General features: G+C 54.9%; 44 protein-coding genes (1 of these 44 cut by a window edge). 33 read left to right on the top strand and 11 right to left on the bottom strand.

Annotated elements, in window-relative coordinates:
• A protein-coding gene (locus DZE2538_RS19385) for an endonuclease/exonuclease/phosphatase family protein (protein ID WP_038917027.1) crosses the window boundary here: on the top strand, window positions 1–355 show its 3' end. Its footprint begins 509 nt before the window's first position; 355 of the gene's 864 nt are visible here — the last part of the coding sequence; its start codon lies beyond the left edge, outside the window; the stop codon is at window positions 353–355.
• 200 nt (window positions 356–555) lie between these two features.
• Window positions 556–807, top strand: a complete 252-nt coding sequence (locus DZE2538_RS19380) for a YdgH/BhsA/McbA family protein (protein ID WP_038917026.1) — start codon at window positions 556–558, stop codon at window positions 805–807.
• A 139-nt stretch (window positions 808–946) separates the two neighbouring features.
• On the opposite strand, the gene DZE2538_RS19375 is transcribed toward DZE2538_RS19380, so the two are convergent.
• The gene (locus DZE2538_RS19375; RefSeq protein ID WP_038917025.1) at window positions 947–2,131 is read right to left on the bottom strand and encodes a BaiN/RdsA family NAD(P)/FAD-dependent oxidoreductase; all 1,185 of its coding nucleotides are present in this window, start codon (window positions 2,129–2,131) and stop codon (window positions 947–949) included.
• 299 nt (window positions 2,132–2,430) lie between these two features.
• Here DZE2538_RS19375 and pitA point away from each other — a divergent pair, with 299 nt between their 5' ends.
• On the top strand, window positions 2,431–3,939 hold the full coding sequence (gene pitA / locus DZE2538_RS19370) for an inorganic phosphate transporter PitA (RefSeq protein ID WP_019845319.1): 1,509 nt from the start codon (window positions 2,431–2,433) through the stop codon (window positions 3,937–3,939).
• 174 nt (window positions 3,940–4,113) lie between these two features.
• On the opposite strand, the gene uspB is transcribed toward pitA, so the two are convergent.
• Window positions 4,114–4,449 carry a universal stress protein UspB gene (gene uspB, locus DZE2538_RS19365; protein WP_023641072.1) on the bottom strand — a complete coding sequence of 112 codons (336 nt, stop codon included), beginning with the start codon at window positions 4,447–4,449 and terminating at the stop codon, window positions 4,114–4,116.
• Between the two features lie 643 nt (window positions 4,450–5,092).
• Here uspB and uspA point away from each other — a divergent pair.
• A complete protein-coding gene (uspA, locus tag DZE2538_RS19360; RefSeq protein WP_012886684.1) occupies window positions 5,093–5,527 on the top strand; it encodes a universal stress protein UspA in 435 nt (144 codons plus the stop codon).
• 139 nt (window positions 5,528–5,666) lie between these two features.
• Here the strand turns inward: uspA and DZE2538_RS19355 are convergent, their stop codons facing one another.
• Window positions 5,667–7,673 (bottom strand): methyl-accepting chemotaxis protein, encoded by a 2,007-nt coding sequence (locus tag DZE2538_RS19355; RefSeq protein ID WP_038917024.1) that lies wholly within the window; start codon window positions 7,671–7,673, stop codon window positions 5,667–5,669.
• Between the two features lie 232 nt (window positions 7,674–7,905).
• Here DZE2538_RS19355 and yidA point away from each other — a divergent pair, with 232 nt between their 5' ends.
• The gene (gene yidA, locus DZE2538_RS19350; protein WP_023641070.1) at window positions 7,906–8,721 is read left to right on the top strand and encodes a sugar-phosphatase; all 816 of its coding nucleotides are present in this window, start codon (window positions 7,906–7,908) and stop codon (window positions 8,719–8,721) included.
• Window positions 8,722–8,754: 33 nt separating this feature from the next.
• Here the strand turns inward: yidA and uxuA are convergent, their stop codons facing one another.
• Window positions 8,755–9,939 carry a mannonate dehydratase gene (gene uxuA / locus DZE2538_RS19345; RefSeq protein WP_038917023.1) on the bottom strand — a complete coding sequence of 395 codons (1,185 nt, stop codon included), beginning with the start codon at window positions 9,937–9,939 and terminating at the stop codon, window positions 8,755–8,757.
• A 270-nt stretch (window positions 9,940–10,209) separates the two neighbouring features.
• Here uxuA and DZE2538_RS19340 point away from each other — a divergent pair, with 270 nt between their 5' ends.
• Complete coding sequence (locus tag DZE2538_RS19340) at window positions 10,210–10,905, top strand: FadR/GntR family transcriptional regulator (RefSeq protein WP_012886680.1); 696 nt, start codon at window positions 10,210–10,212, stop codon at window positions 10,903–10,905.
• A 100-nt stretch (window positions 10,906–11,005) separates the two neighbouring features.
• Here DZE2538_RS19340 and bhsA read toward each other — a convergent pair whose 3' ends face one another.
• On the bottom strand, window positions 11,006–11,266 hold the full coding sequence (bhsA, locus tag DZE2538_RS19335) for a multiple stress resistance protein BhsA (RefSeq protein WP_023641067.1): 261 nt from the start codon (window positions 11,264–11,266) through the stop codon (window positions 11,006–11,008).
• A 236-nt stretch (window positions 11,267–11,502) separates the two neighbouring features.
• Here bhsA and DZE2538_RS19330 point away from each other — a divergent pair, with 236 nt between their 5' ends.
• The 7 genes from DZE2538_RS19330 to DZE2538_RS19300 all read left to right on the top strand — a co-directional run bounded on the left by DZE2538_RS19330 (window position 11,503) and on the right by DZE2538_RS19300 (window position 20,905).
• Entirely contained in the window at window positions 11,503–12,786 is a 1,284-nt protein-coding gene (locus DZE2538_RS19330; RefSeq protein WP_038917022.1) for a DUF3748 domain-containing protein, read from the top strand.
• A 240-nt stretch (window positions 12,787–13,026) separates the two neighbouring features.
• Window positions 13,027–14,613 carry an FGGY-family carbohydrate kinase gene (locus tag DZE2538_RS19325; protein ID WP_019845325.1) on the top strand — a complete coding sequence of 529 codons (1,587 nt, stop codon included), beginning with the start codon at window positions 13,027–13,029 and terminating at the stop codon, window positions 14,611–14,613.
• A gap of 48 nt (window positions 14,614–14,661) precedes the next feature.
• On the top strand, window positions 14,662–16,314 hold the full coding sequence (locus DZE2538_RS19320) for a signal transduction protein (protein ID WP_038914879.1): 1,653 nt from the start codon (window positions 14,662–14,664) through the stop codon (window positions 16,312–16,314).
• Window positions 16,315–16,318: 4 nt separating this feature from the next.
• A complete protein-coding gene (locus DZE2538_RS19315; protein WP_038917021.1) occupies window positions 16,319–17,278 on the top strand; it encodes a dihydrodipicolinate synthase family protein in 960 nt (319 codons plus the stop codon).
• A 15-nt stretch (window positions 17,279–17,293) separates the two neighbouring features.
• Complete coding sequence (locus DZE2538_RS19310; protein ID WP_038917020.1) at window positions 17,294–18,340, top strand: sialidase family protein; 1,047 nt, start codon at window positions 17,294–17,296, stop codon at window positions 18,338–18,340.
• Window positions 18,341–18,453: 113 nt separating this feature from the next.
• The gene (locus DZE2538_RS19305) at window positions 18,454–19,800 is read left to right on the top strand and encodes an MFS transporter (RefSeq protein ID WP_023641062.1); all 1,347 of its coding nucleotides are present in this window, start codon (window positions 18,454–18,456) and stop codon (window positions 19,798–19,800) included.
• 100 nt (window positions 19,801–19,900) lie between these two features.
• A complete protein-coding gene (locus tag DZE2538_RS19300) occupies window positions 19,901–20,905 on the top strand; it encodes a LacI family DNA-binding transcriptional regulator (RefSeq protein ID WP_038917019.1) in 1,005 nt (334 codons plus the stop codon).
• Here DZE2538_RS19300 and DZE2538_RS19295 read toward each other — a convergent pair.
• Window positions 20,899–21,273: a YceK/YidQ family lipoprotein gene (locus DZE2538_RS19295; protein WP_028085714.1), complete on the bottom strand. Its 375-nt coding sequence runs from the start codon at window positions 21,271–21,273 to the stop codon at window positions 20,899–20,901. The two genes, DZE2538_RS19300 and DZE2538_RS19295, sit on opposite strands and share 7 nt — an antisense overlap.
• Window positions 21,274–21,597: 324 nt before the next feature.
• Between DZE2538_RS19295 and ibpA the strand changes: the two genes are divergently transcribed.
• From ibpA to dcuR, 5 genes are all read left to right on the top strand, one after another.
• Window positions 21,598–22,011, top strand: a complete 414-nt coding sequence (gene ibpA, locus DZE2538_RS19290) for a small heat shock chaperone IbpA (protein ID WP_016942752.1) — start codon at window positions 21,598–21,600, stop codon at window positions 22,009–22,011.
• 157 nt (window positions 22,012–22,168) lie between these two features.
• Window positions 22,169–22,618 carry a small heat shock chaperone IbpB gene (gene ibpB, locus DZE2538_RS19285; protein ID WP_016942753.1) on the top strand — a complete coding sequence of 150 codons (450 nt, stop codon included), beginning with the start codon at window positions 22,169–22,171 and terminating at the stop codon, window positions 22,616–22,618.
• 835 nt (window positions 22,619–23,453) lie between these two features.
• The gene (locus tag DZE2538_RS19275) at window positions 23,454–24,866 is read left to right on the top strand and encodes an anion permease (protein ID WP_038917018.1); all 1,413 of its coding nucleotides are present in this window, start codon (window positions 23,454–23,456) and stop codon (window positions 24,864–24,866) included.
• A 129-nt stretch (window positions 24,867–24,995) separates the two neighbouring features.
• A complete protein-coding gene (locus DZE2538_RS19270) occupies window positions 24,996–26,609 on the top strand; it encodes a sensor histidine kinase (protein WP_019845333.1) in 1,614 nt (537 codons plus the stop codon).
• A 12-nt stretch (window positions 26,610–26,621) separates the two neighbouring features.
• Window positions 26,622–27,344 (top strand): two-component system response regulator DcuR, encoded by a 723-nt coding sequence (gene dcuR, locus DZE2538_RS19265; protein WP_012886666.1) that lies wholly within the window; start codon window positions 26,622–26,624, stop codon window positions 27,342–27,344.
• Between the two features lie 153 nt (window positions 27,345–27,497).
• Here the strand turns inward: dcuR and DZE2538_RS19260 are convergent, their stop codons facing one another.
• The gene (locus DZE2538_RS19260) at window positions 27,498–28,841 is read right to left on the bottom strand and encodes a 2-hydroxycarboxylate transporter family protein (protein ID WP_012886665.1); all 1,344 of its coding nucleotides are present in this window, start codon (window positions 28,839–28,841) and stop codon (window positions 27,498–27,500) included.
• Window positions 28,842–29,420: 579 nt separating this feature from the next.
• A complete protein-coding gene (locus DZE2538_RS19255) occupies window positions 29,421–31,424 on the bottom strand; it encodes a methyl-accepting chemotaxis protein (protein WP_050568715.1) in 2,004 nt (667 codons plus the stop codon).
• A 904-nt stretch (window positions 31,425–32,328) separates the two neighbouring features.
• Here DZE2538_RS19255 and dppA point away from each other — a divergent pair.
• The 5 genes from dppA to dppF all read left to right on the top strand — a co-directional run bounded on the left by dppA (window position 32,329) and on the right by dppF (window position 38,086).
• Complete coding sequence (gene dppA, locus DZE2538_RS19250; protein ID WP_038917017.1) at window positions 32,329–33,936, top strand: dipeptide ABC transporter periplasmic-binding protein DppA; 1,608 nt, start codon at window positions 32,329–32,331, stop codon at window positions 33,934–33,936.
• Window positions 33,937–34,143: 207 nt separating this feature from the next.
• Window positions 34,144–35,163, top strand: coding sequence for a dipeptide ABC transporter permease DppB (gene dppB / locus DZE2538_RS19245; RefSeq protein ID WP_012886663.1), 1,020 nt, complete (start codon window positions 34,144–34,146; stop codon window positions 35,161–35,163).
• A 12-nt stretch (window positions 35,164–35,175) separates the two neighbouring features.
• Entirely contained in the window at window positions 35,176–36,078 is a 903-nt protein-coding gene (gene dppC / locus DZE2538_RS19240; protein ID WP_023641055.1) for a dipeptide ABC transporter permease DppC, read from the top strand.
• A gap of 23 nt (window positions 36,079–36,101) precedes the next feature.
• Window positions 36,102–37,082 carry a dipeptide ABC transporter ATP-binding protein gene (gene dppD, locus DZE2538_RS19235; protein ID WP_038917016.1) on the top strand — a complete coding sequence of 327 codons (981 nt, stop codon included), beginning with the start codon at window positions 36,102–36,104 and terminating at the stop codon, window positions 37,080–37,082.
• Window positions 37,079–38,086, top strand: a complete 1,008-nt coding sequence (gene dppF, locus DZE2538_RS19230; RefSeq protein ID WP_038917015.1) for a dipeptide ABC transporter ATP-binding subunit DppF — start codon at window positions 37,079–37,081, stop codon at window positions 38,084–38,086. Before dppD ends, dppF begins: the two co-directional genes overlap by 4 nt.
• 106 nt (window positions 38,087–38,192) lie before the next feature.
• Here the strand turns inward: dppF and DZE2538_RS19225 are convergent, their stop codons facing one another.
• The 3 genes from DZE2538_RS19225 to DZE2538_RS19215 all read right to left on the bottom strand — a co-directional run bounded on the left by DZE2538_RS19225 (window position 38,193) and on the right by DZE2538_RS19215 (window position 40,921).
• On the bottom strand, window positions 38,193–39,605 hold the full coding sequence (locus DZE2538_RS19225) for an aminotransferase-like domain-containing protein (protein ID WP_038917014.1): 1,413 nt from the start codon (window positions 39,603–39,605) through the stop codon (window positions 38,193–38,195).
• A 120-nt stretch (window positions 39,606–39,725) separates the two neighbouring features.
• Window positions 39,726–40,097, bottom strand: a complete 372-nt coding sequence (locus DZE2538_RS19220; RefSeq protein WP_019845341.1) for a VOC family protein — start codon at window positions 40,095–40,097, stop codon at window positions 39,726–39,728.
• Between the two features lie 122 nt (window positions 40,098–40,219).
• Window positions 40,220–40,921, bottom strand: a complete 702-nt coding sequence (locus tag DZE2538_RS19215) for a helix-turn-helix transcriptional regulator (RefSeq protein ID WP_038917013.1) — start codon at window positions 40,919–40,921, stop codon at window positions 40,220–40,222.
• A gap of 162 nt (window positions 40,922–41,083) precedes the next feature.
• On the opposite strand from DZE2538_RS19215, the gene DZE2538_RS19210 reads away from it, so the two are divergent.
• From DZE2538_RS19210 to DZE2538_RS19165, 10 genes are all read left to right on the top strand, one after another.
• Entirely contained in the window at window positions 41,084–41,992 is a 909-nt protein-coding gene (locus tag DZE2538_RS19210) for an EamA family transporter (RefSeq protein WP_023641050.1), read from the top strand.
• Window positions 41,993–42,403: 411 nt separating this feature from the next.
• Entirely contained in the window at window positions 42,404–43,021 is a 618-nt protein-coding gene (bcsO, locus tag DZE2538_RS19205) for a cellulose biosynthesis protein BcsO (RefSeq protein WP_023641049.1), read from the top strand.
• Window positions 43,012–43,827 carry a cellulose biosynthesis protein BcsQ gene (gene bcsQ, locus DZE2538_RS19200; protein WP_019845345.1) on the top strand — a complete coding sequence of 272 codons (816 nt, stop codon included), beginning with the start codon at window positions 43,012–43,014 and terminating at the stop codon, window positions 43,825–43,827. The genes bcsO and bcsQ overlap by 10 nt, the downstream gene beginning before the upstream one ends.
• A gap of 110 nt (window positions 43,828–43,937) precedes the next feature.
• Window positions 43,938–46,028 (top strand): UDP-forming cellulose synthase catalytic subunit, encoded by a 2,091-nt coding sequence (gene bcsA / locus DZE2538_RS19195; RefSeq protein ID WP_050568714.1) that lies wholly within the window; start codon window positions 43,938–43,940, stop codon window positions 46,026–46,028.
• Window positions 46,025–48,553, top strand: coding sequence for a cellulose biosynthesis cyclic di-GMP-binding regulatory protein BcsB (bcsB, locus tag DZE2538_RS19190; protein WP_038917012.1), 2,529 nt, complete (start codon window positions 46,025–46,027; stop codon window positions 48,551–48,553). The genes bcsA and bcsB overlap by 4 nt, the downstream gene beginning before the upstream one ends.
• An 11-nt stretch (window positions 48,554–48,564) precedes the next feature.
• Window positions 48,565–52,386, top strand: coding sequence for a cellulose biosynthesis protein BcsC (locus DZE2538_RS19185; RefSeq protein ID WP_038917011.1), 3,822 nt, complete (start codon window positions 48,565–48,567; stop codon window positions 52,384–52,386).
• A 2-nt stretch (window positions 52,387–52,388) separates the two neighbouring features.
• Window positions 52,389–52,856, top strand: a complete 468-nt coding sequence (bcsD, locus tag DZE2538_RS19180; RefSeq protein ID WP_023641045.1) for a cellulose biosynthesis protein BcsD — start codon at window positions 52,389–52,391, stop codon at window positions 52,854–52,856.
• 13 nt (window positions 52,857–52,869) lie between these two features.
• Window positions 52,870–53,871, top strand: coding sequence for a glycosyl hydrolase family 8 (locus tag DZE2538_RS19175; protein WP_038917230.1), 1,002 nt, complete (start codon window positions 52,870–52,872; stop codon window positions 53,869–53,871).
• A gap of 400 nt (window positions 53,872–54,271) precedes the next feature.
• Window positions 54,272–55,558 (top strand): dicarboxylate/amino acid:cation symporter, encoded by a 1,287-nt coding sequence (locus tag DZE2538_RS19170; RefSeq protein ID WP_019845349.1) that lies wholly within the window; start codon window positions 54,272–54,274, stop codon window positions 55,556–55,558.
• A gap of 438 nt (window positions 55,559–55,996) precedes the next feature.
• A complete protein-coding gene (locus DZE2538_RS19165; RefSeq protein ID WP_038917010.1) occupies window positions 55,997–57,490 on the top strand; it encodes a M16 family metallopeptidase in 1,494 nt (497 codons plus the stop codon).
• The last annotated feature ends 181 nt before the right edge of the window (window positions 57,491–57,671 follow it).

The following is a 57,671-nucleotide window of genomic DNA, read 5'->3' as shown; positions in this document are numbered from 1 at the left end:
GTGCGGTGGTCACCCTGACCCGACGGCTGGCTGGACCGAAGGCCGCATGCCGGTGATGCCACAGGAGATGATCCTGATGGGTGATTTGAACTGCCTGCCGGACAGCGACGAATATCGCCATTTGGTGGGGCCGGTGTCGCCGCATCACGGCCGGTTGGTTCGCCATCGCGGGCTGATGGATGCCTGGGTTGCGGCAGGCCAGTTGGAGAGTAGCGGTTCTACCCACCCGAATGTTGGCGGCCGGATCGATCATTGCCTGCTGACGCCTTCACTGGGGTTGACGGTGCGTCGTTGCTGGGTCGATACGGAGAATCAGGGTTCCGATCACCACCCACTGTGGGTTGAACTGCAATAACCGGCCGCTCTGCCATCTGCGCTAAAAACAGGCAGGTGGCAGACAGTACCAGGGGGTGTTTTTAGTTCATAAATTTTGAATGATATCTGCAAATAAACCCGGTTTTAACGCTGCGATAACAGGTCTATTATCACTTCCATCGAAAGCGAAGATGCTTTCAACAAGAAAGTTAACCGAATTCAACGTGAAGGATATAGACCATGAACGCTATCAAAAATATTGTTGCAGTTATCACCCTGGCTACCGTTTCTTTCGGCACCTTCGCCGCGACAGAAGTGCAGCACGCTGCCAGCCAGTCCGTCGGTACCGTCAGTGCCAGCGCTAATACCCTGGACAGCCTGCAGGCTAACCTGGCTGAAAAAGCGAGTGCCGCCGGTGCCAAATCGTTCCGCATCATCTCCGCGACTGGCAGCGATAGCCAACTGCGCGGTGTGGCCGAACTGTACAACTAATCCCATCGATATAAAAAATAACGCCGATATTCGCTAACACCAGTATCACGTACGCAATGGCCGCCTTCGGGCGGCTTTGTTGTTTTGGGGAGTTGTTGTGGTGATTTTAGTGGTGCTGATTTAATGCGCTGTCTGGTGTTTACTCCAGCGCCTGCGCGCAAGCCCACGCCGAACTCCAGGCCCACTGGAAGTTATAACCGCCAAGCCAGCCGGTGACGTCCACCACCTCGCCGATAAAATACAACCCCGGGCATTTGCTGGCTTCCATCGTTTTTGACGACAGTTCGCGGGTATCAACCCCGCCGAGCGTGACTTCCGCCGTGCGATAACCTTCAGTGCCGTTAGGCTGTACCCGCCACTGCTGTAACGTGGCTTCTACCTCGGCCTGTTGCGACTTGTTGAGCTGCTTTAAGGTGACATCCGGTAGCTGCCCCAATGCTTGCAGGCATTCCACCAGTCGTTTCGGCAGCCATTGCGACAACGTATTTTTCAGGCTTTGGTTCGGGTGTGCCTGACGCTCAGCGTTCAGGCATTCCGCCAGATCAAGCGTGGGCAACAGATTGATGGTAACGAGTTCTCCCGGCTGCCAGTAGCTGGACAGTTGCAGAATGGCCGGGCCGGACAAGCCACGGTGGGTAAACAGGATATTCTCGCGGAAGGTGGTGCCGTTTGCGGCGCTGACCACCGCCGGTACCGATACGCCGGAGAGCGTTTGTAATTGCTCCAATAATGGTTTGTGCAGGGTAAACGGCACCAGTGCGGCGCGAGTCGGCAACACGTTGAGGCCAAATTGTGCCGCCAGTTGATAACCGAATGGTGTGGCCCCCAGACCGGGCATCGACAGCCCGCCGGTGGCGATAACCAGCGCGCGCGCTTGTACCACACCGGTATTGAGCTTCACCTGGAACAGCGCGTTTTTTTCTGCCGATAGCACCTCGCTGCGCAGGCGCAGCGTCACGTTACCGGCATCGCACTCTTTCATTAGCATATCGACAATGTGCTGCGCGGAATCGTCGCAGAACAACTGGCCGAGCGTTTTTTCGTGATACGCGATGCCGTAGCGGTTAATCAGGCTGATGAAATCCCACTGGGTATAGCGGGCGAGGGCAGATTTACAGAAGTGCGGGTTGTGCGACAGGTAAGCCGCCGGTTCGGCGTACAGATTGGTAAAGTTGCAGCGCCCACCGCCGGACATCAGAATTTTGCGGCCGGGTTTTTTGCCATTGTCCACCAGCAGCACCCGCAGACCTTTCTGGCCTGCCTGTGCCGCGCAGAATAGCCCGGCTGCTCCCGCGCCAAGGATGATGACGTCAAACTGTTCCACATTACTCTCCCGCTCTTGCGCCGGTGATATCCGGGGGGCCGATTATAGGTGATGTCCCTTCGTCGGTCATCTGCCTGCAGGCACCTGACACCATGTCGCGACAGCGGGGTGGTGTCTTTACCCGTAACAGAGTATGTGGAGGGGTGAAATCAATAATGCATTGATTTTAATTAACTAAATCAAATTCACCGGCAGAAGTGGCGTAATTTAAGTCAAAATAATGTCATATTTTGCTTTTCCCGTTTCAGCTTGTCACCGATAATGCGCCGCGTTCATGACCACTACATGGCCTAACACTTATGTTACATTTATTTGCCGGGCTTGATTTCCACACCGGTCTGATGCTGGTTCTCGCCCTGCTGTTTGTTCTGTTCTATGAAGCCATCAACGGCTTTCACGATACCGCCAACGCGGTAGCCACAGTTATCTATACCCGTGCGATGCGTGCCCAACTGGCGGTTGTCATGGCCGGTGTTTTCAATTTCCTCGGGGTATTGCTGGGGGGACTGAGTGTGGCGTATGCCATCGTCCACCTGCTGCCAACCGATTTGCTGCTAAACGTCAGTTCCGCTCACGGGCTGGCGATGGTGTTTTCCATGCTGCTGGCGGCGATCATTTGGAACCTCGGGACCTGGTACTTTGGTTTACCGGCTTCCAGTTCTCACACCCTGATCGGTGCCATCATCGGTATTGGTTTAACCAACGCGCTAGTGAGCCACACCTCGGTGGTGGATGCGCTCAATATCCCCAAAATGGTCAGTATTTTCCTGTCGCTGCTGGTATCACCGGTGGTCGGCATGATCATCGCCGGGTTAATGGTGTATCTGCTGCGTCGTTACTGGAGCGGCAATAAGAAGCGCCAGCGCATTCACCTGACGCCGGTTGAGCGTGAAAAACAAGATGGCAAACGTAAGCCACCGTTCTGGACCCGTACTGCGCTGATTCTGTCTGCGGTAGGGGTGAGTTTCTCTCACGGCGCTAACGACGGTCAGAAAGGCATTGGTCTTATCATGTTGGTGCTGATTGGCGTGGCACCTGCCGGGTTTGTGCTGAATATGAGTGCCTCTGGTTATGACATTAGCCGTACCCGCGACGCGGTGGCGAATCTGCAAACCTACTATCAGTCTCATCAGGCGACATTGGCTCATGTGATTGATTTATCTCAGCCGGTCATCCCGGCACCGGAAAATGTGATCCCTTCTACCGGCAACAAGCCGGATTTTCACTGCGATACCTCGCGTGCGTCGATCGCCGTCGACCGCGCACTGACGCTGCTGAATAACGTGAAGAGTTATGATGATCTGGCCGCAGACGATCGCGCCCGTGCTCGTCGCCTGCTGATGTGTATTTCCGACACTTTGGATCGTGTCGTCAAACTGCCGGAAACCTCGGCTGACGACAAACGTCTGCTCAACAATCTGCGTGGCGACCTGCTCCATACTGTTGAGTACGCTCCGCTATGGATTATTGTCGCAGTAGCGCTGGCGTTGTCACTCGGTACCATGGTGGGGTGGAAGCGCGTGGCAGTTACTATCGGTGAGAAGATCGGTAAAAAAGGCATGACCTATGCGCAGGGCGTCTCGGCGCAGGTAACGGCGGCAGTGTCCATCGGTATCGCCAGTTATACCGGCATGCCGGTTTCTACCACACACGTGCTCTCGTCCGCGGTGGCGGGAACCATGATTGTCGATGGCGGCGGTGTGCAGGGGAAAACGGTGAAAAACATTATGCTGGCCTGGGTGTTTACCCTGCCGGTGTCGATGGTGCTGTCTGGGGTTCTGTACTGGCTGGCTCTGAAGGTTATCTGACGGGTGGCGATATGCCACCACGGTATAGCATCGTTATCGTCAGAACATCGTTATCACCAAATAAGAAAGGCGGCCACCCGGTCGCCTTTCTGCTTTCAGTGTTGCGTTATTTAAGGGTTGATAGGGGTACACGACCGGTTGAGGCGTCCGTTGTCGCCGCTGCTGTAGTTAACCTCAGTGCCACATGATAAGGCCGATGAGGCTCACTACCACCAGCCCGCACAAGGCAGAGGTCAGCAAGAACTGACCGCGTACCCGTGCGCAGCGACGGATAAATTCCGGATCGTGATGGTCAAGATAACGTTGTGCGTAGATATAGCGAACCAGCCGTAACTGCTTGCTGGGCTGCCCGTGAGAGGTGAAAAAACCGCCTCCGTCCACATACTGGTACAGTAGCGGATCGCAGTCTCTCAGAATCAGCAGCAGCACTCGCAACGAAGAATAATATCGCGCCATATTGATGACACAGACGACACATAAAGCCCAGAAAAGCGCAAATGTACTAATCATCATGCTTCCCTCCCGGATTATGACCCTCCAGATGCGGGTAGGCGTCGGGTCCTGCTGACGTCACATCTGTGGGTATTTATGCCACACGTTATTCACGCGATGTTATGGGGCTGCCAGACCATGGCGAGTTGCCCAGGTATTCTTCTTCACCTCGATATCCCTGTCTGGAAAAGAACCTGAAAAGTCCCCCTCCAATTTCATTGTAGAAGAGCCTGACGCTTTTTTTCCATACCTTGCGCAAGGTTCCTGATAGCTAAAAACATCATGACTTCTTTTGATCTGGCGCTGTTTTCTTTGCCATAGACCCTGTTCTTTTCAGCTACACTTTACGCACGGGCGAGAGGCTTCCCCCTGCATACCTCAGTGATTCGTGTTACAGGAACCACTACACCTGCAACGTGAAACATGACGGGTAGAGCGTGAAGTATGACGGGTATAAAGAGTTATCGGCGCAAATGGGTGGTCACTTCAGGGTAAGTGGTTATCCGCCGTCGCAGAACCGTTACAAAATGTGTGGCGTTGTGATCCGTTGAACATAACCCGAAATTGAGGGGGTGTTATGCTCATGACTGCCATAGGTTATCAGACTGGCAGGAGAAATATCTGCTGACCCATCAGTTAGTCATTAGGAAGGAGCTTAATCATGGCTTACAAACACATCCTTATTGCGGTTGACTTGTCACCGGAAAGTAAGGTGTTAGTGGAAAAAGCGGTCTCCATGGCGCGGCCGTATGATGCCAAAGTCTCTTTGATCCATGTTGACGTGAACTATTCCGATCTCTACACCGGGCTTATTGATGTCAATCTGGGCGATATGCAGCAACGCATTTCCGAAGAAACCCAGAATGCCCTGAAGGACCTGGCGGACGGTGCCGGTTATCCTATTTCGGAAACCCTGAGCGGCAGCGGTGATCTGGGTCAGGTGCTGGTCGACGCGATTCGCAAATACGATGTTGATCTGGTGTTGTGTGGTCATCATCAGGATTTCTGGAGCAAATTGATGTCGTCCGCGCGTCAGTTGATCAACACGGTACATATCGACATGCTGATTGTGCCGCTGCGTGATGAAGAGGTGTAAGCCGCCAAAACGGTGCTGATGCATACAGATAGACGACGATAGAGCAAACCGACGATAAGGGCATAGCGATGACTATGCCCTTATTTGTTATGGAGGTTTGTTATTGAGGAATGGCTATTGTGTAAGCGTTATCCTGAGCCTAATGGATACGGAACACCTGCACCAGTTGCGCCAGTTGCCGGGCCTGATCCTCCAGAGAAGCCGCTGCCGCCGTTGCCTGCTGTACCAGTGCAGCGTTCTGTTGGGTGACGCCGTCCATTTCATGCACCGCCTGCGTGACCTGACTGATGCCGCGTGATTGTTCATCCGAGGCGGCGACAATCTCGCTCATAATATCGTTGACCGAGGTGACGGCGGCCAGCATGTCTCGCATGGTTTTCCCGGCATTCTCCACCATACTGACCCCATGACCGACCCGTTCGGCAGATTCACCGATCAGCGCAGTGATATCCTTGACGGCATCCGCGCTGCGTTGGGCCAGACTGCGTACCTCACCTGCCACTACCGCGAAACCACGCCCCTGTTCGCCAGCGCGGGCGGCTTCCACCGCCGCATTGAGCGCCAGAATATTAGTCTGAAAGGCAATGCTGCTGATGATGGTGGTGATTTCGCTGATTTTCTTTGAACTGTTGTCAATGCTACCCATCACGCTCACCACCTGACCGACAATCTCATCACCGCGCTGGGCAATGTGCGCCGCGTTTTGTGTCAGCCGGGTAGCGCTGTGGGCGTTATCGGCGTTTTGCTTCACGGTGGCGGTGATTTGCTCCATGCTGGCGGCGGTTTCTTCCAGCGCCGCGGCCTGCTGTTCGGTGCGGGAAGCCAGGTCGACGTTACCGGCTGAAATTTCCGCGGCACCGTGGCTGACCGATTCGCTGGTGGACATCAGTTGCTCCACAATATTGCGTAACTGCTGCTGCATTTCCGACATCGCATAGAAGATGCTGCTGGTGTCTTTGGGCTGCACCGGAATGTGGAAGGTCAGGTCACCTTGCGCCACCGCCAGGGCAATTCGAGCAGCTTCCGTCGGCTCACCGCCTATCGGGCGCAACACCTTGCGGGTGAAGATAACGCTAATCACCCCGGAGACGACCAGAATACTCAATAGCGTCATGACCGCGCCGATGTAGCGTAACCGTACGGATTCCGCCATGACCACCTGCTCGGGTACTGTGACGCCCAACGTCCACGGCGTGCCGGTATTGCCGATAGTAATCGGCAGATAGGCGCTCATCATTTCCTGGTGAGTAAAGGAACTCATACGAATTGAGGTAAGCGGCGTACCGGACTGGATGCTTTCCAGCAGTTTCGGGTCATCATCGAGCTTTTTGGTAATACGGCTGGCGTCCGGGTGGGCGATGTAGCTGCCGCTTGATGAAAACATCATGGCATAACCGGCACCGCCAAACGGCTTAATGTCGTTGACCATTTTTTGCAGCGTGTCCAGCGAGAAGTCAGCGGTGACCGAACCGTAAAACTTACCGTCAATGATGATAGGCACCGCAATAGACGTGAGCAGAACATCCACCCCGTTATAGGGGTAGCTGTAAGGCTCCAGGATCACTTCCTTTTGCAGCTTTCGCGGTAACAGGTAGTAATCACCGCTGCCGGGGGTTTCGTAATCGGTCAGGTTGTGCAACGCCACGTGACCAGCGTTATCGCGGTCCACATAGCGAACAAACCGGCCTTTCGGGTCTTGTTCTGGCTGACTGGCGTATTGCTGGTCTTTACCGTCAAACGCGTTCGGTTCCCATGCCAGCGACATTGACAGTAAATCTGGGTGGCTTTTGAGCGCATTTTCCAGCAACCGCTCAGCAACCGCACGGTCCGGCGCACCGGCTTCCCGCAGGCTAATGACACTCTGCACTAAATCCCGGGCGGCAAACAGGGCGACATCCAGCCGGTTTTGTACCGAGTAGGCGCTGGTATACGCCGTCTGTTCCAGTAGTTGCTGGGCGGTGGTCTTTTGCTGCTGGCCGGATTGCCACAGCAGGAAACCGATAGTCAGGATAAAACCGCAGATGATGATGAATACCGTGGCCATCAGTACCAGCGCTCGGGTAGATAACTTTCCCTTGCCGACGGCAAGGCGTGAAGATAGCGGCGTCTGAGTAGAGGATGGATGGGAAACCAGTTCAATGGACATGATAAGAACTCCCCTGTGTGAAGCCATTCAAATGGATGAAAGAAAAATCAACAGCAGGTGAATGTGTGCAGTCTGAACGATGTCCGTATTGTGAACTACATCACATTTATAGTATCGGCGTACCCGAGCGCTCCTTTAATTTTCGCACCATGATTTGCGGCTGTTTTTCTGGCTTCGCCCGGCAAGATCGCGTTAGCATGCGGGCAATGAGGTTGATTATTGGGGATTATTCATGGCGATAAAACTGATTGCGATTGATATGGACGGCACGTTGCTAACGCCGGAAAACCATATTTCGCCTGCGGTAAAACAAGCGATTACGGCTGCCCGTGAAAAGGGTGTGTATGTGGCGCTGGCGACCGGACGCCCGTTCATTGGTATCGAGCGCTATTTGCAACAACTGGCGTTGCAGCAGGACGGACATTACTGCATCACCAACAATGGCGCGTTAGTGCAGAGCACATTGACGGGTGAGTGCGTGGCACAAACGACGTTGAGCTTTGAGGATTACCTCTATTTTGAGGCGTTGTCGCGCGAGCTGGGCGTGCATTTCCACGCGCTTGATTTCAATAATGTGTATACCGCCAACAAAGACATTAGCGCCTACACCGTGCATGAGTCTCACCTGACCAGCATGCCACTGAAATACCGGGCAGTAGAGGAAATGGACCGCAACCTGCGTTTTCCAAAGGTGATGATGATCGATGAACCCGAGGTGCTGGATGCCGCTATCGCCCGTATTCCGCCGCAGGATTTCGCCCGTTATACCATCATGAAAAGTGCGCCGTTCTATCTGGAGATTCTGGATAAGCGCGTGAATAAAGGCGAAGGGGTAAAAATGCTGGCGCAGCACCTCGGCCTGGAACGCGATGAAGTGATGGCACTGGGGGATCAGGAAAACGATTTGGCGATGATCGAGTTTGCCGGGCTGGGCGTGGCGATGGGCAATGCGATTGATAGCGTCAAAGCGGTGAGCCAATTCGTTACCCGCTCTAACCGTGAAGACGGCGTAGCTTACGCGATTGAGAAGTTTGTGTTGAACGTTTGACCCAGGCGGGCCAAACGTTCAGGAGTGTGCGGGTCAGTCGTTAAAGAACGTCTGTTTGATGGCGAGTTCGACGCCGCGCACTTCCGCCAGCCCTTTCAGCCGCCCGATGGCAGAGTAACCGGGGTTGGTTTTCTTCTTCAGGTCATCCAGCATCTGGTGGCCGTGGTCGGGGCGCATCGGGATGGAGCGAGTATTGCCCTGCTGACGGCGACGGTATTCTTCCGCCAGAATCGCTTTCACCACCTTCACCATGTCCACGTCGCCATTCAGGTGGGCTGCTTCGTGGAAACTTTTCGGGTTGTCTTCACGGCAGGTAGCACGTAAATGGGTGAAATGGATGCGATCAGCGAAGGTTTCGATCATTTTCACCAGATCGTTGTCTGCCCGCACGCCGTAAGACCCGGTACACATGGTAAAGCCATTATGGATGCTGTCTACCGCCTCTTTCAGCCACTGCATGTCTTCAATGGTGGACACGATGCGCGGCAGGCCGAGGATCGGACGCGGTGGATCGTCCGGGTGTACCGCCAGCACGATACCGGCTTCTTCCGCCACCGGCACGATTGCCCGCAGGAATTCCGCCATGTGCTCGCGCAGTTTCGCCTTGTCGATACCGTCGTACTGTGCCAGTTGGGCGCGGAACTGCTCCAGCGTATAGCCTTCCTCAGCACCCGGCAGACCAGCGATAATATTGCGGGTCAGCTTGTCTTTGTCAGCGTCGGTCATGGCGGCGAAATACGCGGCAGCCTGACGTTGTTCTTCATCGGTATAGTCGGCAGCGGCACCGTCACGTTTTAACAGGTGCAGCTCAAACGCCGCGAAAGCGGTGTGATCAAAACGCAGCGCCCGGGAGCCGTCTGGCAGCGGGTATTCCAGATCGGTACGGGTCCAGTCCAGCACCGGCATGAAGTTGTAGCACACGGTATCGATACCGCAGGCACCCAGATTGCGCAGCGACTGCTGGTAATTGGCGATATAACGCCGGTAGTCGCCGGTCTGGGTTTTGATGGATTCGTGCACCGGCACGCTTTCCACCACTGACCAGATCAGCCCTTTTTCCGCCAGCAACGCCTGACGTTGCTTAATCTCTTCAATGCTCCACACTTCCCCATTCGGGATGTGGTGCAGGGCGGTGACAATACCGGTCGCGCCCGCCTGGCGGGCATCATCCAGCGACACCGGATCGTTGGGGCCGTACCAGCGCCAGGTGTGTTCCATAATGTAGCTCCTTAAGCTATGTTTAGTGTGGTGGTCGGTCTGGTGGCCTGACCGCCTGACCAGCTCACTATTCACCACCTGTAGTGATATTTCTGTGATTTAGATCACGTAAACATCAGGCAGACGGCACGATGACGCGCAAGCGCCAGACCGGGGCATTTAATTTTCTGACGTTTTGACGGCTATGGTAAGCTGCGGGCTATTGTTGGCATCACATGTCGGCATCACATCGGTTTACAGGACACGACTGACGGGGGATCCGGAGGGGATATGGTATTACCCACACTGAAGGTTGAGCGGTTGTATCGGCAGATTTCCACACTGCTGATTAACTGCATCAGAAATGGTCAGTTTGCGGCCGGGCAATTGCTGCCTTCGGAGCGTGAGCTGGCGAAACAACTGGGGGTGAGCCGATCGTCCATCCGTGAAGCGTTGATTGCGCTGGAGATTACCGGCTGGGTAGAAATCCGTACCGGCAATGGCGTTTACGTTAACGATCCGCTGCCGGAAGCGCCGTCCGTCGTGTTGCCAGAAGACGAGTTCAGCCTGCGGGCGTTTATTCAGGCCCGTCAGGTCTACGAGGCAATGATGGCGGAACTGGCGGCGGTACATGCCACCGACGAACAGCGTGCCGCGCTACAGGAAATCACCCGCGATTTGTCTCGCCTGCACATTAATGACGCGCAGTTTCTGCATGAAGATAAGCGATTCCACCTGTTGGTGAGCGAAATGTCTGGCAATGAGGTGTTGCAGGACATGATGGAATATCTGTGGAACAAGCGCCAGAGCAGCCGATTTGTCCGGCTGGAAACGCTCTATGCCGACTCCGATTTCCCCCGCACCATGAATCAGGATCATGCCGACATCGCCGACGCCATCATTGCGCGCGACCCGGCCCGGGCGCGTACCAGCATGGAGCGTCATCTCCAGCATGTGTACGATCATCTCTTCAGCGGTGATAAGTAAGCGTTGAATTAAGCGGGTGTGTACGGCGTCGAAAATAAAAAAACCCCGGGGGGACACAGGCACCGGGGTTGAGGGGTAATGATGAATTCGTGGGCAAGGATTATTTGTAGATAGTCGCATTGCCGTGCAGGGTATCGTCGCCACCAGCGTAGGTAATGGTGTACGCGGAAGCGCCGGCTGCGCTGGCTTCGTGCGCCAGTTTGTTTTGCAGCGAGGTCACGTCATTGGCGGTGGCGGACACGGCACCGATTTTTTCCAGTTGTTGAGCCTGTGCATAGCTGACGCTATGAGCGGCCGCGAAAGAACCAAAAGATACGGTGGCAAGGGCGGCGGCGATAGCGATGGTTTTGATGTTTTTCATGTCTCTTTCCTTTTTCGGTCATCTTGGTAAAGGCGTTTGCTCTTTCGATATAACGCAGAGGTTACGCCCTGTTAGCCTTCGTGGAAAACGGAGGTTGTTGACGCTATCTTTCTACTTTTTTGACCAACAATACAGTCAGGTATTGTAAACAAACCGCTGATTTTCATTGTTTTTGTCATTCATTGCGTGGTTTTTTATGATATGCCAAGTTAATTTATCAAAGCGGGGAATCTGTGATGAATGAAGACAGGCAGATAACATGTGGGGCGTTTTCACATCAGCTGACCAACATCAATATTTGGTCATGTGATGGAAACTGGCTGATTTATGATGTCCGGCCGCAGGGGTCTTCGTTTACCGGTTCGACGATTGAGCGCGTCAATGTGGAAACCCGCGAGTGCGAGGTGCTTTACCGTGCCGGGCAAGGTGCACATGTTGGTGTCGCGACCGGCAGCCCGGTGCCGCCGCAACGTTACGTGTTTATCCACGGTCCGGAAAATCCCGATGCGCACTGGCAGTATGATTTTCATCATCGCCGTGGCGTGATGGTAGCCGATGACGATCGCCAGCAGGCTACGACGCTGGATGCCTGTGTCCTGACGGCCCCCTATCTGGCTGGCGCACTGCGCGGCGGTTCTCATGTGCATGTGTTCAGCCCGGACGGTACTCGCCTGAGCTTTACCTACAACGACCATGTGTTGCATGAGCGTGACCCGGCGTTGGATTTGCGCAACGTCGGCGTAGCGGTGCCGTTGCACCGGGTTGACGCGCCACACCGCCATCCGCGTGAGCACGACGGTAGCCATTACTGTGTGCTGGTGAGCCATACCACGCCGCAGCCGCGTCCTGGCAGCGATGATATTAACCGCGCTTACGAAGAAGGTTGGGTCGGCAATGCCGGTTATGTCCGCCCGAACGGTAGCCGCCAGCGCTGGGCGCTGGCGTTTATCGGCGATACGCTATCGGCGTGCGGTGAAAAAGTGCCTGACGTGTTTATTGTTGATTTACCAGAAAAACTGGACGACTACGCCCGTCCTGGCGAACGCCCGCTGGGGGGGACTGATGACGCCTTGCCCGCGCCGCCAGCCGGTGTGTTCCAGCGTCGACTCACCTTTACCGCCGACAGGGCTTACCCCGGCGTGTTGAATCAACCGCGCCACTGGTTACGCAGCTCGCCGGATGGCAGCCAAATCGCGTTTTTGATGAAAGACGATCGTGGCATTGTGCAACTGTGGACGGTATCACCGAACGGCGGTGAACCGCGGCAGGTCACGCACAGCGACTGGCCGATACAGTCAGCATTCAACTGGCATCCGGACGGTGACTCTCTGGCGTTTATTGCCGACAACAGCGTGATGCTGTGCGAGGTCGCCACCGGCCGGTTGATTCGCCAGACGGCACGCAGTGAAACGCCGCCCATAGGGGATGCGGTGGTGTTTTCACCCAATGGTGATCGCCTTGCCTACCTGCGGGACATTGACGGTTTCAGCCAGATATTTGTGGTGACGGTCGCCCGTTAACCACCGGTTTTCCCTCAGGCGGCGCGTACCGGATGTCTGCGCCGCCCAGTGCTGACGCCGCGTCAGCACCTCCTCTGCGGTGTTCATCGCGAGGCAATTTTTCCTGTCTGATAAAACTGTTTTCTTTCAAACGATTATTTTTTATTCACCGATCTGCCTCACAGTTCGCAACAAAAATCATTGTCATCTTCTCCATGCTTCAAATAAATTGCTAACTCGACTTAGCAAAGAGATTTCAACATGAAAAACGATTGCTTTATCGGTGTGGATGTCGGGTCAGCCAGTGTCAGGGCCGGGGTGTTTGACGGCAATGGCCAGCGTTTGGCGTTTGCAGTGCGGCCTATTGAACAGTTTCATCCCCGCACGCATGTGGTGGAGCAATCGTCGGCGGATATCTGGCAAGCGGTGGGGGCCTGTGTGCGTGAAGCGCTCAGTGGGGCGGCGGTTGCACCTTCGCAGGTCCGCGCTATTGGCATCGACGCCACCTGCTCGCTGGTGGCGGTGGGGCTGCAAGGGCAACCGGTATCGGTAGCGGAGCAGGACGACCCGCAGCGGGACATCATCATGTGGATGGATCACCGCGCCGCAACCGAAACCGCTGATATCAACGCCACCGGCGACGAGGCGCTGCGTTATGTGGGCGGTGAAGTCAGTATCGAGATGGAATTACCCAAAATCTTGTGGCTGAAGCGCCATTTCCCCGCACGTTACAAACAAATATGGCGTTTTTTTGATTTGGCGGACTATCTGGTATGGCGCGCCACCGGCGCTGATGTGGCCAGTGTCTGCACCCTGACGTGTAAGTGGAACTATCTGGCGCATGAAAATCGCTTTAGCGACGGTCTGTTGCAGGCGGTTGGGTTGGACGATGTAGTGCAGAAAATCCCGCCACGCATCCTGCAACTGGGTGAAGCGGCCGGGACACTGGCGGCTGACGTCGCGCGTGACTGGGGATTGCCGGAAAACGTGGTAGTCGCCGGTGGCATCATCGACGCACATGCCGGTGGGTTGGCGCTGGTCGGCAGTGAACCGCAAGGGAGCCTGGCCATCATCAGTGGGACGTCTAACTGCCATATGCTGGTCAGTCGTCAACCGGTCGAGGTGCCCGGCGTATGGGGGCCGTACTGGGGAGCGATGCTGCCGCAATGGTGGCTCAACGAAGGTGGGCAGAGCGCGGCGGGAGCGCTGGTGGAGTGGACCTTACATCAACATGTCCAGTGGCCGACACTGCTCGCGCTGGCCGAACAGCAGCAGCGTAACCCGTATGCCGTATTGAATGAGTGGGTGGAATTACTGGAGCAGCGCGAGCCGTTACCGACCCGCCACCTGCATGTGCTGGCGGATCACCACGGTAATCGCTCGCCACGGGCGAACCCGGATGCGCGCGGCATGGTGATGGGGCTGACGCTGGAACAAGGCCCGGACGCGCTGGCCCGGCTTTATCTGGCGACGTTACAGGCCATCGCCTACGGCACCCGACACATTATCGAGACGTTGAATCAGTCCGGTCATCGTATTACCCGGCTGGTGATGTGTGGCGGGGCGACCAAAAACCCGCTGTGGCTGCGGGAATACGCCGCCATTACGGGGTGCGACATTCAACTGGCGAGTGAGGAGGATGCGGTCACGCTCGGCGCGGCGTTATTGGGGGCGGTGGCGTGCGGCGCGTATCCTTCGTTGCCGCAGGCTGCACAGTCGCTGGTGCGCCCCGGTGTGCTTATCCGCGCTGATCGAGGTCATCAACCGTTTCACGACGATAAATATCAGATTTATTTGCAGATGTATGACTACCAGCAGGCCGCACAGCAACAGATGCGCCGTCACTGATAGCCGAATTTTTCCGGCACCGTCCGGAGCCGACACCAGGAGTTACCCATGTTGACACTGAATCTTCCCGTTTCACCCCGCCCGCTTTCCGTGGGCGAACGTGAGGTTTTGCTGGTTACCAATGCGGACTTGCGTGAATCCGCTAACCTGACCTGCTGGCCGACCCAACAACAGTTTGAAAGCCGCCTGCAGAGCGCGCTGGAACACCTGGGGTACCGCATGACGCGCGCCCACGCAGTAGACACCGAGCGCGGGCACGGCTTCATCAGCTCTCAGCGGGAGGGCAGCGATGTTTTCGCCGCACTTGACCCGGATGCGCCAGTGATTGTGCTGCTGACCGCCTGGCAGTATTCCCACCATATTGCGCCGTCACTGGTGCATCACCGTGGTCCGGTGCTGTTGCTGGCCAACTTTGACGGCACCTGGCCGGGGCTGGTGGGGATGTTGTGTATGGCGGGCTGTCTGACCAGCCTGGGGCGCAGTTATTCCCGTTTGTGGTCGGAAACCTTTGATGATGAGGCGTTCCATCAGGGGTTGGCGACCTGGCTGCGTGACGGCGCGGTAAGTCACAAGACCGGCTACCTGCGCCCGGTGGCGGCTTCTCACCCGGTGCTGGCGACCACTGCCGGACAGATTGGCCGCCAGGTCGGCGACTACATTTTGCGTCACAAGGCGATTATCGGGCTGTTCGATAGCTTCTGTATGGGGATGATTAACGGTGTATTCCCGCAACAGGCGATGATCCAGACCGGTATGCCGATCGAGTCGTTGTCCCAGTCGGCGTTGCTGGTGGAGATGGCGAAAGTGCCGCATAGCCTGCGGGAAAGCTGTCTGGCGTGGTATGAGCAGCGTGGTATGCGTTTTGAGTTCGGCGATGACGCCAGCCGCCAATTGACACGCGAACAGGTACTGGAGCAGTGCGCGATGATGATCGCGATGGCGCGTTTCGTACAGCGTTTCGGGTTGTCGGCGGTTGGGGTGCAGTATCAGCAGGGACTGAAAGACAGCTGCGCCGCGTCCGATTTCGCCGAAGGCGCGATCGGCAATGCGGAGCGTTTCCCGCTGCCGGATGAGCAGGGCGTACCGATTCGTCCTGATGTCGCCATCCCCTGCATCAATGAAGTGGACATGGGCAGCGCCATTCCGCAGGTCATGTTGTGGCACCTGCTGCACGGGTTGGGACTACCGGCAGAAACCACGCTGCACGATATTCGCTGGGGCAGTGAGTATCAGGGCGTTTTCTACTGGGATTTGGAAATTTCTGGCGCGGTGCCGTTCGCCCATCTTAAAGGCGGTATTGCGGGGGCTACCGGCTATCGTCAACCGCCGATGTTTTTCCCGTATGGCGGCTCCACGATTGCCGGTCAGGGTAAAGCGGGGCGTTTTGTCTGGGCGAGGGCGCACTACGAAGGAACGCAGGTTGTCATGCATATCGGTACCGGTACCGCGGTGGAACTGCCTGCGGACGAGTTCGAGCGCCGTCGCCGGGCTACCAACTATGAGTGGCCGCTGCTCAACGCGGTGCTGGACGGCGTGACCCGTGATGACCTGATGGCGGGTCACCAGAGTAACCATTTGACGGTGGCGTATGTGGACGACGATAAACTCGCCGACGTACTGAAAGCCTTTGTTGCCCAGGCGCTGACGCAGCATATCCAGGTATGGGTAGCGGGCGACGCTCATTCACTGCTGGCGGAGTAACATCATGACCCACGACAATCCTTCAATCAGTGATCAAAACAAGTACACCGGCATCTGGCCGGTGATGCTCACCCCGTTCGATGCGCGTGGCGAAATCGACTACGCGTCGCTGGCGCGGTTGGTGGAGTGGTATCTGCAGGCGGGTGTACACGGTTTGTTTGCCGCCTGCCAGTCCAGCGAGATGTTTTTCTTAAGCGACGCCGAAACCCGCGAGCTGGTGCGCTTTATTGTCGCGCAGGTGGATGGCCGGGTACCGGTCGTGGCGTCAGGCCACACCGCCAGCGCCTTCAGTCAGCAGGTGGATCAACTCAACGGCGTAGCGGAAACCGGCGTTGACGGCGTGATCCTCATCAGTAACCGGCTGGCGCTGGCCGGTGAGTCGGATGAACTGGTGTTGGCCCGGTTGCAGGCGCTGACGGCGCAACTGCCCGTGCAGGTAGATCTGGGGATTTACGAGTGTCCTTATCCTTACAAGCGGTTGCTGTCTGACGAGACCGTCGCCTGGTGCGCGCGCAGCGAGCGCTACACCTTTATCAAAGACACCTGCTGCGATTTGCCTACCATTCGTCGGCGGTTGCAACTGGCGCAGGGTTCCCGCCTGCATCTGGCGAATGCCAATAGCCAGACGCTGCTGCCCTCGTTGCAGGCGGGGTGTCAGGCCTATAGCGGTGTGATGGCTAACTTCCATCCGCAGCTGTACGTGTGGCTGTTCGAGCACTGGCGGGAGCACCCGGAGGCGGCGGCGCATTTGGCGGACTACCTCGGTACGGCGGCGCTGGCGGAATTTCTCGATTATCCGGCCTGCGCCAAGTTCTATCAGCAACAATGTGGTACGTTCTCGACCCACGTTTGCCGGGTACGCAACAGTGCGGCTTACGGCGAGAGCTTTTTCCCACAGGCTATCGAGAGCATGCTCCGGCTGGGCAATACGCTGGCAGCCGCACTCCCGGTATCGCCACGCTAACGCAAGGACATCCTGATGAGGCTGACAACGACAAAACGACAATATGTCCTGCCCGAGGGGCACGACTATTTTGGCAACTGCCACGCCTCAACCGTGGTGGCGTTGCCGGGTGGGCGGTTGCGGGTCGCCTGGTTTGCCGGTGAAAAAGAAGGCAGTGGCGATACCGCCATCTGGCTGGCGAGCCATGAGCAAGGGCGTTGGTCGCCGCCGGTTCGAGTGGCCTGGGAAGACGGACTGGCGCACTGGAACCCGGTGCTGCATTGGCAGGCGGGCACGCTGTGGCTGTTCTACAAGGTGGGGGCTGACGTACACCACTGGCAGACGCGGGTACAGCTGTCCACGGATGAAGGCGCGAGCTGGTCCGCACCTCGCCCGCTGGTGCCCGGCGACAGCGCACCGCGCGGGCCGGTGAAGAATAAGCTGTTGGTGATGTCGAACGGCGAGTGGCTGGCTCCCGCGTCCGTCGAGGATGACCGCCACTGGGATGCGTTTGTCGATCTCAGCGCTGATCAGGGGCAGAGCTGGCAGCGCGCGCCTATCCCGTTGACCCATCGCTTACCCGGCGAGCATGGCCGTGAGGCTCTGTGGTCGGGGCTGGAGCAGGCAGCGTTGTGGGAAAACGACTTGGCGCGTGTATTCCAGTGGGACGGTGTTATCCAACCGTCGGCGTGGGAGTCGTCGCCCGGACGGGTGCATGTACTGATGCGCAGTACCCGTGGCGCGTTATACCGCAGCGATTCCGACGATTTCGGTCGGCACTGGTGCGAGGCTTACGCGGTGGGTTTGCCAAACAATAATAGCGGCGTTGATCTGGTGCATCTGGGCGCGGGCCGTCTGGTGCTGGTTTACAACCCAGTGACCGGCAACTGGCATCGTCGCTATCCGTTAGCCGTGGCCTGTTCGACGGACAATGGCGAACACTGGCAGGACGCTCTCTGTCTGGAACAGGAGCCCGGCGAGTTTTCTTATCCCGCCATTATTGCTGATGGCGACACGTTACATGTGACTTACACCTGGAATCGAAAAAATATCGTTTACTGCGCGCTGATATTCAGCGGGTAGTCGTTGTAGCACTCAAAAAAACCTGTACCCTACACCCCCCGCCAACCTCCGGGTTAGGCGGCGTCCGGATGGTTTTGCCTGAAGGGCGATAAAATCATAAAGCGAGGAACATCATGTCGATTTCCGTGGAATTATCCCAACACCAGGCGATGCACAATAAATCCAACATTCGCCGCGTGGTGATCTCCAGTTGGATTGGCAACACCATCGAGTTTTACGATTTCCTGCTCTACGGACTGGCGAGCGCACTGGTCTTTGGCAAACTGTTCTTTCCCAACGTCAGCCCGGTAACGGCGATGCTGGCGTCATTCGCCACCTTCGGCGTGGGATTTATCGCCCGTCCGTTGGGCGGTATCTTTTTCGGCCACATGGGCGACACCCTAGGGCGTAAGCTGACGCTGCTGATTACCCTCGGTGGCATGGGGATGGCGACCTTTTTGATCGGCTGCCTGCCGACCTACCATCAGATCGGGGTCTGGGCGCCGATTTTGCTGGTGGTGCTGCGTTTTGTGCAGGGTTTTCTGGTCGGTGGCGAATGGGGCGGCGCGATGCTGATGGTGGTGGAAACCGCGCCTGCCAATCGTCGCGGCCTGTTGGGGTCTATCCCACAGACAGGCGGTTTTTCCGGTCAATTGCTGGCGACGGCGATCTTCGCCATGGTGTCGACACTGCCGGAAGATCAACTGATGTCCTGGGGCTGGCGTGTACCGTTTATGCTGAGCGTGGCGCTGGTGATGGTAGGGCTGTACATGCGCCGTAAGGTGGATGAAACCCCGGTGTTCCAGCAGGTTCAGCAGCAGCAACAGCAGGCGAATCAGCGTGATGCCGCACCGCGTCAGAGCCCGGTGGTGGAAGTGATGCGTAATCAGTGGCGCAGTGTCTGTTTGATCATGGTGTTACGCTTCGCGGAAAGTGTACCGTTCTTCCTGGCAACGGTGTTCGCTGTATCCTACGCCACCGTGCAGTTAGGCGTACCGAAGCAAACCATGCTCAACGTGATCATGGCGACCTGTGTGCTGGCGTTCCCGATGCACGCGCTGTTTGGCGCGCTGTCTGACCGGGTGGGCCGTCGTCCTATCTACATCTTCGGTGCATTGTGCGCGGCGGCAATGGCATTCCCGTTCTTCTATCTGCTGGAAAGTGGTTCTTTTGGGCTGATGGTGCTGGGGTATGTGTTGCTGATCAATATCGCCCATAACTCCATTAACTCAGTGCAACCGGCGTTCTTTACCGAACTGTTTGGCCCGAAAGTGCGCTACAGCGGCGCGTCTATCGGTGCGCAACTGGGGGCGATTGTGGCCGGTGGCTTTACCCCATTTATCGCCAAGGGGCTGACGGCGATAGATAACGAATCCTGGACGCTGGTGGCAACTTACGTCACGGTAGCAGCGCTGGTCGCGGCCTTCGCCGCCTGGAAAGCGCCGGAAACATCGCGTCGGGATATGACCAAAGACGTGTGATTTATTGATCGCGGCCAGGGTCGGCCGCGCTTTAGCTGCGTCGAGTTAGTTATTCCGTTACACTGGTTATCTTTCAGTTCTCATAGGGATATTCTGTTTCATGGCGAAAACAGTTGAACAGATTGCCAGTGCCTTGAAGTTGTCCGTGACCACGGTACGTCTGGTACTCAATGGAAAAGCGGAACAGTATCGAATCAGTGCTAAAACCCAGCAACGCATCCACCAGTATGTGACGGAGTACGGTTATACCGTTAATCACGTCGCCCGCAGCCTGAAGCTGAACAAAACCGAAACGCTGGGGCTTATCGTTCCCCGTTTATCCAACCTGTTTTTCTCGACACTGGCCGAAAAGCTCGAAACGCGCTGCCGTGAGGTGGGCTACCAACTGATGATCAGCTGTTCTTACAGTGACTCTCAGTATGAAAACCGGCTGGTGGAGGCGTTGTTGCAGCGTAATGTCGACGGGCTTTTTGTGGTGCCCTCATCGCTACAGGCCGCGCAGCATCACGCTAAGGTGGTGAAAAAGCCACTGGTACTGCTGGACCGCGATTTTGGTATCGAACAGTTGCCGCTGGTAATGAGTGACAACCTGCAAGGCGGCGCGGCGCTGACACAAGCGATGCTGGCTGCCCAGCCCGCCGCACCGTTGTTTTTCATGGCGGGTGACGTACAGCAACCGGCCATCCGCGATCGTCTGCGCGGCTATCACCAGTCGGTGCAGCAAGCGGGCCTGACGCCAGCGGTGCTGGAAGCCAGCCATAACCGCCGTGAAGACGGTATGTTGATGATGGAGCAGTTTTTACGCCAGCACGATGCGCCGCCGCCCGCGTTCATCGCGTCGTCGTTGCCGGTGCTGGAGGGGATGCTCAGCATGGTTCGTGAGCGCTATGGCTATATTCCGGCGCATATTAATATCGGCACCTTCGATGAACACGCCATGCTGGGGTTCTTGCCCAATACACTGTGGTCGATGCGTCAGAATGAAGATGCGTGGTCAGAACAGGCGTTTACCGCGATGCAGCAGGCGTTAAACGGTGAGGTGCAACCGCATAAAGCGGTGATCCCCATGACGCTTATCCATCGCCGCCAGGCCGGGCATCAATGACCGGTGTTATTTGCCGACGCTGGCATCACCACCAAAGGCGGTGGAGAAACCATCGGCTGGCGGCTTTCGTATTCCCCCAGACGATCGCGCGCGGAGGTGCTGTGGGTATCGTCGTGGGTGCGATAGAAGTCATAGGGTAACAGTAGCGTATCCAGCATGGCGGAGAAGGGGACATCCAGCGCCACCATCGGCATCATCGCCCAACTGGTGTCCTCATCTTTCAGCGTGGTCATGCTGGCTTTGGTGCCGGAATAGTATCCCTGCTCGCCGCCAGAGTGGGTCATCACGCTGGAGCAACCGCCGCACGTCGCCAGTATCCCGCCTGACAGCACGAACGACAATGAGGCATTTTTCAGAATGGTCATCATGTTACCTTGAGGTAAATCGTCCCGGTTACGTGGTTGACTGTACTTACATCGACCCGCCATCGACCTGCATGTGCTTACATGTTTTAGCAAAATGTGCTCGTTGTCCAGTGTATGCGATTACATCAGGACTGGGTTAGAGAATAAGAAAAATTTCCCTCCCGCCGTGTTGAAAAGCAGAGACAAATCACCATATCTCAATCAGAGCCGCAGACATACGCCGACAGGGTATGGCGCTGTGTTCCTGATATACAGCAGCTGCGGCCAGGAGCCCGTCCGAATGGAGGGCCGTCGATATTGACCTCGCTGCCTGTCAGGAGAGAGTTTATGCGTAATCCCGATTTTTCCCCGCTGTATCGCTCTGCTATTGGTTTTGACCGTCTGTTTAATCTGCTGGAGGCTGGCCAGAGCCAGGGGAATGGTGGATACCCTCCCTATAACGTTGAGCTGGTTGACGAAAACCTGTATCGCATCGCTATTGCCGTGGCGGGGTTTGCTGAAAGCGAACTGGAGATCACCGCGCACGACAACATGTTGATTGTTAAAGGATCGCATAGTGGTGACGCCACCCCGCGCAATTACCTCTATCAAGGCATTGCCGAGCGCAATTTTGAGCGCAAATTCCAACTGGCCGAGCACATCCAGATTCGTGGTGCCAGCCTGGAGAATGGCTTGCTGTTTATTGAGTTACAGCGGGTGATTCCAGAAACGCTCAAACCGCGTCGTATCGAAATCAAATAACTTTCATGGCCGCTGGCGTGCCACGTCGCGGCGTTATGTGGATGACCGGGCGTGAGCGCAAGCAGCCCGCATCCTGACATTTACTCGTCCGCCGAACGGGGACGATCCGGTCATCGGCCGGAAACCATTATCTCGCTTCACAGAAGGAGTTATGAGTATGCGTAATTACGATTTATCCCCCCTGCTGCGTCAGTGGATTGGCTTTGACAAGCTCGCCAGTTCTATGGGTAATCAGGACGCCGTGGAGTTCCCGCCGTACAATATCGAGAAAATCGACGATAACCATTACCGCATTACACTGGCGCTGGCCGGATTCCGCCAGTCTGAGCTGGATATTGAAGTGGAAGGCCAGCGTCTGACCGTGAAAGGCACGCCGACATTACCAGAGAAAAAAGTGCAGTATTTGCACCAAGGGCTGGTGTTCAAACCCTTCACGCTGAGTTTTACCCTGGCCGAACACCTGCATGTGTCACAGGCCCAGTTCCAGCATGGGTTGCTGCATATTGATCTGATCCGCGAAGTGCCGCAGGCATTGCAACCGCAGCGTATCGCTATTGGCCGACCGGTCCCCGCGCTCAATGAGAGTGCGCCTGACGATAAGGCTTAACATTCTGTTCCTTCTGTTACCGACCGCTCGCGGTGTGTCCGTGAGCGGTTTTTTAACATTTCGCGTCACGCTTCCCGCGCCTTCCTTCAAGGCTGGCCGTGGTTCGCTTTACGGTAGCTGAATAGTTTTCTTCATATATACCCTTCATACTTCAAGTTGCAGGTGTGTTGGCTGCTCTCGCTCACCCCAGTCACTTACTTGTGTAAGCTCCTGGGGATTCGCTCGATTGCCGCCTTCCTGCAACTCGAATTATTTTGGGTATAGAAGGTGAATAGTGAATAACCCTTTAGAATTATTTTACTTCATGAGCGAATCAGGTGAAATAAACCAATAAATAATCACGGTGAAAAAGAAATACGGCGATAAATTACCATTAACATTATCGTTAATGTCATGTTCAATAATTGTTATTTTGTACGATAATAGTAAATATTTATTTGTTTTTGAAATGGCGTTTTTATTCTTAAAAGTAAATTATTAAACCTATTTAGTAATTAAAATAACAATGGTTTATTCCGTTTTTAATAATACTATTTTCCTCGTTGATCACTTCACTTGATTTTGATGGGACGAGAAAAGCACCCTGTTCTTTATTGTTTTCTCGTCTTTTTTTTGCTGATGCTGTACCCGTTGTGTTTGTCAGGCCGCACCCGTCATGAACGTGGTGATGGCATGATGAAAAACCGCTATCTGCATTTATTTGCGATTTTTTATTTATCTGGATTGTCAGATAGCGAATTTAAGGGTGATGAAGAAATAAAATAACTCCTCCACTCATAACGCGGGGCCTCCGGTAAACGTGGCTGATTTCGTTTTAATCTTGAGTGGTGTTAGTATGTCTGCAAATAACAGCAGGTTAGTGAAGCTTTTTATTATCCTTGGTATAGCCATTATATTTTGGTTTATTCCCGTCCCTGAAGGTGTGAATCCCCCAGCGTGGCATCTGTTGGCAATATTTGTTGCTACCGTTGTCGGTTTGATCCTCTCTCCCTACCCACTTGGCGCTATTGCCGTTTTTAGTATCACCGCCGTGTCGGCGCTCGGACTCCTGCCGGTCAAAGATGTGCTGGTTGGGTTTAGTGACCCGACTATCTGGATGATTGCCTGTGCATTTTTCATTTCGCGCAGCTTCATCAAGACGGGTTTCGGCCGTCGTATCGGCTTTCTGTTCATCAGTAAACTGGGTAACAGCAGCCTGGGGCTTGCGTACGGTCTGGTGTTCACCGACCTGCTGTTTTCCCCGGCGATGCCGTCAACCTCTGCCCGTTGCGGCGGTATTATCACCCCGCTGTTTCGTTCGATTGCTGAAGCCTACGGTTCGACGCCAGAGCAGGGGACACAGCGCCGTATTGGGGCGTTTCTGGTACAGACCATTTTCCAGTGCAACACCATTACATCGGCGATGTTCATGACCTCAATGGCCGGTAACCCGCTGATCAGCAAACTGGCGACCCAGTTCGGTGTTCACCTGACCTGGACCGAATGGGCGAGTGCCACGCTGGTACCGGGGCTGCTGTCGTTAATCGTCATTCCGCTGGTGCTTTACCGTTTCTACCCGCCGGAACTGAAGAAAACGCCGGAAATGCGTGAGCTGGCTAAAGTCCGCCTGCAGGAAATGGGGCCGATGAGCCGCAACGAGTGGGTTGTGCTGTGTGTTTTCCTGGGACTGGTGGTGTTCTGGGTGCTGGGTGCGACGCTGAATATCGATGCAACCCTGACCGCACTGGGTGGCTTGAGCGTGCTGTTGCTGACCCGAGCGTTAAGCTGGGAAGACGTCACTGGTGAGAAAGAAGCCTGGCATACCGTAGTGTGGTTCGCCGTTTTGATGATGCTGGCAACGCAGTTGAACAAGATGGGGTTGATAGCCTGGCTGGGCGGTATCGCCAGTCACGCGGTTATCGGCATGCACTGGCTGCCAATGCTGGGGCTGTTGTTGCTGGTGTACTACTACAGCCATTATTTCATGGCCAGCGCGGTCGCGCACATCAGCGCCATGTACGCCATTTTCGTGTCGATCGCTATTGCCGCCGGTGCGCCGCCGGTATTAACGGTGCTGGCGTTTGCTGCGTTCAGTAACCTGTTTATGGCGACAACGCATTATTCTGGCGGCCCGGCACCGATCATGTTCGGTTGTGGTTACCTGCCATTGGGCACCTGGTGGAAAATCGGTTTTCTGGTTGGACTGGTGGTGATTCCTATCTGGTTAGGTATCGGCAGCCTGTGGTGGAAAGTCTTGGGTATGTGGTAACTGGTTTTTGCCTGACAGTTTGACTCATCCGCCGCCTGTTAAGGGCGGCGGTTTTGTTATCAGCACGGGCAGAAAGGGCCTGAACAGGTTAAGATAACGGGATCGATGATGCGAATTCCGGAGCGAGAAATGGGTAAAAAAAAGACACCGCTGAAATTAGGTACCTCGGTCATCCTGATGGTGTCGGCGGTGATCGGCTCCGTCTTGCTGGTGGTGTATGCGCTGCTGTTTTTTCGCATTACCGAACTCACTGAAGCACATCTCAAAGATAAGGCTTTTGCGGTTGCCCGCACCGTCGCCAATTCGCCGATCGTGGTGGATGAGCTCAAAGGTATCGGTGACCCGGCGCTGGTGCAGCGCTTTTCCGAGAATGTGAAAAGCCGTAACCATTTGTTGTTTGTGATCGTGACCGATATGGGCGGCATTCGTCATTCCCACCCGGAGCCGGAGCAGATCGGTCGTCACTTTATCGGTGATGATCTTTACCCGGCGTTGCTGGGGCTGGAGAATACGGCGGTGAACCGTGGGGTACTCGACCCGGCGCTGCGTGTGTTTACGCCGGTGTTTGATGAAAATAACCACCAGCTTGGCGTCGTGGCTGTTGGGATTTCACTGTCGAGCGTGCAGTCGGTCATCAACGAAAATCGCTGGATTATCCCCTGGACTATTCTGTTTGGTGCGCTGGTCGGTCTGCTGGGTACCTATTTCCTGGTGAAAACCCTTAAACGCATCATGCTGGGTTTTGAGCCGTTCGAAATTTCCAACCTGTTCGAGCAACGTAACGCGATGCTCAAACAACTCAAGGAAGGGGTGATCGCTGTCGATACCGACCTGCGCGTCACTATCATCAATGACGAAGCCAAACGGCTCTTCAGCCAGCACGGCTCCGGCGAAACGCTGGCTATCGGCAGTACCATTAGCCGCTGGCCAGCACTGATGAACCTGGAAAAGGTGCTGGCCTCTGGCGCGCCGCGCCAGGATGAAGAAATCAATTTCAACGGCAATTTGCTGCTCATCAACACCGTACCGGTGGTGGTGAAGGGCGATATTATCGGTGCGATTGCGACCTTCCGCGATAAAACGGAAGTCAGCCAGTTGCTGCAACGTTTGACCGGGATGTCCTATTACGCCGATGCCTTGCGTGCCCAGTCGCATGAATTCATGAACAAGCTGCATGTGATTCTCGGCATGCTGCATCTGAAATATTACCCGCAGTTGGAAGAATATATTTTAAAAACCGCCAATAATTATCAGGCGGAAATCGGTTCGATTATTCGAAAAGTAAAATCACCGGTGATTGCCGGGTTCCTGTTGGGTAAAATCAACCGGGCGCGGGATCTGGGCGTCACGTTATCCATCAGCGAAGACAGCCTGTTGCCGGATACCGACGACTCTCAGGCCACCAATGAATTGATTACCGTGTTGGGCAATCTGATCGAAAATGCGATGGACGCATTATCTGGTCTGGATAATCGAGAAATTACGGTGACATTTCATCATCAGGATGGGCAGTTACACTGCACGGTCAGCGATGATGGGCCGGGTATTGCGCCGGATATTCAGCAGCGCATTTATCAGGAAGGGTTTTCCACCAAAGGCTCCGGACGCGGTATTGGCTTGTATCTCACCCGACAGAGTCTTGAGAAAATCGGTGGGACTATCGATTTTGAATCCGAACCGGACGTTTACACCCAGTTTTTTGTGAATATCCCGTATCAAGCAAGGCAGTTTGACCATGATTAAGGCAATTTGACCATGATAAATGTACTGATCGTTGATGACGACGCCATGGTGGCGGAGTTGAATAAGTGTTATCTGAATCAGATTTCCGGGTTTAGCTGCTATGCGACAGTGCCGACATTGCAGCAAGCGCGAAATCTGCTGATGCAGCCGGACTGCGAGATTGATCTGGTGCTGCTGGATATCTACATGCAGCAGGATAATGGTTTGGATTTGCTGCCCACCATCCGTGAATTTAGCGAACACACCGATGTCATCATTATTTCGTCGGCCAGCGATGTGTATACCATCAAAAAAGCGCTGCACTACGGCGTGGTGGATTACCTGATCAAACCGTTCCAGTTCGCGCGTTTCGAGCAGGCGCTGACGGCTTATCGGGAAGAGGCCAATCTGCTCAAGCACCGTGAGTTTGTAGCACAGTCAGATATCGATAACCTGATCCGTCGCACCAGCGGCACACCCGTGGTGGAGCGCAAAAAATTACCGAAAGGGCTGACCAGCCTGACATTGCGTACCGTCTGTGAGTGGATTGAAGGCAACCAAGGGGCAGAATTCTCCACGGAGATGTTAGCCAATGCCATCGGCATTTCGCGCGTATCCTGCCGTAAGTATCTGATCTACCTGGCAGATACCGGTATTCTCGATACCAATATTCTCTACGGTTCCACTGGTCGTCCGGTTTATCTCTACCGACTGTTGCCGGAAAAGCAGGACGCCCTGCGTCAGTACTGCGAGTAACATCACGCAACATCAACGCGACCAAGCCACGCACGACGTGGCTTTTTTATTGTCAGCGTTAAACCACCTCCTTAGGAGGTGGTTGTTTGGATGTATAAAACGAAAAAGGCCACGGAATCCGTGGCCTTGTGGTATGGCAATCAGTGGATTGGATTACACCAGCCAGCCCAACAACAGGGTCGCTGCGATCACGGTAGAAGCACCGCCGATACGGGTGGCGATTTGCGCGAACGGCATCAGTGACATACGGTTGGAGGCCGACAGGATTGCGACGTCGCCGGTACCGCCCAGGCCACTGTGGCAACTGGTCACGATGGAGGCTTCAACCGGGTACATTTTCAGGTACGGGGCGATGAAGAAGCTGACCAGCGCCATTGAAAGCACCACCGAGCCACACACCACCACGTAACCCACGGAGAAGACCGCGACCACGCTTTCCAGCGGTACGTACAGCATACCGAGACCGATCATCAGCGGCCACACCAGTGAACTGGACACGAATTTATAGAAGCTATTGGCACCGGTTTCCATGCTTGAAGGGATAATACGGCCGTATTTGCACAATACCGCGATCAGGATCATCAGTACCGGACCGGGAATGTGCAGCACTTTTTCAAACAGCCCACCCACGATGAAGAAGGTACAGATCAACAGCAGGCCGCCGCCCATCAGGTGGAAATCCACCGTCTTCGGTGTGTCTTTTATGGCAAACAACGCGTTATCCGCCTCGTTGCGCACCAGGTTGCCGTTACCATTCAGGTCACTGCGCAATACACCGATACGAGCCAGTACACCGGCGCAAATGATGGCGAAAATGTTGCCGACTACGGCAGCTGGGGCCAGTTGGGCGACATACACATCCGGTGCGTGACCAAGGATAGCGGAGTAGGCCAGCGATAGCGGCAGGATACCTTCACCGATACCGCCACCGATAATCGGCACGATGATGAAGAAGAAGGTGTGATAGAAGCTGTAGCCAAACAGTTTACCCACCAGCAAACCGGTAATGACGGCCGTGGCGGTACCCACCACCAGCGGAATGAACATGCGGATCATCCCCTGAATCAGGATAACGCGGTTCATACCCAGAATACTGCCGACAACCAGACTGGCGATAACGAAATAAAGGAAGTTGGCGTCTTTCATCAACAGCTTGACGGTATCCAACGTGTTGGCGTTGAACAGATGAAAATACACCAGAACTGACGGCACCATCAGGCAGAGAATGGCCGGGCCGCCGATTTCTTTCAGAACGGGAATCCGCTGGCCGATATACGCCAACAGGAAGCCCATGGTCATAATCACAGCGAATCCGCCGATCATATTCTTAGGCAAATAGCTGGCATAAGAGGCAATAAAAACAACAGCGGAAATGACCAGGAAGAGAATAAAAGGCACTGATCCGATACGGGCTTTATTCAGGCTTTCCAGTAAGCCTGATGGTGCGGTGGTGGCGAGCGTGTTATCGCTCATGATTTCAGTTTCAATATTTTTCATTATATTCACCCTGTTGTAGCGGCATAGGACAGAGATAAGCAGCTTGCTCTGCAATACGTGGAAACTTAGTCAGGATGCAAAGCACGTAGTCACGTGCTGCACCATCAAAGACGGATGCGATGTTATTTTTATAGTAATATGGCAAGTAATCTAGCATGGAGAAATGTTAAAAATAATAGTTGTTCACTGCAAATATTAGGGAATTGTGAACCGCACAGCAATTCATTTTTAAGTAGCTTAATTAGCCATTTTGTAATTAAAATTAGTTTGTGAATATCGTGGGTGGAATATTTATATGGAAGGGTTGATGCAGTGTTATATAAAGTTAACACGCGAATGACGGATGGAAAAATAATTTTTTAAAGTTATTTAAATAAAGTATTTTGAATGGTGTGGGGAAAAATCGGTTACGCAGTAACGAACGGTAGCATCCCGTAATATGTATAATGTATAACCGCGCCGGGATGCAGCCCAACTCAAAGGCTTCTCTATCTATTCGATGTGCCGATCGATGCGCCGACCCGGTGAGCGTCCAGCTATGAATTGCCAGACAGTCACCGGGCAGCGTGTTCCTGTGGTTTATATCGTTTTAGGTAATGCGTGTTGCGACCTCGACGGAACGCGACGCTCTGAATGACCGTATTGTTCTAAATGGAAATGCTCTATTGTCTGAGCCAACAGCATGGCTTGTTCCTCCAGCGAGCCGGTTGCGGCAGACATCTGCTGCACCAGCGCCGAGTTTTGCTGTGTTACACCGTCCATCTCATTCACGGCAATGGTCACCTGGCTGATCCCTTTCGCCTGCTCATCCGAGGCATTAACAATCTCATTGATAATGGTTTGTACCGAACTGACGGCGTGGGTCATTTCCTGCATGGTTTTACCGGCATCGTTCACAAGTTGTACGCCATTCTCAACACGCTGGCTGGATTCTTCGATAAGTGCGGCGATCTCTTTCACGGCGTTGGCGCTGCGTTGCGCCAGACTGCGAACTTCCGACGCCACCACTGCGAATCCCCTGCCTTGTTCGCCTGCGCGAGCGGCTTCAACCGCCGCGTTCAGCGCCAGGATGTTAGTCTGGAAAGCAATACTGTTGATCATGGTGGTGATGTCGCCAATCTTTTTCGCGCTATCGTCAATCTGCGCCATCGTCTGAACCACCTGGCCGACCAGTGTTTCCCCGCGACGGGCAATTTGTGTGGCGTTTTCTGTTAATGCCGTAGCCTGATGAGCATTGTTGGCATTGTGTTTCACTGTTGCTGTTATCTGCTCCATGCTGGCTGCTGTTTGCTCCAATGCAGCTGCTTGTTGTTCTGTGCGTGAGGCGAGATTCGTGTTACCGCTGGCTATCTCCGCCGCGCCTTGATGTACTGCGTCACCCGCTTCTTTGATTTGTGCCACAACCTGTCGTAGCTGTGATTGCATGGTGTGTAGCGCGAAAAACAGGCTGCTGCGATCATTCGGTTTTATCGCAATCGTATTGTTGAGTTGACCGTTCGCAACCGACAGCGCAATGGTGGCCGCTTCGAGAGGTTCGCCGCCAAGTGGTTTAAGTACTTTCCGACTGAAGGTCACTCCCAGCAACGCGCTGACTAGCAGGATGCTGATCACCATGAGAATCAAGGCATTGATTAACTGTTGTTGGGCAGCCTCCATGACTTTATTCACCGGCGCGATGATACCCAGATACCATTTATCTGTACTGTTGCCGATGGTGATGGGGTACCAGGTCACCAGCGCTTTTTCGCCTAGCAGCGCATCATCACGTTGCACCACAGCTGAGGTGAGACTATCCGTTTTCTCGCTCCAGACCTTGCTCGTCATCGATTTATCCGGATAAGAAACCACTTTGCCCGCACTGGAGAGCAGCATCGCGTAACCGCTGCCTGACCAGGGTTTAATTTGATTAACGGTTTGCTGTAATGATGCAAGGGAAATATCTGCCGTGATCACACCAAACAGTTTTCCCTGAGACATCATTGGCGCTGCTACCGATGTCAACAGCGTTGGAACCCCGTTATAGGCATACGAATAAGGTTCGATTAATGTATCTTTCTGGCTTTTTTGCGGTAGCAAATAGTAATCGCCCTGACCGGGCGTTAGGTAGGAAAGCAGTGGGTTCATTTTATAATTGCCAGCCGAATCCCGGTCGACAAACCATGCATAGCGGCCTTTGGGCGGCTGACCCGGTTTATTGATAAATTCAGCATCACGCCCGTCAAAGGCATTATCTTCAAAAATGACCGAAATCGAGAGGTAATCTGGATTGTCCCGCAGGGCATATTCTGTCACCTTATCGACGACGGCACGGTCTTTAATGCCAGCGGCTGGCAGCGAAATTAATGCTTGCCCAAGATTATGAGCTACGTCACGGTCATAATTGAGTTTCTGCTGAATTTTCAGAGCTTCACTTTGGGCAATTTTCTGTAAATATCTCTCAGATAAAGATTTTTGCTCGCGGCTGGACTGCCAACTCAATACTCCGATGGTGACGGTGAAACCGAGTGCTATCGTTAATAAGCCCGTTAACAGCATCTGGGTGCGGATACTCATCGTCTTTTTTTGTATTAATTGTTCGACCATTATGGTTCTCCTGAACTTGGCTCTCATCGTAAGCAACATCGCTGTGCAGTAAGTCCACTGTTATTTATCTATCGGCATTTTTAGATTGAACGTTAAAGATGCAGAAATGTAACTAGATATTAGGATAGAAATTGTCATCCGGCGATTGATGTCATCACTTTTTGTTCATGCCTTGAATAAGATAGACGAGATAAAATAAGGACTTGTAATAAGTCGAGCACGGGGGATTGTCGGTTGGCGTAGGATGTGTTTCAGACTGTGCTATAAAGTTTTTTTATAATGCGCAAATAGTTGGCTAACAATCGTCAGGGATGATAGGAATACATCACCATCGAGGGGTTTTGTCAGTATTTTCACCTGACTTTAACCTTTTTAACACGCTTTATTGTGCAGTAATTCACCATTCGAGAGGATTTTCCTATGAGTTATTGTGTGGTGATAATTATCGAATGATGGCTCTGATGTGGTTTTCTCTGTTGGATTTTTGTTATTTTGTGGGTTTTATCACCAACTCAGTGGCAAATTGAGCTAACTTTATACCTTGATGATTCCGTGGTTTCTGTTTGTAAATCCTAACAGGTTATATTGACGCGATTGTGATCTGTTGACACATTGTGGGCGTCACAAGGAGGAGAACAGCAGCAGAGGACCAGGAATTATTACGGTTGAATCGACAGGGCTGGTGGGGGTTTTCCTGCTTGTCCCGCACTGTTGTCTCTCCCTGTTTACTATTACATTGGTCTTTGGACACGCTCCTCAGGCTGAAATAGAAGAAAAGTACAGACCACCGCGATAAAAATCATCGCGATAACCCACGTTGCGATAACCCTGTTGTAATCACAACAGTCGCGATGACAACAAACAGGTCTGGCTGACACACAACATCCACAATGGAGTTCATGTAATGGCTAAATCCCTGATGAAATCAAGGGTGCTGAAATTCGGCCTTGGTTTGCTGGCGCTGTCCGTTGCTGCCGGTGTACAGGCAAAAACCCTGGTATATTGCTCAGAAGGTTCTCCAGAAGGCTTTAACCCACAGCTGTTTACGTCTGGTACGACGTTTGATGCCAGCTCCATTCCTATCTACAACCGTCTGGTTGAGTTCAAGGACGGTACTACCGAAATTGAGCCGGGTCTGGCCGAAAAATGGGACATCAGCGCCGACGGTAAGACTTACACCTTCCACCTGCGTAAAGACGTGAAGTGGCAGGACAGCAAAGATTTCAAACCGAGCCGTACGTTCAACGCTGACGACGTGCTGTTTTCCTTCCAGCGTCAGCTGGATGCCAACCACCCGTACCACAAAGTCTCCGGCGGCAGCTACGAGTACTTTGAAGGCATGGGGATGAATGACCTGATCAGCAAAATCGAGAAAGTGGATGACTATACCGTCCGCTTCCAACTGAACCACGCTGAAGCACCGTTCCTGGCTGACCTGGCGATGGATTTTGCGTCCATTATGTCCGCTGAATACGGCGACAAGATGCTCAAAGCCGGTACGCCGGAGAAAATCGACCTGGATCCGATCGGTACCGGTCCGTTCCAGTTGGTGCAGTACCAGAAAGACTCCCGCATTCTCTACAAGCGTTTTGACAGCTTCTGGGGTACCAAGCCGGGTATCGACCGTCTGGTATTCTCCATTACGCCGGATGCCTCTGTGCGTTACGCCAAGCTGCAGAAAGACGAATGTCAGGTGATGCCGTACCCGAACCCGGCTGACCTGGCCAGCATGAAGCAGGACAAGAACATTGATCTGTTGCAGAAACCGGGCCTGAACGTCGGTTACCTGTCATTCAACGTTGAGAAAAAGCCGCTGGATAACGTGAAAGTACGTCAGGCGCTGACGTATGCGGTGAACAAGCAGGCTATCATCGACGCGGTATACCAGGGCGCGGGCCAGGCAGCGAAAAACCTGATTCCGCCGACCATGTGGGGCTATAACGACGACGTTAAAGACTACGCGTACGATCCGGCTAAAGCCAAAGCGCTGCTGAAAGAAGCGGGTCTGGAAAACGGTTTTGAGATAGACCTGTGGGCGATGCCGGTACAGCGTCCGTATAACCCGAACGCTCGCCGTATGGCAGAGATGATTCAGGCTGACTGGGCGAAAGTTGGCGTGAAAGCCAAGATCGTCACCTACGAGTGGGGTGAGTACCTCAAACGCGCTAAAGCGGGCGAGCACCAGACCGTGCTGATGGGTTGGACTGGCGACAACGGGGATCCGGATAACTTCCTGGCGACGTTGTTTAGCTGCGATGCGGCGAAGAAAGGCTCTAACTACTCCAAGTGGTGTTACAAGCCGTTCGAAGACCTGATCCAGCCCGCTCGCGCGGTGTCCGATCAGGCCAAACGTATCGAACTGTACAAACAGGCTCAGGTTGTGATGCACGATCAGGCTCCGGCACTGATTGTGGCGCACTCCACCGTGTTTGAACCGATCCGTAAAAACGTGAAAGGCTACGTTATTGAGCCGCGCGGCGTACACAGCTTCAACCACGTATCAATAGACTAATTATCTCATCACGTCACACTTATGGGCGATGGCAGCGCTGTCGCCCCTGTTGTTTTTGGAATGCGTGTCTCTGGAGACGCGTGTTTCCGTAGGGAAACGGCAGGGTGCGCTCAACGCCCGTTTTAACGCAGTGAGCAATGTCAGGCTCGATGGTGAGCACCATCGAGCCCTTTATCTCTATACGAGAAAGCACAGAGAGTTCGGGATATGTTGCAGTTCATACTCCGTCGTTTGGGGCTGGTTATCCCAACGTTTATCGGTATTACCCTACTGACTTTCGCTTTCGTGCACCTGATCCCCGGCGACCCGGTAATGATCATGGCAGGAGAGCGTGGTATTTCCCCAGAGCGTCACGCGCAGTTGATGGCGGAGCTTGGCCTGGACAAGCCGCTCTGGGAGCAATACGTCCACTATATCTACGGCGTGCTACACGGTGATTTGGGCATGTCCCTGAAAAGCCGCATCCCGGTCTGGGATGAATTCGTGCCGCGTTTCAAGGCCACGCTGGAGCTGGGTACTTGCGCGATGATTTTCGCGGTGATCGTCGGTATTCCGGTCGGGGTACTGGCGGCGGTCAAGCGCGGTTCCGTGTTCGACCATACGGCTGTCAGCATCGCGCTGACCGGTTATTCCATGCCGATTTTCTGGTGGGGCATGATGCTTATCATGCTGGTGTCGGTGCATTTTAACCTGACGCCGGTGTCCGGCCGGGTAGGCGACACTGTGTTCCTGGACGATTCCCTGCCACTGACCGGTTTTATGCTGATCGATACCTTGATTTGGGGTGCGGAAGGCGACTTCAAAGACGCGGTGATGCACATGGTGCTGCCAGCCGTTGTGCTCGGCACTATTCCACTGGCGGTGATTGTGCGTATGACGCGTTCAGCGATGCTGGAAGTGTTGGGCGAGGACTATATCCGTACCGCGCGCGCCAAGGGCTTGAGCCGTCTGCGGGTCATCGTGGTACATGCGTTGCGTAACGCGATGCTGCCGGTGGTGACGGTGATTGGCTTGCAGGTCGGCACCATGCTGGCTGGGGCCATCCTCACAGAAACCATTTTCTCCTGGCCGGGGTTGGGCCGCTGGTTGATAGACGCGTTGCAGCGTCGTGACTACCCGGTGGTGCAAGGCGGGGTATTGCTGGTTGCCACCATGATCATTTTGGTGAACCTGCTGGTGGATGTGCTCTACGGCGTGGTGAACCCGCGCATTCGGCATAAGAAATAAGGGGGACGCGAGATGACTCACGTTACCGAATCCGCAGCAACGGCTGCGCCGAAGCCCATGACCCCGTTGCAGGAGTTCTGGCACTACTTTAAACGTAACAAAGGCGCGGTTGTCGGCCTGGTTTACATCATTTTGATGCTGGTGATAGCGATCGGTGCCAGCGTACTGGCTCCGCACGCACCGGCTGAACAGTTCCGTGACGCGCTGCTTAAACCGCCGGTTTGGCAGGAAGGTGGCAGTTGGCAGTACCTTCTGGGAACTGACGATGTGGGCCGTGACGTGCTGTCGCGTCTGATGTACGGCGCGCGTCTGTCGCTGCTGGTGGGCTGTCTGGTGGTGGTGATGTCGCTTGTCCTCGGCATCATTTTCGGGCTGCTGGCCGGTTACTTTGGCGGTACGGTTGATGCGGCCATCATGCGTCTGGTCGATATCATGCTGGCGCTGCCGAGCCTGTTGCTGGCGCTGGTACTGGTGGCCATTTTCGGCCCGTCTATCGTCAATGCCTCGCTGGCGCTGACCTTCGTGTCGCTACCGCACTATGTACGTCTGACCCGTGCCGCCGTGCTGGTGGAAGTGAACCGCGATTACGTGACTGCCTCGCGCGTGGCAGGTGCCGGTGCGCTGCGTCAGATGTTCGTTAACATTTTCCCTAACTGTCTGGCACCGTTGATCGTGCAGGCATCGATGGGTTTTTCCAACGCCATTCTTGATATGGCTGCGCTTGGGTTCCTCGGCATGGGCGCACAGCCGCCTACGCCAGAATGGGGCACCATGCTCTCCGACGTGCTGCAGTTTGCGCAGAGCGCCTGGTGGGTGGTGACGTTCCCCGGTCTGGCGATTCTGCTGACGGTATTGGCATTTAACCTGATGGGGGACGGCCTGCGTGATGCTCTCGACCCCAAACTCAAGCAGTAACATGCAGTGATAGAGGTAGAGAGATGGCGTTACTCAATGTAGAGAAACTGTCGGTGCATTTTGGCGATGAGGGGCTGCCGTTTCGTGCGGTAGACCGCATCAGCTATCAGGTGGAACAAGGACAGGTGGTCGGCATCGTCGGCGAGTCCGGTTCCGGCAAATCCGTCAGTTCACTGGCGATCATGGGGTTGATTGATTTCCCCGGTAAAGTGATGGCCGAACGGCTGGAGTTTAACCAGCGTGATTTACAGACGCTCTCCGACAGGGAGCGACGTCAGCTGGTGGGTGCGGAAGTGGCGATGATCTTCCAGGACCCGATGACCAGCCTCAACCCCTGCTACACCGTGGGTTTCCAGATTATGGAAGCCATCAAGGTGCATCAGGGTGGCAACCGTAAAACCCGCCGTCAGCGGGCGATTGACCTGCTCAACCAGGTAGGTATTCCTGACCCGGAATCCCGGCTGGATGTGTATCCGCACCAGCTGTCGGGCGGGATGAGCCAGCGTGTGATGATTGCTATGGCGATCGCCTGTCGGCCGAAGCTGTTGATCGCAGACGAACCGACGACCGCGCTGGATGTGACCATTCAGGCGCAGATCATCGAACTGCTGCTGGAGTTGCAGCAGAAAGAGAACATGGCGCTGATCCTGATCACCCACGATCTGGCGTTAGTGGCGGAAGCGGCGCACCACATTATCGTGATGTACGCCGGGCAGGTGGTGGAGTCCGGTAAAGCGGCGGATATTTTCCGCGCACCGCGTCACCCCTATACCCAGGCACTGCTGCGTGCGTTGCCGGAATTCGCGGTCGACAAGTCTCGTCTGGCATCGCTGCCGGGCGTGGTACCGGGTAAGTATGACCGACCGCAGGGCTGTCTGCTTAATCCGCGCTGTCCGTACGCCAGCGATAGTTGCCGTCAGGAAGAGCCTGAGATGCGGGATATCCCCGGTCGTCAGGTGAAATGTCACACACCGCTGGATGATGCGGGGAGGCCAACCGTATGAGCCAGACCATGAATGCCGCTGGGCAGCCGTACCTGCTCGAAGCGATTGATTTGAAAAAGCACTACCCGGTGAAAAAAGGGCTGTTCGCGCCGGAACGACTGGTGAAAGCGCTGGACGGTGTGTCCTTCACGCTGGAACGCGGCAAGACGCTGGCGGTGGTGGGCGAGTCTGGTTGCGGCAAGTCCACGTTGGGACGTTTGCTGACCATGATCGAAACGCCGTCGCATGGCGAGCTGTACTATCAGGGACAGGATTTGCTCAAGCCTGACCCGACGGCGCAAAAGCTGCGTCGGCAGAAAATCCAGATCGTGTTCCAGAACCCCTACGCGTCACTCAACCCACGTAAAAAGGTCGGGCAGATCCTGGAAGAGCCGCTGGTGATCAACACCGAGCTCACTAAGGCAGAACGCCGTGAAAAAGCACTGGCGATGATGGCGAAAGTGGGCCTGAAAACCGAGCATTACGACCGCTATCCGCACATGTTTTCCGGCGGCCAGCGCCAGCGTATCGCTATCGCCCGCGGTCTGATGCTGGACCCGGATGTGGTGATTGCCGATGAGCCGGTGTCCGCACTGGACGTCTCGGTGCGTGCGCAGGTGCTGAACCTGATGATGGATTTGCAGCAGGATCTGGGGCTGTCTTACGTGTTCATCTCGCACGACCTGTCGGTGGTGGAGCACATTGCCGACGAAGTGATGGTGATGTATCTGGGCCGTTGTGTCGAGAAAGGCAGCAAAGACGCGATTTTCAGCAATCCGCGTCACCCGTACACCCAGGCGCTGTTGTCTGCGACGCCTCGCTTGAACCCGGATGCTCGCCGTGAACGTATCAAACTGACCGGCGAGCTGCCAAGCCCGCTGAACCCACCGCCGGGCTGTGCCTTTAACGCGCGCTGCCAGCACCGCTTCGGCACCTGCACCCAGTTGCAACCGCAACTGAAACCGCACGGCGAGCAACTGGTCGCTTGTTTCGCGGTGGAACAGGAGGACAGTCAGGCAAGCTGATTGATACGCGTTGGTGAGATAAAAACGGCCCCCATTTGAATCGGGGCCGTTTTTTTATACGCAGCTTCCAGGCCCCGTTTTCCTGTACATAGCAACCTTTGTCACATTACGCTCCCGACGTGTTCTCCTGCACCCAGCGCGCTAACAATTGAATGGCCTGATGGACGTCTTCATTCCAGCCAAAACCAGCGTTCAAACGCAGGCAGTGGTCGTAGCGCTGGTCGGTGGCAAAGATGTGTCCTGGCGCGATGCCGATTCCCTCTTGCCGGGCACGGGAAAACAGCTCGCGCGACGAGCAACAGCCTGCTGGCAGCGTAACCCAAATGGCGTAACCGCCTTGTGGCTGTGAAATATGGGTGCCAACCGGGAAGTAATGTTGTACCGCCTGACGCAATCGTCCAACCTGACCTGCGAGTTCGCGGCGCAGTTTGCGCAAGTGAGCGTCATAACCGCCGTTGCGCAATAGTTCAGCCAATGCCACCTGTGGCGTCAGTGACGTGCCCATGGTGGAGGTAAATTTGAGAGCGGCGAGCTTACGACGCCAGCGTGCGCTGCTGACCCAGCCGATGCGGATACCGGGGCCGACTGTTTTGGAAAAACCGTTGCAGAGCAGCACATTAGGGCTGAATGCTCGTAACGGAAACGGCCGCTGCTCGCCAAAGGCGGTGTCGGCAAAGGTATCGTCTTCAATCAGTGCGATATCATGGCGGTCCGCCGCTTCAGCGATGCGGCGCTTATAGCTATCCGGCAGGCTGGTGCCGAGCGGGTTGTTGATATTGGTCAGTGAGATGAACGCGCTGACCTGACGTTGACTGAACAGGGATTCCAACTGTGCCACATCCACATGCCCGCTGGCGTCCTGCCCGACTTCCACTACCCGTAACTCCAGGTTACGCAACATCTGCAACAGCACGAAATAGCAGGGCGACTGTACCGCCACCGCGTCACCGTTACGGGTGACTGCCCGCAATGACAACGACAGCGCCTCAATGCAGCCGTTGGTAATCAGGATATCGTCAGGATGCAGGTGGCAGCCGTAATCCAGCGCCCGACGGGCGATTTCTTCTTTTAGCGGCAGGTAGCCACTGCCTTTGACATCGTTACCCAACATCATCGGGTTGGTGTAGCTGGCCTGGCGGATGAGTCTGCCCATTTTTTTCAGCGGATAGAGCGCGTTATCGCCATTCGCCAAATCGAGTCGCACCCGGCATTCGGTACCCACCAGCGACAGATGTAATTCGGTTTGTTCATCGAGCACGGGAAGCGCGACGGGCTGTGGTGCACAGGTGATCGCATTGCGACCTGGGGCGGCGACAAAAAAGCCGGATTTGGGGCGCGCGAGGGCGAAATGTTCGTCTTCCAGCGTTCGCAGGACTTTCATCGCGGTCGTGACGCTGATGCCATGTTGTTGCGCCAGTGACCGTACAGAGGGGAGCCGATGATGAACGGGTAACGTGCCGCTCTGGATAGCCTGAATGAAATGGTCGGCGATTTGCCGGTAACGGGGCAGCTCTGGCATCGGGAAGTCCCTGGCGTCGACAGTGATGCTGACAGGTTACGTTGAAGCGTGGGCGGCAGGCAAATTTGCCTGATAGCGACACCGGCCGCCCCGCAGGCCAACGGGACGGCTGGGTCATCATCAGGCGTCGAGATAGGCAAAAACGCGCAGGCGATGACCGTCCGGGTCTTGCACGGTAAAGGTATAGCCAAAATCCATGGTGGTCGGTGTTTGGATCACGGTGACCTCTTGTGCCGTCCAGCGAGCGTAACAGGCATCTACCGCTGCCTGATCCGGCAGACGAAAGGCCAGCTCGCTGGAAAAGCCCGGCTGGGCAACGGTGGGCTCTACGGTGTGTTTTGACCACAGTCCTAACACCAGATCGGTTTTCAGTGCAAACATCGCAAAGGTAGGCGATTGCTCTACCGGTGCCAGACTGAGCAACTGACTATAAAAACGGGCGCTACGGGCCGGGTTATCAACGTAGAAAAGAACGTAATGGGCATCTGTCATGGTGCTCTCCACTATCAGGGATACACGGGCTGTATGGCGTATCATGGCGCGCGACAGCCCAGGTCAGGAAATTCGGCTGTGTGCCGTATTCGTACCTTACCCCACCCTGCTGACAATTTTTGTCAGCAGTCTTCGTTGGACAAGCGAATGCCTTGTTGCTCCCGCCATTGTTTGAATAAACGACGCCGTGATGTCGGATAGATGTCGGTTTCGACCGTAAAGGCGAGAATGCGATCGGTACGGAAATGGCGGAACGCCTGACGAGTTTCACACCAGGCACCAAGAACGCGAGCTTGCTCGAAATAACCCAGAACGAATGGCCAAATCAATCGGGTTGAGGTGTTGCCCTGGCCATCCTGATAATGCAGGGTGACTTTGTGCTCGTCGCGTATTGCCTGGCGCAGTGGTTGCAGGTCAACGCTATCGCTGACTGCCAGCGTTGTCGGCGCCACCAGCAGAGTGGTGTTATCCAGCGTATCGCGCAACGCATTGGGCAATATGGCAGCAATTTTCATCAGCGCGTTTCTGGCGCTTTCCTGTAAACGTGGGTCTGCCTGCCTGACGACCCAGCGAGACCCGAGCACCAGCGCTTCAATCTCCTCTTCGGTAAACATCAGCGGTGGCAGGGTAAAACCCGGTTGCAGCACGTAACCGAGGCCAGCTTCGCCGACAATCGGCGCGCCCTGAGATTGCAACGTGGCGATATCGCGATATAGCGTGCGCAGGCTGATCCCCAGTGTTTCTGCCAGTTGCGGGCCGGGAACGGCAAAACGATGGCTTCTTAGTAATTGAATCAGGGTGAGCAGGCGTTGAGCGCGGGACATGGCGCGATTTTCCTCTTAAACCGGGTGTGGCGATTGTAACCGGATACCGTGATTTTTCACCGGTACTCTGTATTACCTGTCATTGCGTATAACTGTGTCTGTCGGCTGAACCTGTTTGCCAGTAGCTTACTCAGTAGGTGTGGTGTTTAAAGGCAGATAAAAATGACAATAAAAGATCGGTTGCTGGCATTGTGTGTGGTGGTGGTATGGGGTGTGAATTTTGTGGTGATGAAGATCGGCTTGCATGATATGCCGCCATTTTTGCTGGCCGGGCTGCGTTTTTTGCTGGTGGCGTTACCGGCTATTTTACTGGTACCGCGCCCGGCATTGCCGCTACGCTGGCTGGCTGCTTATGGTATGACCATCAGTTTCGGGCAGTTCGCATTTCTGTTTTGCGCCATAAAAATGGGGATGCCGGTTGGCATGGCGTCATTAGTTCTCCAGTCGCAGGCGTTTTTTACCCTGATGCTGGGGGCATGGTGGTTGGGTGAGCGCCTGCAATGGAATCACTGGCTGGGGATTGTGGTGGCAGCACTGGGCATGGTGGTGTTGTCCGGGGGGCATGCCGCGAATGCCGCACTGCCGGGTATGACGCTGACAACGTTGATGCTGACGCTGGCGGCGGCGGCTTCCTGGGCCTGCGGCAATCTCTGTAACAAGCACATTATGCGTCAGTACCGGGTCAACGCCATGTCGCTGGTGGTCTGGAGCGCTCTGATTCCGGTGGGGCCGTTTCTGTTGTGTTCCTGGTTATTCGAAGGCGCGGATACCATGGTCGAAAGCCTGATAACGATGCGTTTGCCAACCATGCTGGCACTGATGTATCTGTCGTTTATTTCTACGCTGATTGGGTATGCCATTTGGGGCAATTTGTTGTCGCGCTATGAGACCTGGCGCGTTGCGCCGCTGTCGTTGTTGGTGCCGGTCGTCGGCATACTGAGTGCGTCGCTATTACTAGGGGAAAGTCTGTCCGGCAGACAACTGTCAGGGGCGGCGCTGGTTATGCTGGGATTATTGGTCAACGTATTTGGCGCACGGTTATGGCTGTTTCGATTGGCGCGGCAGTTGTAATCAGGTGTCCAACTGTATCATGGGATAAGCACCGCACGGTTGCGCAAGACACGTACTGATGGGATGATTATTTAATTTATTTTAACGATTTGGTTAATATTTAATCGTGGATTTCAGGCGGATACTAGACTATCTTCTCGCGGTACATTTATTGCACCGCCTTGAGCGAGTAGTTTCCGCTGTAATTACCGTGAGTTTAACTATCAAGACAGTGAACATTCAGCCGATAGATTATGTTGCTTTAAACACGTTAGAGAAGGAAAAGTTTACTTATAGAATATTTATTTATTTTTCTTGGGTAATTTACCTTCATCACAAATCTCGGTATAAGACTAATCTTAAAAGAGCGTTTTTTGCGCGGTTGTTTCGCGCTATTTAGCCGTCATCCTTTTCCAGGGAAATGTCAGTTAGATGAATAGTTACGATGATATGCAACGCTTTAAGGATAAAGCCCAGATAAAAGATATTAATTTCAGGGACATGTCCGGACAGGTAATGCAATCTGACGCTGTCGTCTGGCCGATCATGAAACAACTGTTGCGCAATCAGGCGGATGACGATTCGCTGTCTGGCGCGCAAACGGTGGATATGGCACAACCTGTGCCTGCGAACCTGCATGCGTTGTCTGCGACCGCGCCGACATCGCCTCGTCGCGTAGCGCCCCCTTCTCTTCTGGTTCCTGATGCTCCAGGGGATGACTCTCCCTCGCTGCTTAGCGCAGTGGCTGCGTCATTGCCGCCTGCCGGGGTAGCGCCTGCACCGCAGTTGCAAACACAATCACAGCCACCAATACAACCACAACCGGCGATCGCCGGGAGTCATGCGGTGTTGCAACCCGAAGCGGTACGGCCGCATCCGTTGTCATCGGCGTCGATGCTGTCTGTTCCGGTAACAAACGACGCGTCAATGGCTACCGATACTGGCCGATTCCGCCAGTTATTCAATGTTCAACGTCATGATGAAACCCATGCGGCTTCCAAGACGATGTTATTAAAACCCTTGTTGGAGAAAATTGCGTTATGCCGTTAGTTTGTGTCTGTTCTCCGAAAGGTGGCGTCGGTAAAACCACCATGGCGGCTAATCTGGCATATGCGCTGGCCCGTGGGGGTAGCAAAGTGCTGGCTATCGACTTCGATGTGCAGAATGCCTTGCGTCTGCATTTTGGCGTGCCGCTCGGTGATGAGCGCGGTTATGTCGCTAAATCTGATGAAACGGCGGACTGGAGCCAGTCTATTCTGACCACGGGCGATAATATTTTTGTGCTGCCTTACGGCAATGTTACCGAAGATCAACGGGTGGCATTTGAGCACCGTCTGGCGAGCGACCCACTGTTTCTTAAACGTGGCCTCAGCTCGGTGATGAATTATCCGGGGCTGGTGATCGTGGCGGATTTCCCGCCAGGGCCAAGTCCGGCTCTGAAGGCTATGACGGAACTGGCCGATCTGCATTTGGTGGTGATGATGGCGGATACGGCCTCTTTGTCGCTGATGCCGCATGTTGAAGGCAACAAGCTGACAGGGCAGCCTCTCAACCACCGCAAAGGTTCTTACCTGCTGCTCAATCAGACGGATAACCGTCGTGCGGTCAGCAGTCAGGTCACCTCGTTTGTTCAGCAACGCATGGCGGACAAACTGATAGGCAGCGTGCACCGCGATGAAAGCGTGGCTGAAGCCAATGCGTCCCAACGCTCTATTTTTGATTTCAGCCCGGTGTCTGCCGCTGCATTTGATATTGAACTGATTGGAAAGCGTGTTGCTGCGCTGCTGGATATTCGAATCGGCAATGGAGAAGTTCACGCCGATCTGCCAGCCTATCAGGCTGTTATGAACCACTAGTCGCCGGTTCCGGCTATATTTGTGAAGAAATTGATATTCTCCGGCTGGTTTCCCCGGCACAAGGTGTGTGCGCGCAAATATTTTCCATCAATTAAATATCAGGATAATCGATGAAAAAGATCCTGTTTTTAGCCGTGCTGTTGCTATTGTTGCCGGTTGCGGCGGTGATTGTTATCACCCCAATGGATAGCGAAAAACAATATATATTCGGTTTGATTAGTCTGGCGTTGATGTTTTTGCTGGGCTTCAATAAAAGTCGACCGGTGACGCTAATACTGATTATTTTGTCGGTACTCTCTTCGACTCGCTATATATATTGGCGGGCAACAGCAACCCTGCATTTCAATTCTGAAATTGAAGCCATTCTCGGTATTGGGCTGTTTATTGCCGAGTTCTATGTCTGGATTGTGTTGTTATTAGGTTTTCTGCAGACCGCCTGGCCGCTTGAGCGTGTCATTGAGCCGATGCCGGAGGACACCCAACTGTGGCCGACGGTGGATGTGTATATCCCGACCTATAACGAAAGCCTGGATGTGGTGCGTGATACGGTACTGGCAGCGCAGTGCATCGATTATCCGCGCGAGAAAATGAAAATTTATCTGCTGGATGACGGTAAACGCAGTGAGTTTGCCGTGTTCGCCTCGCAGGCTGGCATCGGTTATATCACCCGCGATAACAACTCGCACGCCAAGGCCGGTAACCTTAACCATGCGCTCAAGCTGACCCAGGGTGAGCTGATTTGCGTATTTGACTGTGACCATGTCGCCAAACGTATCTTCCTGCAGGCGACGGTAGGCCCGTTCCTGTCAGACCCGAAACTGGCCCTGTTGCAGACGCCGCACTACTTTTATTCGCCGGATCCGTTCGAACGTAACCTGCGTGCAGCCCGGGATATGCCAAACGAAGGCGCACTGTTTTACGGGCCGGTGCAGCAAGGCAACGACCTCTGGAACGCGGCTTTTTTCTGCGGTTCCTGTGCGGTGATTCGTCGCTCAGCGTTGATGGAGATCGGTGGTTTTGCGGTGGAAACCGTAACGGAAGACGCGCATACCGCCATCAAGATGCAGCGTAAAGGCTGGAAGTCTGCGTTTTTGTCGATTCCGCTGGCAGCGGGGCTGGCGACGGAACGACTGGTATTGCATGTGATTCAGCGTACCCGCTGGGCGCGCGGTATGACGCAGATTTTCCGGGTCGATAACCCGTTATTTGGGCGCGGGCTGACCTGGCCGCAACGGTTGTGTTACCTCAACGCCATGCTGCATTTCCAGTTTGGTCTGCCGCGCGTGGTGTTCCTGACCGCGCCGCTGGCTTATCTGCTGTTTAATCTTAATATTATTCACGCCTCAGCGGCCATGATTTTCGCCTATGCGCTGCCACATCTGGTGGTATCGATGTACGTCAACTCGCGTATGAACGGGCGTTTTCGCTATAGCTTCTGGGGCGAGATTTATGAAACGGTGATGGCGTTCCATCTGGTTATCCCGACCATTGTTACCCTGTTTTCACCGAAGCGCGGCAAGTTCAACGTAACTGATAAAGGCGGTTTGTTGGACGAAGGTTTTTTTGATTTCCGCATTGTGCGTCCGCATGTCGTTGCGGCGGTGTTGCTGGTAGCCGGTGTGTGTGCCGGTGTTACCCGTATCGTGGCGCATGACTATTTCAACGTTGACCCTTATGTGATGTTGCTGAACGTCGGCTGGGCGCTGTTTAGCTTGTTGACCCTGCTGGCGGCGATAGCCGTAGCCCGGGAAACCAAGCAGGTGCGCAAGACCATCCGTATTGATGTGGATGTACCTGCCATTGTTCATTACGCCAGCGGCATTGCCTCGCGTACCACGACCATCAATCTGTCGATGGGCGGGGTACAGCTTAAAGCGCCGGATCAACGGCATAAAACCGATGAAATTGAAGCGGTTGAACTGTTGCTGCAATCCAGCGAAATCTGCCTGCCAGCGCAGTCGGTGGCGGCAGATGACGACATTATTCGCCTGCAATTTGACGATATTCCACTGGCCCAGCGTCGGGCGCTGGTGCGCGTGGTGCTGTCTCGTGCGGATGCCTGGATGAGCCAGCCCTGGCAGAAGGATCGTCCTTTGCGTTCTCTGTGGGCGGTGGTGCGTACCGTGTGCGCGTTCTTCTGGATGAGTGTGAGGGGTCGTAGCAGAAAAGCGGACCTGAAGAAGGAGGACGTTGCAGCATGATGACGCCACGTTTTATCAAAGCGCTGTTGCCCTTGTGCGTAGGCAGTGTGCTGGCGCTGTGTGGTCATGGTGTGCTGGCCGCTGGTGATGCCGCCGATGAGCTATTGCCCTCAATGCTGAGTCCCGGTGGTAATAGCCCACAGCCGACGGCATCTGAACCGACGCCGGTGACGACAGTTGCGCCGGCACAGGCACCGTTACCCGATATGCCACCGATGACCTCATCGGCGGTATCGCCAGCGACATCCGCATCAGCAACACCGGTTATACCGGCGACGCCGTCCCCGGTTGTGCCGGAAGCGACGCCGCCGCTGACAACGCCTTCCATGCTGCTGCCCCCAGTGGGCGATCCGGCGGCAGGTTATCAGCCGTTGTCCAGTGATGTCTCCGTCGCGCAGATGGGGCAAGCGCAAGGCATTACTCTGGCCGGGGGACAGGTGCAGGCTGGGGTAATTTTCACGCTGCCGGGCGATCAGGTTGTGACTAACGCACGGTTGGATTTGGCGTTGCGGGTGTCGCCGGAACTGGCGGCGCTGAATACGTCGATGCAACTGATGTTAAACGGCCAGCCGCTGGGCACTGTGCCATTAAGTGCAGCGACGGGTGACAGCACGCTGTTTCAGTTGGATATTCCCGCCGCGATGGTGGTGTCCAGCAATAACCTGAGCTTTCGTATCAATGATGCCGATCGTCTGCTGTGTGAACGCGATAGCGCTACCCGTTACAACCTGACCATTTTGCCGACGACGACGCTGCATCTGGAAGGCCAGCAACTGGATATCGGTACCCGGTTGGAGAATTTCCCGCGTCCGTTTATCGACCCGTTGCAGATGACGCCAGCCACGGTGACGATGGTGTTCCCGACCACGGTAAACCCTTCAGAGGTGAGTGCAGCCTCGCTGGTGGCCTCCTGGCTGGGGATGCGGATGGACGGCTACGGCGTGACGTTCCCGGTAATACGCGATGCGCTGCCTGAGAAAAGCGGCATCGTGTTCGGCCGCCCGGGGGATAAGGTCGGCACGCTGACGTTGCCGGAGGTGACGGAACCTACCTTGCAACTGATTGATAACCCTGTGAACCCGGTTTACAAACTGATGCTGGTGGTCGGTAAGGATGACGAGCAATTACGACAGGCGGCCTACCGTCTGGTCAGCCAGCCATTCACCGGTGATGCCTCAAGCCTGTCGGTCACACCGCAGAAGATACCGTTTCGCCGTGCCTACGATGCGCCGCGTTGGATTAATACCGACCGGCCGGTACGGTTGAGTGAACTGTTGCGCAATGATCAAAGTATGACGGTCAATGGGCTGTGGCATGAGGCACTGCGCATTAATTTCCGCGCCGCGCCAGATCTGTTCTTGTGGGATGGCGATACTATTCCGGTCACCGTTAATTACCGTTTCCCGTCAGAATCCTGGATCGACGAGAAACGCTCGTACCTGAATGTGATGCTCAACGGCACGTTCTTGCGCAATCTGACGGTGAATAAGATTGGTGTACTGCAACAGCTATGGCGCGAGATGGGGGGAGACTCCCGTCAGGAGAACTACACGCTCAAGGTGGATCCGTATTTGATTTATGGATACAACCAGTTCCAGCTCTATTTTAATATTCGGGCAAAGGATGACGCGCCGTGCAGTGTGTTGCTCAACAACAACATCAAGAGTCAGATTGCTGACAGCTCGTCTATCGATCTGAGTCGCACGCGCCATTTCACTATGTTGCCGAACCTCTCCTATTTCGTGGGGGTGGCATTCCCGTTTAGCCGTCAGGCGGATTACGCCCAAACCGTGATGCTGCTGCCGGAAAACCCGAGCAATGCTGAAATTGGATTGCTGCTGAATCTGGCGGGTCGTGCCGGTGATGCCACCGGGGTAAGCCTCAATCACAACCGTGTGATGTTTGGCCTGCCGACCAATGCCGCCGATCGCCAGAAGCTGGAAAACAGTGACGTGCTGACAGTGACCACACTGCAGCAGACCGCGTTCAACCAAACCTTGTTGTCTGATTCACCGTACACCGTGAGCCCTCACACCTTTGGCGTTAAGACGCCGAGCATGTGGGCCCATTTGCGTACGTTGATGACCGGTGACTGGGACCGCACACCGATCGATGCCGACCGTTATTTTTCGTCTAATCAGGCCTGGCGTGGCTTCCTGAGTTACCGCTCGCCGTGGAGTTCCAGTCATGTGGTGGTGGTGGCGACCGGCAGCAGCGATGAACAGCTATTGCGGTTATATGGCGACCTGAACTCACCCAACATTAACGCCGCGGTGCGGGGCGATACCGCCATCATTACCGATGAAAACGGCGTGCGCAGTTTTCGGGTCGGGCCGCAATTCCCCAGTGGTGAAATGCCCTGGTACATGATGATTGTCTGGTACGCCAATCAGCACTCGGTGTATCTGGCTGTGATGGCGTTGCTGTTGGCAGCGGCGGTAGGGCTGAGCCTGGCATCGGTTCTCCGGCGTCTGGCGGAAAAAAGGCTGTCGACCCGACGTGATGCGGGAACGGATAAAAAATAAGCGAGCTACGTATGAAAATAACGACCTTAACAGCCCGTATCCGTCAGTCACTGTCTCTTACCGGGGTGGTGGTCAGCGGCATGCTGTCGACTTGCGCGCTGGCGGCACCGACCAATCCGGCGTTACAGGCGCTGTTTGATCAGGCGGATTACTGGCATCAACGTTCTCATGACGATCTTGCCCGTAGCGCGTTGCAGAAAATCCTGATGGTGGATGCCAACAACACCAAGGCGCTGTATTTGATGGCGCTGTACGCCCAGAACAGCGGTGACAGTGCTGAAGCCGCCAAATGGCGCGAACGCTTGAGCAAGGTATCGCCGCAGGACCCGCTATTGCAGTCGCTGGATAATGCCCGCCAGGCGGCGGCCATCCCGCAGTCGCAACTGGCGCTGGCGCGCCAACAGGCCCGCAGCGGTAATATCAGTGCGTCGTTGCAAACCTGGCGTAATCTGTTTAGCGGTAACCAGCCGCCTGCTGGCATCGCGGCTGAATACTATCTGACCATGGCGGGTGACCGCACATTACTGCCGCAGGCAATTGACCATTTGCGCGAGCTGACGGCGGCGCGCCCGCAAGATACCAGCGCCGCAGTGGCGCTCGGTAAAGCGCTGACCTATCAGGAGCCGACCCGTCGCGAAGGGTTGCAGATATTGAGTGGGCTGGCATCGGGCAGTACCGATGCAGATCAGGCGATGCGTCAGGCACTGTTGTGGCTGGGCCCGAAAGCCGAGGACGCACCGCTCTATCAGCTCTATCAGCAGCGACATCCGCAGGATACGGCGGTGATGGATTATTACCGCAAGAATGTGGGCGGGAACGAGAAAGACAAAGGCTTTACCGCGCTGAATAGCGGTGATATCTCCAGTGCGCAAACGGCGTTCGGTCAGGTGTTGCAGGCTAACCCGGAAGACGCGGACGCGCTGGCGGGGATGGGGTATGCGGCCCAGCGGCGTGGCGATTTTGCCGCGGCGGCGTCCTATCTGGAGAGAGCGGCCCGGCAGGGCGGCGAGAACAGCACGCAGCGTCAGCAGCAAGCCGATGATGCCCGTTTTTATGCCCAACTGGCGAATGCCCAGCAGGCAATGAAAAGCGGCAATACCGCGCAGGCGTTGAGCCTGAGCGAGCCGTTGGTGCAGGCGAGCGGTGATAAAGGACTGGCGGCGAAGCTGTTCCGGGCTGATGTGTTGCGCCGTACCAACGATTTTCCACAGGCGGAGCGTCTGTATCGTGACATCCTGCAAACCGATGCGGACAACCGTAATGCCAAAGAAGGGTTGTATTACGTGCTGCGCGAGCAGAACCGCACCGCTGAGGCCAATACCCTGTTTGCGGCGTTACCGGAGAATGTGCGTCGCAGCATGGCACCGCGTCCGGTCGCGACCAGCACGCCGATTCGTAATGAAGCCAAACAGGCCCTGTCGGTGGGTGACACAACCAGGGCGATTGGCCTGTTGCAACAAGGGGTGCAGCGTTTCCCGAACGACGGCTGGTTGAGGCTCGATCTGGCGCGGATTTACCAGCAACAGGGCAATACCGCTGCCGCCACCTCGTTAATGCAGCCTTTGTTCCGTGCCGGTGCCAGTGGGGACGACCTCTATGCGGCCGCCTTGTTCGCCAGCGAAAATAACGCCTGGCAACAGGCCAGCACGTTGCTGTCACGTATTCCGCCGCGCGATCAGAATGAGGAGAGCCGCAGTCTGGCGCGACGCGTCAATTTCAATTTGCAGATGGCGACCGCTCAGGTGTATCTGTCGCGGGGTGAGAACGCCGCCGCTGCCAACACCTTGCGGGCGTTGTCGGTGACACCACCGGATAACCCGGCGGATGCCGGTAAACTGGCCCGGGCGCTTGCCGCGTCAGGCGATACTACCGCTGCCGTGGCGGTGGTACGCAGCAATATGCAGCGTGGTGTTCAGGGTAACGCGGGCGATTATGCGGATCAGGTTGGGGTACTGAATCAGGCTGGGCTGGGTGATGAGGCGCAGTCGTGGTTGAGCCGTCCGGAACTGGTGGCACGCAGCACGCCTGCGCAGTTGGATGAACTGCGCACCGGTTTTGTGGTGCGAGAAGCCGACCGTCTGCGGGAGAACCAGCAGTATGCGCAGGCGTATGACAAGCTGGCCCGCGCGTTGCAACGCGATCCGAAAAATACCGACCTGATGTTCGCGATGGCCCGGCTATATCAGTCCGGCAAAATGAACAAAGAGGCGGCAGACGTTTACGACTATCTGTTGGCACACGATACGCCGACACAGGAAGCCCGTGTCGGTGCCATCAATGTGGCGCTGGAACGCCATGACGTGCAAAAGGCGCACGCACTGTCAACCGGGTTGCAGGGTGAGCAGACGCCGGAACGGCTGTTATTACTGGCCCGGGTGGCGGATGCCGAAGGCAACCGCGATCAGGCGCTGGCTTACCTGAAAACTGCCCGTGCTAAAGCGGTGGGGCTGGACGGGGCCACGCCGGGTAAAACGCCCGCCATTGGTGGCCTGGCGATGGCGGATAACCCGTTCATCGATCGCTCGACACTGGCTGCCACCCGCACAGCCAGCAACCCTTCTGCATATGGCGGCGTGATGCCGTGGCAGCAGCGTCCCAATACCGTTGCTGGTGATACCACGGCGGTTGCAGGCACGGCGACGCAACAGCCAACGGCAACACTCACCCAGATCAACACCATGATGGACGATCTGGAGCGGGATAGCGGTGGCTGGGTGCAGACCGGAGTGCAGATTCGCTCTCGCGACGGTGAGTCGGGTTTAAGTCGGTTTACCGAGGCGAAAGCGCCACTGGTCTGGTCGAGCGGTTTGTTTGGTAGTTCGCGTATCAATTTCGGCATCACCCCCGTTACCATGAATGCCGGATCGGTGGATGGTGATGGCTTGACGAAATTTGGGGTCCAGTCGTTATTCCAGTCCGCCAATCCGCAAGCGCAGGCCGCGCTGGGGTTATCTGGTGCTAATGCCGCAGGGTCGGTTAAGCAGCAACGGATGTCCGGTGCGGAATTGAATCTGGCGCTGATCGGTAAGAACTATAAAGTTGACCTGGGTAGCACGCCGTTGGGTCAGGAACTGAATACTCTGGTCGGCGGGGTCCAGTGGTCGCCTAAACTGACGGACTTCCTGACGCTGGTGGTGACGGGTGAACGCCGTGCGGTGACGGATAGCCTGTTGTCGTATGTCGGTGCCAAAGATCCGCTGACCGGCAAACGCTGGGGACAGGTCACCAAAAACGGCGGCAATGTGCTGTTGAGCTATGACAACGGTGATGTCGGGTTCTATGGCGGCGGCGGTGCTTACAGTTACCTTGGCGACAATGTGAAGAGCAATACCAGCGTGATGGCCAATGCCGGCGCTTATATCCGGCCGTTCCATGACCGCGATCGTGAGTTGAAAACCGGTATTAGCTTGAGCTGGATGAACTTTGCCAACGACCTGGGTTACTACAGTTTCGGTCAGGGTGGCTATTTTAGCCCGCAAGACTATGTCTCCGTGTCGTTTCCAGTGGAGTGGAGCCAGAAATATGATGACCTGAGTGTCAGGGCGGGCGTGTCGGTGGGGTACCAGTCTTACTCGCGCGATCGAAGTGCTTACTTCCCCAATAACCCTGACTGGCAGACGCTGCTGGAATCTGCGGAGTCGCAGGGGCTCACCAAAGAATCCCACTATGCGGGCGATAGCAAGAGCGGTATCGGCTACAACGTGCATGTCGGTGCGGATTATCGCGTCACCAGGGACGTGACCGTCGGTGGGCAGATGGGCTATGACACCTTTGGCAACTATAACGAAACCACGGCACAGCTCTATTTCCGCTACGGGCTCGGAGGTAAATAAGCATGAGTGACCTGCAACAGCATGCATTGAACTATTATCGCCAGCAGCAATTGCCGCCTGGCTGGGCGGATTTGTTCGGTGTGATCGTCAATGGGATGATGGATAGCGCCGGTGAGCAGGAAGGGCTGGCGTTTTTACGTCACATGGGCAGGCAACTGGCGGAACGTTATTCGTTGCCCGCAGCGGTTACTGTCGCCGACCTTGAACGGGAGATGAATCAGGTATTGTCCCTGTTTCACTGGGGATGTGTGGACCTGCGGCCGTATGAAAACCGGCTGGAGATTTATCATCTGTCATTGCCTGTTCTGGTGGGGGCAGCGGGTAGCACACGATGGAGGATGTCAATGGCGGCAGTATTGCAAGGACTCTACAGCCATTGGCTATGTGAGCAGGGCGGAGCGGAATATGTCCCGCTGTCCTGTGAGGAAACTGACAATGGCTCGATTTTGCTGTTTCGTTATCAGCATTGAGCCGGGGGATAACATGATAAAGCCAATGTGGCGTGGTTGGGTATTGATAGCGATGATGTGGTTTAGCGTGTCGGCAACGGCAGCAACCGGTTGGGAAACCTACAAAAGCCACTTCATGACCTCAGACGGACGCATTCAGGATACCGGCAACAAGAATGTCAGTCATACCGAAGGCCAGGGATTTGCCATGTTGATGGCGGTGCACTATGGCGACCGTGCCGCATTCGATAGCCTGTGGAATTGGACGCAAAGTCACCTCAGGGATACGTCCAGCGGCTTGTTTTACTGGCGCTATGACCCGTCGGCAGCTAATCCGGTCGTTGATAAAAACAACGCGTCGGATGGTGATGTACTGATTGCGTGGGCGTTGCTGAAGGCCGGGAACAAGTGGCAGGACAATAGCTATTTGCAAGCCTCGGACATTATTCAGAAAGCGGTCATCAGTCATGAGATTATCCAGTTCGCAGGCCGAACCGTGATGTTGCCCGGTGCCTATGGCTTCAATAAAAACAGTTATGTGGTTCTGAATCCATCTTATTTCCTGTTCCCTGCCTGGCAAGACTTTGCCCGTCGCAGCCATTTGCAGGTGTGGCGGCAACTGATTGACGATGGTTTATCGCTGATTGGTGAAATGCGCTTCGGTCAGGTTGGCTTACCAACGGACTGGGTGGCGTTGAATGCCGATGGCACGATGGCACCGGCCACGGCCTGGGCATCGCGTTTCAGTTATGACGCTATCCGCGTGCCGTTATACCTGTACTGGTATGATGCCAAAACCACGGCGCTGGTGCCGTTCCAGTTGTACTGGCGTAATTATTCTCGCCTTTCGACACCGGCCTGGATTGATGTGCTGAGCAATAATACCGCACCGTACTCGATGCAGGGCGGTTTACTGGCGGTACGTGACCTGACGATGGGTAATCTCGACGCGTTGAGTGATCAGCCCGGTGCCGCGGAAGATTACTACTCGTCCAGTTTACGCCTGTTGGCGATGATGGCGGCCCGTCACCAATAACGAGATTTGCCTACCCATGGCGGGGTCCTCTCCTCGCCATACGCCTCTTCTCTCATCCCTTTTTGTCGGTTCGTGCTTCACGCTTTGTTAACCTGGTTGTTACCCGTGATCCCATTCACAAAAAATTCTTATGAATCAGCGCAGAATAGTGCTGTGGCGCGGTTTTTCATGCGTCACAATGAGTGTTGGTTATGCGTGATGTTATCGACAAATTAATGCAATGTTTTTGGGAAAGGTTTTGTTGAAGCGATTCAGCTCTTGTTTTTAACCGGACGTTCACAAACTAAAGTTATAAAAGTATTTTCTCTGTTATCGGGATGTTATTTTCCGACGCAAGCACAGGCGGCAACTTTATCGTTCTTTGTCCCCCGTGTCTTTTCCCATCAAAGGACGTCACACTATGAAAAAATCAATATTCAAAAGTCTCTACTTTCAGGTGCTTACAGCTATTACCATAGGGATACTGCTGGGTCATTTCTACCCGGCGCTGGGGCAGCAGATGCAGCCTCTGGGCGATGGATTCGTGAAATTAATCAAAATGGTGATCGCGCCAGTGATCTTTTGTACTGTCGTCACCGGTATTGCCGGGATGGAGAGTATGAAAGCGGTCGGGCGCACCGGTGCGGCTGCGCTGCTCTATTTTGAGATTGTCAGTACACTGGCGCTGATTATCGGTCTGGTGGTGGTGAACGTATTGCAGCCTGGCGCGGGCATGAACGTCGATCCGTCGTCGTTGAACGCTGCAGCGGTAGCGAACTATGCTACGGAAGCCGGAAAGCAAGGCGTGGTGCCGTTCCTGATGGATATTATTCCTTCCAGCGTTATTGGCGCCTTTGCCAGCGGCAACATCCTGCAGGTGTTGTTGTTTGCGGTCATGTTCGGTTTTGCTCTGCACCACCTGGGCGACAAAGGTGTGCTGATTTTTGACGTGATTGACAGTTTCTCCCGGGTCATTTTCGGCATCATCAATATGATCATGCGTCTGGCACCGTTGGGGGCATTTGGTGCGATGGCCTTTACCATCGGTAAATATGGCGTGGGTACGCTGATACAACTGGGGCAGTTGATCATCTGCTTCTACATTACCTGTATCCTGTTCGTGGTACTGGTGCTGGGTACCATTGCCAGAGCCACCGGTTTCAGCATCTTCAAATTCATTCGTTACATTCGTGAAGAGCTGCTTATCGTACTGGGTACGTCGTCTTCCGAGTCTGCGCTGCCGCGTATGCTGGAGAAGATGGAAAAACTGGGTTGTAAAAAATCTGTGGTGGGTCTGGTTATCCCGACTGGTTACTCCTTCAACCTAGACGGTACCTCGATTTACCTGACCATGGCGGCAGTATTTATCGCTCAGGCCACCAACAGCCACATGGATATCTGGCATCAGATAACGTTATTGGTGGTGTTGCTGTTGTCCTCCAAAGGTGCAGCGGGTGTGACGGGTAGTGGCTTTATTGTGCTGGCGGCGACCATTTCTGCCGTAGGACATCTGCCGATTGCCGGTCTGGCGCTGATTCTGGGGATTGACCGCTTTATGTCCGAAGCCCGTGCGCTGACCAACCTGGTGGGCAACGGTGTGGCGACGGTAGTGGTTGCCAAGTGGTGTAAACAGCTTGATTCCAAACAGATGAGCGATGTGTTGTCCGGCCGCGAGGGCGGCACGGCGGCGCAATCCCGTCCATCCTGATAGTCAGATAGTGTAGTTCGGATTTTTCCCTGCCGGTTACCCACAGTTCGTTTCACGGACTGTGGGTAATTTTCATCCATTCTGTGTTAGATTTAGGCGCCACTAAATTTTTTACTCTTATTTTCACGTTGTTGAGTGACATAGACGAAAGCACGCTGTCTAACCTGATGGTACACTTCGCCTCTCGTTTTTTGTGGGGCGACTATACCCGTCGTACTTCCAGTTGCAGGTGCGTTGGCTGCCCTCACTCACCCGGTTGCCGCGTTACAGGCTCATATGAGCTTTTCCCTTGAAGGGCCCGCGTTTTGCGTTGTTCAAAACGGGCGCGTTGTCCTGCAGCTCGAACGATGTGGGTATGACACGTGAGGTGACAGGACGATGTCACCCGAATTCACAAAAACATACTGTATTGGTTAGTGATTAAAAGTAGGGGTTCACATGCAGGGCACCAAATTTGGCCTTTTTGTTGGTGGAGTGTTGCTGGCGATGACTGTCGGCAACGTGCAGGCTGAAGCACTACAACCCGATCCCGCCTGGCAACAAGGCAAGCTGGATAACGGCTTTAGCTGGCAGCTTCTTGCAACACCCCAGCGTCCCAGTGACCGGATTGAACTACGGCTGATGATTAATACCGGTTCATTGACGGAAAATGCGCAACAGACGGGGTTTGCCCATTTTATTCCACGCCTGGCATTGTTGCCGCGCGATACCTTTTCTGCAGGCCAGTTGCCATCCTTGTGGCAGCAGTCTGAAAGCGAAACCCGGCCGTTGCCTCCGGCCACGACGTCGTATGACTTTACTTCGTACAACCTGAGTCTGCCGAATAACCGGCCCGACCTGTTGAAGGACGCGCTGAGCTGGCTGGCGGATACTGCAGGCCAGTTGCCGATTAATGATAAGCGCATCGCATCAGCGACGAAGATGATTGACCCGGTAGCCACCGCACCTGCCAATCCGCAGGACCCGAGCTGGCGCTATCGTTTGAAGGGATCGTCATTGCTGTCATACGCGCCAGGGCAGCCGCTGAAAGCAGCGGTCACGGCCGAACAACTGAGTAAATACTACAAAACCTGGTACACGCCAGATGCCATGACGTTGTACGTGGTGGGGAATGTTGACAGTCGTGCTATCGCCGAGCAGATAGACAAGGTGTTTTCGCCGTTACAGGGGAAACGGGTGACGCCATCGCCGTTGCCGACATTGTCTGCGATGCCGTCTAACCCGATAAGCCTGATGGATAGCGGTGTAAGACAGGATATTCTGTCGCTGGTGTGGGATATGCCCTGGCAGCCCATTCGTGATTCAAAGGCGCTGGCCCGTTACTGGCATAGCGATTTGGCACGCGAGGCGCTGTTCTGGCATATGCAGCAGGCATTGACCAAAAGTCCGCTGAAAGACACCAATATCCGTTTTGACTGCAACGTGGTGTATGGCCGCGCCCAGTGCGCTATCCATCTGGATAATGTTACCGGCGAGTCAGCGCAGACAGGTGTCACATTCCTGAGCAAAGAACTGCTGGCGTTACGGGATAAAGGGTTGTCTCAGGCTGAGTTCGAAACGCTGATGGCACGCAAGACAGAAGAGCTGGGTAAACTGTTCGCGACTTACGCCCGTGCCAGCACCGATATTCTGATGGATCAGCGCCTGCGTTCGCAGAAAAACGGGGTGGTGGATATCGCACCGGAGCAATATCAGAAGCTGCGTCAGAATTATCTGGCGTCCGTTACGCTGGAGATGCTGAATCAGGAACTGCATCAACAACTGTCCCAGGAAGCGACATTGATGATGCTGCAACCACAAGGTGAGCCCGAAGCCAACATGAAGGCGTTGCGGGAAACCTATATGAGCATCATGAAGCCGGACAATAACGCCCCGTCTGCCACGCCGGATGCAGCCAGAGCACCGCAGGATGAAAACTCGGCGGTGCGCTAACCCCCCCGATCGCTAACGCGCAGTATTGGTTTGGGTAGGTAGTGTTAGTGTTCCACTTGCTGTCGGTTTGATAACCGGCAGTAAGTGGGCAACTGTCGTTCGGTAGTGATAATCGTGGTTTTATCGCCGCGGTTTTATGGCAATAACTCGATAGCAATAAAAACGCCGTCACGCATGGTAC

The sequence above is a fragment of the Dickeya zeae NCPPB 2538 genome (genome assembly GCF_000406165.1).
In the GTDB taxonomy this organism is placed as follows: Bacteria; Pseudomonadota; Gammaproteobacteria; order Enterobacterales; family Enterobacteriaceae; genus Dickeya; species Dickeya zeae.
Note: the sequence above shows the minus strand (reverse complement) of the source record. Positions and strands in the feature narration are given on the sequence as shown.

Bases quoted from the DNA above. Each gene is read 5' to 3' on its own strand.
- bcsQ (WP_019845345.1), top strand. From the start codon at position 43,012: ATGCCGTTAGTTTGTGTCTGTTCTCCGAAAGGTGGCGTCGGTAAAACC.
- DZE2538_RS19215 (WP_038917013.1), bottom strand. From the start codon at position 40,921: ATGTCCCGCGCTCAACGCCTGCTCACCCTGATTCAATTACTAAGAAGC.
- DZE2538_RS19305 (WP_023641062.1), top strand. From the start codon at position 18,454: ATGTCGATTTCCGTGGAATTATCCCAACACCAGGCGATGCACAATAAA.
- uxuA (WP_038917023.1), bottom strand. From the start codon at position 9,939: ATGGAACACACCTGGCGCTGGTACGGCCCCAACGATCCGGTGTCGCTG.
- DZE2538_RS19260 (WP_012886665.1), bottom strand. From the start codon at position 28,841: ATGAAAAATATTGAAACTGAAATCATGAGCGATAACACGCTCGCCACC.
- DZE2538_RS19310 (WP_038917020.1), top strand. From the start codon at position 17,294: ATGAGGCTGACAACGACAAAACGACAATATGTCCTGCCCGAGGGGCAC.
- DZE2538_RS19255 (WP_050568715.1), bottom strand. From the start codon at position 31,424: ATGGTCGAACAATTAATACAAAAAAAGACGATGAGTATCCGCACCCAG.
- DZE2538_RS19210 (WP_023641050.1), top strand. From the start codon at position 41,084: ATGACAATAAAAGATCGGTTGCTGGCATTGTGTGTGGTGGTGGTATGG.
- uspB (WP_023641072.1), bottom strand. From the start codon at position 4,449: ATGATTAGTACATTTGCGCTTTTCTGGGCTTTATGTGTCGTCTGTGTC.
- DZE2538_RS19220 (WP_019845341.1), bottom strand. From the start codon at position 40,097: ATGACAGATGCCCATTACGTTCTTTTCTACGTTGATAACCCGGCCCGT.
- DZE2538_RS19170 (WP_019845349.1), top strand. From the start codon at position 54,272: ATGAAAAAATCAATATTCAAAAGTCTCTACTTTCAGGTGCTTACAGCT.
- DZE2538_RS19380 (WP_038917026.1), top strand. From the start codon at position 556: ATGAACGCTATCAAAAATATTGTTGCAGTTATCACCCTGGCTACCGTT.
- dppA (WP_038917017.1), top strand. From the start codon at position 32,329: ATGGCTAAATCCCTGATGAAATCAAGGGTGCTGAAATTCGGCCTTGGT.
- bhsA (WP_023641067.1), bottom strand. From the start codon at position 11,266: ATGAAAAACATCAAAACCATCGCTATCGCCGCCGCCCTTGCCACCGTA.
- DZE2538_RS19270 (WP_019845333.1), top strand. From the start codon at position 24,996: ATGGGTAAAAAAAAGACACCGCTGAAATTAGGTACCTCGGTCATCCTG.
- DZE2538_RS19330 (WP_038917022.1), top strand. From the start codon at position 11,503: ATGAATGAAGACAGGCAGATAACATGTGGGGCGTTTTCACATCAGCTG.
- ibpA (WP_016942752.1), top strand. From the start codon at position 21,598: ATGCGTAATCCCGATTTTTCCCCGCTGTATCGCTCTGCTATTGGTTTT.
- DZE2538_RS19275 (WP_038917018.1), top strand. From the start codon at position 23,454: ATGTCTGCAAATAACAGCAGGTTAGTGAAGCTTTTTATTATCCTTGGT.
- yidA (WP_023641070.1), top strand. From the start codon at position 7,906: ATGGCGATAAAACTGATTGCGATTGATATGGACGGCACGTTGCTAACG.
- DZE2538_RS19185 (WP_038917011.1), top strand. From the start codon at position 48,565: ATGAAAATAACGACCTTAACAGCCCGTATCCGTCAGTCACTGTCTCTT.
- dcuR (WP_012886666.1), top strand. From the start codon at position 26,622: ATGATAAATGTACTGATCGTTGATGACGACGCCATGGTGGCGGAGTTG.
- dppD (WP_038917016.1), top strand. From the start codon at position 36,102: ATGGCGTTACTCAATGTAGAGAAACTGTCGGTGCATTTTGGCGATGAG.
- DZE2538_RS19175 (WP_038917230.1), top strand. From the start codon at position 52,870: ATGATAAAGCCAATGTGGCGTGGTTGGGTATTGATAGCGATGATGTGG.
- DZE2538_RS19325 (WP_019845325.1), top strand. From the start codon at position 13,027: ATGAAAAACGATTGCTTTATCGGTGTGGATGTCGGGTCAGCCAGTGTC.
- DZE2538_RS19315 (WP_038917021.1), top strand. From the start codon at position 16,319: ATGACCCACGACAATCCTTCAATCAGTGATCAAAACAAGTACACCGGC.
- dppB (WP_012886663.1), top strand. From the start codon at position 34,144: ATGTTGCAGTTCATACTCCGTCGTTTGGGGCTGGTTATCCCAACGTTT.
- DZE2538_RS19320 (WP_038914879.1), top strand. From the start codon at position 14,662: ATGTTGACACTGAATCTTCCCGTTTCACCCCGCCCGCTTTCCGTGGGC.
- dppF (WP_038917015.1), top strand. From the start codon at position 37,079: ATGAGCCAGACCATGAATGCCGCTGGGCAGCCGTACCTGCTCGAAGCG.
- bcsD (WP_023641045.1), top strand. From the start codon at position 52,389: ATGAGTGACCTGCAACAGCATGCATTGAACTATTATCGCCAGCAGCAA.
- DZE2538_RS19355 (WP_038917024.1), bottom strand. From the start codon at position 7,673: ATGTCCATTGAACTGGTTTCCCATCCATCCTCTACTCAGACGCCGCTA.
- ibpB (WP_016942753.1), top strand. From the start codon at position 22,169: ATGCGTAATTACGATTTATCCCCCCTGCTGCGTCAGTGGATTGGCTTT.
- DZE2538_RS19295 (WP_028085714.1), bottom strand. From the start codon at position 21,273: ATGATGACCATTCTGAAAAATGCCTCATTGTCGTTCGTGCTGTCAGGC.
- bcsA (WP_050568714.1), top strand. From the start codon at position 43,938: ATGAAAAAGATCCTGTTTTTAGCCGTGCTGTTGCTATTGTTGCCGGTT.
- dppC (WP_023641055.1), top strand. From the start codon at position 35,176: ATGACTCACGTTACCGAATCCGCAGCAACGGCTGCGCCGAAGCCCATG.
- DZE2538_RS19225 (WP_038917014.1), bottom strand. From the start codon at position 39,605: ATGCCAGAGCTGCCCCGTTACCGGCAAATCGCCGACCATTTCATTCAG.
- pitA (WP_019845319.1), top strand. From the start codon at position 2,431: ATGTTACATTTATTTGCCGGGCTTGATTTCCACACCGGTCTGATGCTG.
- DZE2538_RS19340 (WP_012886680.1), top strand. From the start codon at position 10,210: ATGGTATTACCCACACTGAAGGTTGAGCGGTTGTATCGGCAGATTTCC.
- bcsB (WP_038917012.1), top strand. From the start codon at position 46,025: ATGATGACGCCACGTTTTATCAAAGCGCTGTTGCCCTTGTGCGTAGGC.
- DZE2538_RS19165 (WP_038917010.1), top strand. From the start codon at position 55,997: ATGCAGGGCACCAAATTTGGCCTTTTTGTTGGTGGAGTGTTGCTGGCG.
- DZE2538_RS19300 (WP_038917019.1), top strand. From the start codon at position 19,901: ATGGCGAAAACAGTTGAACAGATTGCCAGTGCCTTGAAGTTGTCCGTG.
- uspA (WP_012886684.1), top strand. From the start codon at position 5,093: ATGGCTTACAAACACATCCTTATTGCGGTTGACTTGTCACCGGAAAGT.
- bcsO (WP_023641049.1), top strand. From the start codon at position 42,404: ATGAATAGTTACGATGATATGCAACGCTTTAAGGATAAAGCCCAGATA.